We start from the raw sequence: 57172 nt of genomic DNA on the forward strand, positions 1-57172 counted from the left end.
GACATTCCCATGGTTGTCTGGCCCATCGTTAGATCAAGGGCGCCCAGCGTGTAGCGCGGTGCCAACCAGCCAAAGCATCCCAATCCGATGCTCAGGATCGCAAAAATGATATTGATGATGTCCACAGTTCGCCTCGCTTTTGTTCGATTCTGAATGTGGTGCTCGATCTGCTCAGGACCAGTGCCTGTTGTGGCTTTATACAAATGCTGGTCGGGTCAGGTTTCCATGACTTATACGACATTGATCCCCCAGATACTGTTCTTGCACTTTATTTGTTTATTTATTGGAGAAAACACATGGCAGATATCGAACGCATTACGTTCCACGATTGGTCTATTGAGCCGGGCACATTAGGCGATGGGGCACATGAAGCATCCTTACAGTTTTCCGTGCGGGTCAGTGACGCGGCAGCCGCCGCAGATTTTCATCGCCGCTTTGGGTATAAGGTGGATATCTGGGGTGATCCCAGAAACAGCATCAATACGATCCCGCGTGACACTGATTTGGAGCATATTTTCAGCTTCAAACGACTGAGTATTCGTCCACGCTGCCGCTTTAACGGTGGGCGGATCAGCTGCACCTATGAGCGCGGTGAAACCGACATGTGGCCCTTTGCCAACAATGGGACGTTTGTGGGCAGCGATTTGACCGGTGGTGCGTTGGAATTTGCAGTGGGTCCAATGTCGGCGAGCATTTTGGCGGCAGATTTGGATGTTGCAGAAGGCGCAACACTGAATTTGCCACGCATGTTTGGCGGCGGAACAATCACTTTGCCGGCAGAGGATCGCATCTACGCGATTGTTTCGATTGTCGAGTACGGGACCGCGCGCGTTGTCCATCAGGCGCGCAGCCGCGCTGATCGCAATGTTTACGAAGAAGAACCCGCATAGGGTACTATCGGTCGTAGCCGCGCCTTTTGTGGCGCGGCTACGCTCTAGGATGCTTGTGAATATTGCGCCGCGATATTGCCGAACGCATCGTATCTTTGCGCGATGATGCGCGTTAACGGACGCCCTGCAGCGGTAATTCGAATGCGCGATCCGGTCTTTGTAACGTAGCCCGGGAAATCATCCAGAATAGCCGCATGAACGGGTGCCAGGCTATCTGCATCCGCATAGGCGCTCAGTTTGCCCAAGTCTATTTCAAAATCACACATCAGCATATTGATTGCCGCAGCCCGCATCTGGTCGGCACGGGAAAGTGCATAGCCGCGATGCGCAGACAGACCACCACTTTCGACCCGTTCAATATAGGCGGCAGTGGCAGAGGCGTTTTGGACGTAGCCCTGCGCAAATTGAGAAATAGACGATGCACCGATGCCGATCAGGCTGCGGCAGGTGTCATCGGTGTAGCCTTGGAAGTTGCGACTTAGACGTCCCGCCTTGGCAGCAAGTGCGAGGCTGTCGTGGGGTTTGGCGAAGTGATCAATGCCGATGGCCTGATAACCGCTTCCCGTAAACGCCAGGGCTGCCTGTCGTGCAAGATGGTAACGATTTTCTTCTCCGGGCAGCGCGGCGTCCGGGATCAGCTTTTGCCGCTTTGAAAAGGTTGGTACATGAGCATATCCAAACAGGGCGATCCTGTCGGGGTCCAACGCCCGGACCTTTGCGATGGTATTGGCCAGCTTTGCGCTTGTTTGATGTGGCAGGCCATAAACCAGATCCGCGTTCACAGATGTGATGCCCGCCGCACGCAAGCCTTTGACACAGGTTTTGGTCGCGGCAAAGCTCTGTCTGCGTCCGATGGCCTGTTGTACATCCAACGCAAAGTCCTGGATGCCAATGCTAGCACGGGTCATGCCCATTCCCGCGAGGGCTGCGATTTTGGCATCATCGACCAAGGTCGGATCAATTTCGACCGAAAAACTGAAGTTTGGGGCAGGGGGGATCACCTCTTGCACGGCCATCGCCAAATCGCGGATCATATCGGGGGGAAGGATCGTTGGGGTGCCGCCGCCCCAGTGCATTTGGCCCATTGTGACGCCTTTGGGCAGGGCAGCGCGTAGCAGCGCCAGCTCTTTCTTAAGGACCTGAATGTAGTTAGCGACCGGTTTCAGCGTTGTCGTGCCTTGTGTTCTGCAAGCACAAAACCAGCACAGCCGTTCGCAAAATGGGATGTGAATATAGACCGAAACTGGCGTGGCAGGATCAAGTGCTTGCAGACATGCCATTTGAAAGGCAACACCTGTTTGCGCGCTGAACGCTGTCGCAGGTGGATAGCTGGTGTAGCGGGGGACGCGGGCATCAAATAGGCCCATGCGCCGAAGGTTATCTATGTGTTCCATACGCCTGTTTTGGCAGAACGTCGTAAGGGGTTTCTTGCGCCAGATCAAGTCGCGCAAAAAATTGGACTGATCAACTTACCTGATTGATGAAGCAGGCCGATATCGCGGCGACCTGTTCGGGCGTGTTGTCGCGGCGGAAGAAAGTTTTGAACCCGGTTTCCGGGAACATCAGATAGGTCTGGGTTGAGTGGTCAACCAGATAATAATCAGGATCATCATCCTGCGCGCGGTAGTAGGTTTTATAGGCTTGGCTGGCCGCCTTGATCTGCTCTGGTGTCCCGGTCAGGCCGATCATGTCCTCATGAAAGTTATCGGTAAAGTCGCGCACCACTTCGACGGTGTCTCGGGGCGGGTCAACCGTGATAAAGACCGTACCAAGATCAAGCCCCTGTTCTTCCAGCATATATGCGGCTTGCGCATTGCGGGCTGTGTCCAATGGGCAGACATCAGGGCAGAATGTATATCCGAAATAGACCAGTGTGGGTTTTGTGATGACATCAACATCGGTCACCGTTTCACCAGTTTCAGATACCAGTTCAAACGGCCCGCCGATCGCACCGCCTGCAACAGCGGTATCGCCGCACGGATGCGGGGTCGCGTTCTGGGACTGCCATGTGTAGATGCCGAGTGCCGCAGCCGCAACAAGTGTTGTTGTTCCGAAGATGACAGCTTTCATCGATATCTCCTACGCGTTCGTTTGATGGGTGGTGCCTATCGCGCTTGTCACACCGCCGCAATGCGGTGACCTAGGGCAAAGTGCAGCAGACCCATTCAAAAGACCGTGTGTGAAATGTCCTAAGTCGCTCTGCGCGCCGACTTTCGTGCGGCACGGATGTATTTGGCCGCTGAGCGGTAGTGACTTGCCCCTGCAGCCTCTGCCCATCGTCCGGTTGTCCATTTGCTTTGTGTGCCCTTCATCGGGCCACCGTAGAGGGCTGTGTCGTCGTGACGATCAATGAAAGCGATCAACCGTTGATAGCTGTCGTGCAACAGGCCCCGCACATCTTTCCACGTCAGATCAGACTGCGTGTCGCGCAGATCTGCGTTGTAACGCCTAAGGTCGTTCCATTTGTATCCCTCTGCCGGAAAGAAGACTTGCTTTCCTGCCTGCCCATCCGCGTACCAGCCTAAAAATAGTGTGGTCCAATGCGCACGATGCCCGATCACATTCTTGATTGTTGTCCCATCATGCATTGTCGTTGCCTGTTCGGCGGTGATCCCCGCAACGAGTGTCGCGAGTTTCGCATAGTCTTGTTCTGTGACGGCGCGCAGGTCGGTCCGGTTGGTTGCAGCTGGCATCGATCGCTCCTGTAGACGATCAGCAATTTATCCAGCCTGCAGAAGTCGGGCTTTGATGTAGATCATCGTGCTGCGTCACGCACCACGTTTCGCCTGCCTTTGTGCGATCACATCTTTGGCAAGCTCCTGAGTATATGCGGCAAGACCAGCAAGGTGCTTATCTGCGGCCTGGCCGTCCTGTGCGTCCAGCGCATCGGCAATAGCTGTGTGTAACGCAACAATTTTTTCGCGTGACCGGGCGCTGAACGTAATCATATTCATCAAGGGCTGCATGGCTTCGACTGCGCCGGCCAGTTGATACGACAGAACCGGATTGCCGGCTGCATCCACCAAAGCCCGATGAAATGCGACATCGGAGGCGCAAAATGCCTCATCCGTCAGTCCGGGTTGTTGTTGCCTGTGCGCTTCGGCCCGCATTGTCGCAAGATGATCTGCCGTGCGTCGTGCCGCGGATAGAGGTGCGCAAGCGCGCTCCAATGCGTAGCGGGCCTCGCAGGCTGTCGCAAAACTGATCTCGTTCATCGACAAAAGCAGCGTCGATGTCGTGATTTGCTGGCCATAGGCATCTTCGAATTTCAGGCGGTTCACAAAGGCACCGCCGGTGGCGCCACGTTGTGTGCGGATCAGTGACTGCGCAGCCAAACGCTTGAGGGCTTCGCGCACTGTTGGTCGCGATACGTCGAACTGCTCGGCAAGTTCCGCCTCTGATGGTAGACGCTCATCCACGGGCAGTGCGCCGGATATGATAGCGTCACGGATCGCCTTGGCGATTTGGGCGGAAAGGTCGGCGGGGTCTTTGGGATCAATTTTCATTTGTCAGACAATTAAACGTCTGACATATGATTGCGCAAGTCTTGTAACGCAATTGGCCGTTTGGGAGAACCCTTTGGCGCACCTGATCCGATCATCGCTCTGGCTTTTGTTCTTTGGGACAATCCTGGTGGCGTGGTGGATCATGTATATGATGGCCGTCGACATGGACCTTGACTGGTTGGGTCGTCCGGGCCCGATGGGCGAGGCGATGGCCGCAATGGACCCACGCATGCCGATGGATATGCCGATGGATATGCCGATGGCGCGATTTGGTCCGCTGTTTGCGATGTGGGCGATTATGATGGCCGCGATGATGCTGCCCACACTAGTTCCGACACTGACGACTTATGAGCGGCTGATGGTCAGTGCTGATGGTACGCGGGCAGGGTGGCTTGGGGTCTTGTTGGGCTATTTCATTGTTTGGGTGGCCTTCGCGGCGCTCATCACTGCGGTCCAGCTTGCATTGCTCTTTGGCGGTGTTGTTGACATGCTCGGCATCGCGGCAAAGTGGTTCTCTGTTGTCTTGCTGGTCATCGTTGGTGCGTTCCAGTTCACGCGGGTGAAAGAGGTGTGCCACGGTGTCTGCCATGCGCCGATGGCCTATTTCCTTGGGCATTGGAAAACCGGTTTCTTTGGTGGTTTGCGCATGGGATTAGGCCTTGGTGCGTTTTGTGTGGTGTGTTGCTGGGGCTTTATGGCGCTTGGTTTTGTCGGCGGTGTGATGAGCCTTGCCTGGATGGGGCTTGCGACCCTGCTGATGATATTCGAAAAACTGCCCGATATCGGGCATCATGTGATCAAACCGACCGGGTTTGCGCTGATTGGCGCAGGGGTTGGACTGGCTGTCTTTTGAGGAGAGGGATGCAATATGGCTGATAAGAAACGTGCGCCAAGTGACAAGCTGCGGATTTCGCAGCGGATCGATCAGCGGATGGAAAGCAACCCGTTGCGCCGCAAGAAAGACCCGACTGATTGGGCGATCAAGGGCGAGTTGTTTTTGAACTGCTCTTGCACCGTTTTTTGTCCTTGCGTGGTCAGCCTTGGCGCGCACCCACCGACCGAAGGGCATTGTCACGCATGGATGGCGATTGCCATTGACGAAGGTCATTTTGAGGGCGAGGACCTGTCGGGTCTCAATGTTGGCCTTTTGGTCGATATTCCGGGTCGGATGGCCGAGGGAAATTGGAAGGTGGCAGCGTATGTGGATGAACGATCCACGCAGAAGGCCTACAACGGCATTTTGAAGATCTTTAGCGGGGCCGCTGGCGGAACCACGGGTTTGTTCACCATGCTGGTGTCTGAAATCATCGGGGCCGAGCGTGAGAAAGTCGAAATTGTCCGCGAGGGCACAAAACGCGGCATCTATATTGGGCGCAAAATTCAGGGCGAGATCGAGATGATGGCCGGTAAAGATGCCGATCATCCGGTTATGGTCAGCAATTCCAAATACTGGATGGGTCCAGACATTATTGCCGCGACAGGTGTGAAATCAAAGGTGCGCGACTATGGCCGCGTTTGGGATTTTGGCGGAAAATCGGCTGAGATTTGCCCGATTGATTGGAAAGGCCCCAAGCCATGATCACGCCAGAGTACTGCCGGACGATGGCGCGGTACAATGCGTGGCAAAACAAGGGCCTGCGCGAGATGATCCCGACGATTGACAACGACGCGCTCTACCGCGATCGCGGTGCGTTCTTTGGGTCGATCATGGGGACGCTCAATCACTTGTTGTGGGCGGATACGCTCTGGATGAGTCGGTTTGACGGCGGATCCGGCCCCGAAGTCCCGGCAAAAGAGCACTTTGAAATAACCCCAACACCCGCCGTTTGGGCGGCAGAACGGTTTCGAATGGACGCGCGGATCAATCTTTGGACAGAGAGCCTCAGTGCCATTGATCTCGTTGGGGATCTTTCATGGCGTGCAGCAATCGATAACCGTGAATTCTCGAAACCCATTGGTATGTGCGTGGTTCACTTTTTTAACCATCAAACACACCATCGCGGCCAGGTACACGCCATGTTGACCGCCGCCGGACAAAAGCCGAACGACACTGATCTTCCCTTTATGCCTGAGGACTAGCCATGGCTGTTATTGTTCCTTCGCGCCGCATCCGGCGGACCCCTTTTACTGATGGCGTCGAAGCCGCGGGCGTGAAAGGGTATACGGTCTATAACCACATGCTGCTGCCCACGGTGTTTCGCAGTGTTGAAGAAGACTATCACCACCTCAAATCGGCTGTGCAGGTCTGGGATGTTGCGGTGGAGCGGCAGGTTGAATTACGTGGTCCGGATGCCGCGCGATTGATGCAGATGCTGACCCCCCGCGATCTGCGGGGGATGCTGCCGGGCCAGTGCTATTATGTCCCGATTGTTGATGAAACGGGCGGCATGCTGAATGATCCGGTGGCGTTGAAATTGTCCGAGGACCGTTGGTGGATTTCAATTGCCGACAGCGATTTGTTGTTTTGGGTCAAAGCCTTGGCCTATGGATATCGTCTGGATGTATTGGTGGATGAGCCCGATATCTCACCACTTGCGGTGCAGGGGCCTCTGGCCGAAGATTTGATGGCGCGTGTTTTTGGTGATGCTGTGCGCAGCATCAAATTTTTCCGCTTTGGCTGGTTTGACTTTCAGGGTGTCAGCATGGCCATCGCGCGGTCAGGATATTCGAAGCAGGGGGGCTATGAGATTTATGTTGATGGTACCAAAAACGGTATGCCGCTGTGGAACGCGCTGTTCGAGGCGGGCAAGGATCTAGATGTTTATGCCGGGTGTCCAAACCTGATTGAGCGCATTGAAGGTGGGTTGCTGTCTTATGGCAACGACATGAATCGCGAAAATACACCCCATGAATGCGGGCTGGGACGCTTCTGTTCAACCCAGACGGCGATTGGTTGCGTGGGGCGTGATGCCTTGCTGCGTGTCGCCAAAGAAGGACCGACACAACAGATCAGACCAATATCAATCGCAGACGAGATTCCGATTTGTGACCATGTCTGGCCATTGATGGCGAAGGGCAAACGTGTGGGGCAGGTGACATCAGCTGCCAAGTCACCGGACTATGAAACAAATGTGGCTATCGGTATGGTCCGCATGACGCATTGGGATGAAGGGACCACACTTGAGGTATATACGCAGGATGGTCCCCGCGCGGTGACGGTGCATGAGAATTTCTGGATTTAGCACGATCTGCGCTGTCGGAGCCTCCGGCGGAAGTTTGAAGAGACATGGAAAGTTGGGCCTTGGGTGCCCTGCAAGAGAGGAACGAGATGTTTAACGCTTTGGTTGTTGAGAAGAATGAAGAGGGCAAAACCAGCGCCTCTGTCCAAGAATTGTCACTTGATCAACTGCCCGATGGGGATGTGACCGTCGCTGTTGAGTACTCGACGGTCAATTACAAAGATGGCCTTTGCATCGGTCCGGGGGGCGGATTGGTTCGCAACTACCCGCATGTGCCCGGTATTGACCTTGCGGGTACGGTGGAGGCGTCAGATGATGCGCGCTACAAGCCGGGCGATAAGGTGGTTCTGACCGGCTGGCGCGTCGGAGAGGCTTATTGGGGTGGATACACGCAGAAAGCGCGGGTCAAGGCCGATTGGTTAGTCCCGCTGCCTGATGGTTTGGATACCCGTCAGGCAATGGCTGTCGGAACGGCTGGATTTACCGCGATGCTTGCCGTCATGGCGCTTGAAGATCACGGGATCAAGGATGGGCCGCTCTTGGTCACGGGCGCTGCGGGTGGTGTCGGTTCTGTCGCGACCGCAATATTGGCCAATCTGGGCCATGAGGTTGCTGCGGTCACTGGACGCCCAGAGACTGCTGATTATCTAAAGTCGCTTGGCGCGCGCCAGATCGTGGCCCGCGAAGAGCTGAGTGAGATCACCCGGCGTCCGCTTGAGGCGGAAACCTGGGGCGGTTGTGTTGATGCGGTTGGCGGCGAGATGCTGGCCCGCGTCTTGGGGCAACTGAAATATGGAGCATCAGCGTCAGCCGTCGGTCTTGCGGGTGGCGCGGGTTTGCCTGCCTCTGTCATCCCGTTTTTGTTGCGCGGCGTGAATTTGCTTGGCATCGACAGTGTTATGCAACCCTACGACAATCGGGTGCGGGCATGGGCGAGGGTCGCGAAAGATTTGCCGATGGATAAGCTCGAGGCCATGATCCAACCCGCAACGCTGTCGGATTTGCCCGGATTGGGCGCAGGTATCTTGCAAGGGCAGGTTAAAGGCCGCGTTGTCGTCGACGTAAACGCATGAAAATGTGCTGCGAATTGAAGGGCTGCCCGGTATTCGGGAAGCCCTTTTTTGTTGCGTAAATGTGATCAATCTAAGAGTGGCCTGCATTCAAACCACTGATGCTGATCCTGTCTAAGAGATCGGAGATTGCCGCATCTGCAAAGCTATTCTTGCAGTTGCAGCGTCGTTTCGGGGTGACAAGCTGGCGCATTTTGGGGTTAAACTGTGGCACCGACCCGTCAAGATGATCGGACAATAGCAGCCAACGGGGAAACAATCATGGCTATCAAACCTCCTTTATCTGAACTTCCGATTAAGACCGCCGATGTCGGTTTTTATCGCGGGTTCAGCATTAATGTGACTGTCATCAGTAAGATAATTATCAGCGTTCTGGTTGTCTGGGCGATCGTTTGGCCTGAATGGGCTGGCGAAGTTCTGGGCGCATGGAATGCGGTGATCCTGAATAACTTTGCGTCTTGGTATATCTGGACCGTGACCTTCTTTGTGATCGTCTGTCTTGGCCTTGCACTGTGGCCGACAGCAGGGCGGCTTAATCTGGGTCAACCGGGCGAAAAGCCGGAATTTTCGAACTTTTCATGGTTCTCGATGATGTTTGGTGCCGGTATTGGCGTGGGCATGCTGACTTGGGCCGTTGCGGAACCGGTTGCACATTTCAAAAATAACCCATCGGTTATTCAGGGTGTAACCACCGCACTGGAGGCCGACAATGTGCGCACAGCGTACGTTTGGTCCTACCTGCACTGGGGTCTGGGCGCGTGGGCGTGTTATGCCGTCGCGGGGCTTGCTCTGGCGTTCTTTAGTTATCGTCGCGGTCTGCCTCTGACCATTCGGTCATCGCTGACACCACTGTTTGGCAAATCCTTGTCGGGCACTTTGGGTCACATCATCGATATTGTTGCTGTTGTGGCGACCATTTTGGGCGTGGCACAAACACTTGGTTTCGGCGTGGAGTAGTTCGTTGCTGGCCTGACCCGCATCGGAATTGGCGGTTTGGCTCTGGAAGATGGCTCTGCAACGACGCTTGGCATCATCTTGGCCTTGCTGGTCATCATGGGTGCCTCGACGTTGTCGGCGCTTTCTGGTGTTGGCAAAGGCATCAAATGGCTTTCGAACATCAACATGGTGCTGTCCATTTTGTTGCTCAGCTTTTTCATCCTGTTCGGTGCAACGTGGTTTGGTGCAACGGCTTTCTTCGTCGGTATCTGGGACTATCTGGTCGCACTGCCCGGATTGAGTTTCAACGTGTATCGCTCTGATGGTGTTGAAGGGTCTGAAGCCTTCCTGCTGGCACAATGGCAGGGTTGGTGGCCTGTGTTCTACTGGGCATGGTGGATTGCTTTTGCTCCATTCGTTGGCCTGTTTTTGGCGCGCATCTCTCGTGGTCGCAGCATTCGCGAATTCGTGCTGGGCGCGATGATCGTGCCATCGCTGATGTGCTTTGTCTGGTTCGCATGGGCCGGCGGTACCGCCGTCGATCTTGAACTCAACGGCGAGGCGAATGGGTTGATCCTTGATGCAGCTAACGGCGACAAGATCTTTGCGATGACCGAGTTCATGTTGTCACCCATCAGCCAAGCGCTCGCCTGGGGTATGGCGGTCATGATCGTTGTCTTGCTGATGACCTTCTTGGTGACCTCTGCTGACTCGGCCGTGCTGATCGTAAATACGATCAATGCGGCGGGCGACGAAGGACCAAAGGCGCGTCCACACATCCTGTTTTGGGGTGCAGCGCTTGGTCTAGTGGTTGCTGGTTTGCTGATATCAGGCGGTACTGGGGCTATTCAGACCGCGATGGTGATTGGCGCTTTGCCATTCTCGATCGTGATGGTTCTGATGTGTTTTGCCCTCATCAAAGCCATCTATAATGATGGTCGTCGCGAGGCGGCTGGCGTGCCAACCACCACATCCGAAATGGATGGAATGGCGACACCGGCAGAGTAGCGCTGCAAATACTGAAAAGCAGGGCCCCGTTGTTCACGCAGCGGGGCCTTTGTTGTTCAGAACCCAGGTGGAAGTGGGTCTGGCGCAAGAAACGCATTTAGTTGTTCGGCCTCTTGCTCTGACACTAATTCTGCGATCGCCCGCACCGAATAGTACCCAAAGCCGCGGCCATCAATCTGAACAGCCCAATCGGTGATTTGCTTCTCCTCAAAAATGATGCGGCTACCGAGCTGCAATCCTTCAAGCTGCATCGGGTTGTTGGCCAATGTGCCCGAGTAGCTGGAGCCGCCAGCAGGTGCGATATTCTCGACCCAGATGTTTTCGATCATCTCGGCTCCTTGCATGCCGACCTTCAGGGTTATCGGGCTCCAACCATCGGGGTTTGTGCCTGCGAGCGCAAGAAACCGCGGCAAGGTCGCGACCGCATCAATTTCTGCCTGCTGCATCAGTGCATTTTCGGTGGCAATGGTCAGCACGTTTTCATCAGGGCCGCCAACGCGGATCTGATCCCCAAGCATGGCGTAAGCGGTATAGCCAACAAGCGCTAGTCCGGCGATGAGACCAAACTGGCTGAGTGATTTTGAAAGGGACATTTGGCCTCCTTGGGTTGTGTATGACGCGGTTAATGACGGCCTGAGGCAGCAATATGTCGATCTGAGGGTCTTCGTTTGGCTTGACCTTTTCGGCAAGCTTTGTCCCCATAAGCGGATGGAATTAGATATCGCATGGGTGCGCGCCCAGTTTCCCGCTTTTGATCAGCCGTTGTTAGACGGTCAGGCCTTTTTTGAGAACGCGGGTGGGTCGTATGCCTGTCGGCAGGTGGTAGATCGACTGCATCGCTTTTATACTGAGCGGAAGGTCCAGCCTTATGCGCCCTATGAGGCCTCTCGCTTAGGCGGAGAGGAGATGGACGAGGCGCGGCGCAGGCTAGCGGCGATGCTGGGCGTTGATACGCATGAGGTGTCGTTTGGTCCTTCGACAACTCAGAACACCTATGTGCTGGCTCAGGCCGTGCGTCGTTGGATTAAACCGGATCAAAGCATTGTGGTGACCAATCAGGATCATGAAGCGAACAGCGGTCCGTGGCGGCGATTGGCAGAAGATGGCGTCCGTATTCTGGAATGGCAGGTTAATCCCGAAACGGGTGAATTGCAGGCCGAAGACCTGATTAAGCTTTTGGAACAGGATGTGGCATTGGTTGTTTTTCCACACTGTTCGAATGTGGTTGGAGCGATCAATGATGTGGCCAGTATTGTAAAACTGGCCAAGGCTGCTGGCGCACGAACTTGCGTCGATGGGGTATCTTATGCCCCGCATGGGTTCCCTGATGTCGATGCCTTGGGGTGCGATGTCTATCTGTTCAGCGCATATAAGACCTACGGCCCACATCAGGGGATTATGGTGATCCGTGAAGACTGGGGGATGGCGTTGCCCAATCAAGGGCATCATTTCAATGGTGATACGCTTTACTATCGCTTTACGCCTGCGGGGCCGGATCACGCGCAAGTTGCGGCCAGTGCCGGGATGGCCGACTACTTTGACGCCATGTCGCTGCATCATGGGGGTGGGGCAGGGGCCGCTGCCGCCCGTAAGTCACACGATTTGATGCGCGACCGCGAAATCGCCCTTTTGCAGCCACTGCTGGACTATGTATCGGCCAAGAATTCCGTGCGGCTCGTCGGTCCTGCCAATGCTTCGCGCCGTGCGCCAACGGTTGCTATGGCTCTTGAAAGCAACGCCGAAGCGGCGGCAGCCGCATTGGCTCCGCACGGTATCATGGCCGGTGGTGGCGATTTTTACGCACAGCGCCCCTTGTCGGCTGTTGGTGTGGATCTGTCAAAGGGCGTTTTGCGCGTCAGTTTTGTGCACTACACCGATCAGGCAGAGGTTGACGCTTTGATGGTTGCGCTAGATCAGGTCTTGTAAGCAGGCCACGCCGTCCTGCGCGGAGGTCTGATGAGCAAATCCCCTATTCTGATGTGGTTCCGGCGCGATTTGCGCCTTGGCGATCATGAAGCCCTGACAGCGGCCTGCGCCAGCGGCCATCCGGTCATTCCTGTGTTTATCTATGATGGTCTGGTGGCGGGATTGGGGGCGGCGCCCAAGATGCGCTTGGGACTGTCAGTGGCCGATTTAGCCAAATCACTTGCGGACAAAGGCAGCCAATTGATCCTGCGACGCGGTGATGCGCTGCAACAGTTGCGTAAGCTGATTGCGGAAACGGAGGCAGGGGCCGTCTATTGGTCGCGTCAGTATGACCCTGATAGTGTCGCGCAGGATAAGCCGATCAAGGCGGCCCTGAAGGATGACGGCATTGATGCACAAAGCCATACTGGACATGTCTTGTTTGAGCCTTGGACGGTCGAGACCAAGACCGGCGGGTTCTACAAAGTCTACACGCCGATGTGGAAGTCCGTCAGGGATAGGGATGTACCAAGCGCCTTGCCTGCACCGGGCGCGATACCGGTTCCAGACACATGGCCCAACTCTGATGATTTGACTGACTGGCAGATGGGTGTCGCAATGCGCCGCGGTGCTGCCATCCTGACCAGCCATTGCATGGTTGGCGAGGCTGCGGCTTTGGGCCGGCTTGGCGCATTTGTCGCCAACCACGTGCACAGCTACGTCAAGAACCGTGATATTCCTGGCGTGAAAGGCACATCCGGCCTGTCAGAAAACCTCACTTACGGAGAGATCAGCCCACGGACCTGTTGGCACGCTGGATGGAAGGCGTTGAGCGACGGAAAAGCCGATGCTGAGGTGTTCTTGAAAGAGCTTGTCTGGCGCGAGTTTGCGTATCATCTTGGCTATCACACGCCCCGGATTGTCCGCGACAATTGGAAAGAGGACTGGGACGCGTTTCCCTGGAATACGGACGAGACCCACCCAGAGGTGTTGGCATGGAAACAGGGGCGGACTGGCATCCGGTTTGTCGATGCCGCCATGCGCGAGATGTATGTCACTGGTGTCATGCACAATCGCGGCCGCATGATTGTCGCGTCCTACCTGACCAAACATTTGCTTTGCGACTGGAAGATCGGGATGAACTGGTTTGCCGATTGCCTGATAGATTGGGATCCTTGCAGCAATGGAATGGGCTGGCAGTGGTCATCAGGCTCTGGTCCGGATGCGACGCCCTACTTTCGTGTGTTCAACCCCGTCACGCAGCTGGACAAGTTCGATAAGGATCGCGCTTACATCAAAAAATGGATCGCGCAGGGGACCAAGCAGCCCAGCGAGACGGCATTGTCTTATTATGATATGATACCGCTGGGTTGGAACATGCACGCCGGTGATCGCTATCCGGATCCAATTGTCCCGGCAGACGTTGGCCGAACCCGCGCCTTGGACGCTTATCAGAACCGTGGGTTCTAGATGCCGTAGGGTAAGTTATCGCTAAATTTGAACGTTTTCCGTGACTTCAACGTATCAAAGGTTAACTTCAACGATAACAAAGCGTGCTGGTTCAGCATCGCGCACAAGAAAAGACGACAGGAAGACAGATGATCTTAACCAGTACCGAGGGCCAGACAGGGCTGCCACGCTATTTCGGCCGCGTATTCGACCAGATTAAGGATTTACGGAAAGGCCGCGTTGACATCATCCTACCAGACGGCCGCCATTTCCGCGCAGAGGGGCCGGAGCCGGGCTATGTCGCCGAGGTTCATGTGCACAATGACGATTTGTTTGCCCGCACTGTGCGCGAAGGGGACATGGGGTTTTCGGAGGCATATCTGGATCGCTGGTGGACCACCCCAGATCTGATGGCGGTGATGGATTTTATGCATGATGACGCTGATCACATCTACGACGGCTTTCCTGCACAGACCTTGGTTCGGGCCTATGAGCGCTTGCGGTTTTGGATGCAGCGCAATTCCAAGACCCAAGCACGCAAGAACATCAGCTATCACTATGATCTGGGCAACGAATTTTACGGGCTTTGGCTAGATGATACGATGACCTATTCATCCGCGATTTTTGAAACGGGGCAGGAAAGCACCGAAGCTGCTCAAACCGCCAAATATGCCAGCATGGTTGATCAGATGGGCGCGAAATCAGGCGACCATGTGCTTGAGATTGGTTGCGGCTGGGGGGCTTTGCTGAATATGCCGCCAAGGAACGCGGCATCAAGGTCACAGGCCTAACCATCAGTCAGGAACAACATGACTACGCCGTTGATCGGATGGCCAAGGCCGGATTGTCCGATATGGTCGAGATCAAGATGCAGGACTACCGCGACGAAAAGGGCGTCTATGACGGCATTGCCAGCATTGAGATGTTTGAAGCGGTGGGCGAACAATACTGGCCGACCTACTTTGAAACCGTGCGTGAGCGCCTCAAACCGGGCAAACACGCAACACTTCAGATCATCACGGTGAAGGACGAACGGTTTGAAAGTTACCGCAAAGGCGTGGACTTCATTCAGAAGTATATCTTCCCGGGCGGTATGCTTCCTGGACCGACTGTTTTGCGACAAGAGATTGAAAAGGCAGGGTTAAACGTGTCTGGGTCAATCGAGTTTGGCAAAAGCTATGGCCTGACATTGCGGCGCTGGCACGAAACATTTAACGAAAAATGGGACCAAGTTGCCGCGTTGGGCTTTGATGATCGGTTCAAGCGGATGTGGGATTTTTATCTGACCTCTTGTGCAGCGACATTTGATAGCAGAAACTGCGACGTAACGCAGATTACCGTGACGCGGACCGCATAAAACAGGCCGCGTGCGTCAAAAGAAGGTCGCAGTGCCATGCCAACAGCTGGACGTCTTGCCGGTGCCATCGTTTTCGCCCTTTTCGGGTGGTACCTTGGTGGTGTTTCGATTGAGTTTTTCCCGGAGTCCAATGCACCCGATTATTGGCTGCCGGCCAGCGCATTTATCAGTCTGATCATCGGTTGGAAAATCTGCGGCAGTCGTGCGGGCAACGGCTATAACCCGGCCATTGGCGTTGGGCTGACGTGCGGTTTCGCAATGGGTTTTTGCCTTTTATTTGTTGTCGCTTTCAACCAGATGATCGTGAATGCGACGCGGTTGCGCTATGATGGCCCGATGGACGCTTTGGTGGATGTGTTCAACCTGATGCTGGAATTCGGGCAATTCTTCTATGACATCCCCTTAATTGCGACATTGCTGATTGGTGCGGTCATCTGCGCGTGGTTTGCCGAATTCTTTGGTCAGCGTTACCCGTAAATCATGGATATTTTTGTGTATGGGACGCTGCGGTCGCAGGGCCTAATGGCTGCTGTGGCAGGTGGTGAGACGGGAAGCGCAGTCCCCGCGACTCTGCCACACGTTCGGGTGTGTCGTGTCGCGGGAAACGTCGTTCCCTTTATCGCATCTGAGGCAGACAGCGTCGCTGAAGGTCTGATCTTTGAAAATCTGTCTGATGCGCAATGCCAGCGCCTTGATCTTTATGAGGGGGCCTTTGGGTATACGTTGGAAGATGTCACGGCCGATTCTGGTGACGGTCCAAGAGACGTTAAATGCTACATCCCGCCAGCTGGTCTGACGGCGGACCCGGGGGATTGGTCGCTGGCGGAGTGGGAGAAAGATCATCTTGCCCCCGCACTTTTGGCCGCGACAGAGCTTTTTGCGCACGATCCGCTGCCATCTCAGGCCCAACTTCGCGCGATGTGGCCGATGATCGAGGCGCGTGCATGGTCCAAGCACCGTGCTGCCAAGACACCAGCGACGCGAAGATTTGCGCCCGGTGCGGGTGATTTTGTCGTGAAAAATTCGGGTCGGCCTGCCGGACAGTTCTTTCGATTTCAAAGCGTTGAAGTCTCTCATCGGACGTTTTCAGGCGATCAGTCTGATACCCAAGTGCGCGAGGGTTTCATCGGCATTGATGCGGCGATTGTGCTACCATACGACCCGGTGCGCGACCGTGTGCTGTTTGTTGAACAGGCGCGCCTTGGCCCGCGGTTGCGATTTGATCCGAACCCCTGGGTGCTGGAACCGGTTGCCGGGATCATTGACGCCCGCGAGACACCACAGCAGACAGCTTTGCGCGAATGCAAAGAAGAAGCAGCGATAGAGATTGACAGGCTGGAACCTGCCGGGTCGTTCTACGCTTCACCTGGGTCCACCACGGACTATTTTTACACCTTCGTGGGTTTATGCGATCTGCCTCGGACGGGGACGTACTTAGGTGGATTACCCGACGAGGGAGAAGATTTGCGGCTTCATACGATGGGGTTCGATGAAGCGCTGGCACTTGCCGATAATGGCGAGATCAATGTCGGCCCGGCGCTATTTTTGTTGCATTGGCTGTTGCGCCACAAGGACCGTTTGACTTGATGTCAGCCGGGTGCGGTTCTAAACAGATATAATAGAATGAAAGGCCTGCTACATGACAATCAAGAATGATCTTGCGGAGGCCGTTGGCAACACACCTTTGATCAAGCTGCGGGCCGCCTCCGAGGCTACGGGATGTACTATTCTCGGTAAAGCGGAGTTTCTTAACCCGGGCCAATCGGTCAAGGATCGCGCTGCCCTGTTCATGATCAAAGACGCTATCGCGCGGGGTGATCTGAAACCCGGGGGCACGATTGTCGAAGGTACGGCAGGCAATACTGGCATTGGGTTGGCGCTGGTTGGTGCCTCCATGGGATTCAAAACGGTTATCGTCATCCCCGACACCCAAAGTCAGGAAAAGAAGGATATGATCCGTGTGGCGGGCGCGCGTCTGGTTGAAGTGCCGGCTGTCCCGTTTGCCAACCCCAACAACTACGTGAAATACTCTGCCCGATTGGCCGTAGAGCTGAACAAGACTGAACCAAATGGCGCAGTTTGGGCAAACCAGTTTGACAATACGGCCAACCGCCAGGCCCATATCGAAACGACAGGTCCCGAAATTTGGGACCAAACCGACGGAAACATCGACGGCTTCACCTGTGCGTGCGGGTCGGGGGGGACCTTGGCAGGGGTCGCGACGGTTTTGCAGCCTAAAGGCGTGAAGGTTGGTTTGACAGACCCGGATGGTTCGGGGCTCTACAAGCTTTATACCGACGAAGTGCCGCCAGCCGGTAACTCGATCAGTGAGGGGATCGGGCAAGGTCGGATCACGGCAAATCTTGAAGGCTTTAGCCCAGATTTCACCTACAAGGTGCCCGATGCCGAAGCTTTGCCGATCATCTTTGATCTTTTGCAGAACGAAGGCCTTTGCATGGGCGGATCCACGGGGATCAATATCGCCGGTGCGATGCGATTGGCCCGCGACTTGGGCCCTGGACACACGATCGTCACGATCCTTTGTGACTACGGGACACGCTATCAGTCGAAGATCTACAATCCGGCCTTCTTGCGTGACAAAGGATTGCCGGTTCCTGCCTGGATAGAGGCAGAGGTGAACGTGCCGACGGTGTTTGAGGACGAATGACCCGCCACCTCTTCGCCATCCTATTATGTGCGTGTTTCGTGGTGTTGGCACCGGCGAGCATGGTCGCCCAGGAGGCAGAAACTCCGATCACTGACGCGGCCGAAGACTTTGTTGTGCAGGGCGACGCTGAAGCGGTCGATGATGGTTTTGAACGGCTTGCACGGCGCGCGGAAGAACTGGCGAGCAAAGATAACGCATCTGCCTTTGCTGTCAGTAGGTTACGCGCCGAACTTGTTGTGTGGCGCGATCAATTCTTTGCTGAGACCACGGTGAATTCTGGACGGCTCGCGACGGTTGATGCGCAAATGGCAGCGTTGGGGCCGGCTCCTGAAAGCGGCGAAGAGGCGGAGGCGGTTGCAGCACGTCGTGCGGCGCTCGAACAACAACGTCTTGACTTGATTGCACCCCAGCTGCTGGCACAAGAGGCGTTTGCGCGTGCGAATGGACTTATCGGCGAATTTGACGCGCAATCTTTACAACAGCAGGCCGACGCGCTGACGGTTCGCGGACCTTCACCTTTGAACCCCACACATCTGGCAGCAGCCGTCACGGCCTTTTGGGGATTGATCGAAATCATCGGTGTTGAGACCGTAGCAGGACTGAGGGTCCGTATGGAGTCAGGTCAGTTCGGACAAGTCCTGCCGCGTGCGTTGGTCTTGCTGATTGTTGGGGTTGGTCTTTTGGGTGCGGGTCGGCGGCTGGTCACGCGGTGGCGGGGGCAGTTTGCGGCCCGGACCAGCTATTGGCGTCCGCTCGTTCTGTTTTTGCTGTCATTGGTGCAGATCATCGTACCGCTGGTCGGTTTGCTTGCACTGACCGAAGCGCTGCAATCGCTTGATATCTTTGGGCTTCGCGGTGGTGACGTTGTCGGTGCTATCCCTGTTGCTGGCGCATTTGTCATTTTTGGATGGTGGTTGTCGCGGCATATTTTTCCTGCTGGCGCTGCCGCTGGCTATCTTGAATATGACGCGCAGACCCGGGCGTCGGGGCGACGCTATAGCAGCGCTATTTCGTGGGTTCTGGCCTTTGGCGCGATTGCTGGCGCGGGCTTGCAAACAATGGATATGTCGCCGGGCGCGCAGGCCGCGTTTGCATGGCCTGTGCTTGCTGTGCTGGGTCTCTTATTTTGGTGTCTTGGACGTGTGATTGCAACAAAGCCGAAAGAGCGTGACGATGCCGTTGTCTCGGCTGGTCGGATGCGGGGCTTGATTGGCAGATTTTGCACCGTGGTCGCGATTGTGGCGCCATTGATCGCGGCCTTCGGGTACGCGACCGCAGGGGTTGCCTTGTTGTCTCCGTCGATCTTGTCCGTCGCCCTGATCGGTGTTCTTTTCTTGCTGCAACGGATCGTGCAAGACATGGCGCAACCCAAAGAAAGCGACGACGACTATCGCGGCATTTATGCGCTGATCCCCGTGTTTGTGGCCTTTGTGCTGTATTTATTAAGCTTGCCGATCTTTGCGCTGATCTGGGGCGCGCGTGTCAATGACTTGACCGAAGTCTGGGCACGGTTCCGCGAGGGGTTTGCGATTGGGGAAAGCCGGATTTCACCAACTGATTTTCTGACTTTCGTCGCGGTATTTGCCGTTGGGTATGTCTTGACCCGCTTCATACAAGGTACGCTGCGCAAATCGGTCTTGCCGCGTACAAGGTTGGATCTGGGTGGGCAAAACGCGATTGTTGCCGGTTTTGGATATGTTGGCATTATTCTTGCGGCGCTGATTGCCATCACCAGTGCGGGCATTGATCTGTCAAACCTTGCAATTGTAGCTGGTGCATTGTCCGTCGGGATCGGCTTTGGTCTGCAAAATATTGTGTCGAATTTTGTTTCGGGGATCATTTTGTTGATTGAACGACCGGTTAGCGAAGGTGACTGGATCGAAGTGGGTGGTCAAATGGGCTATGTTCGCGCGATCTCGGTCCGCTCGACGCGGATCGAGACGTTTGACCGCACGGATGTGATTATTCCCAACGCCGATTTGGTCAGCGGGCAGGTGACAAACTGGACACGTGGTAATTTGGTTGGGCGCGTGATCGTTCCTGTCGGGGTGGCGTATGGCAGTGATGTCGACAAGGTCACCGAAATACTGCGCGGCATAGCGGAAGCGCACCCGCTGGTCGTGATGTCGCCGCCGCCTGCGGTGCTGTTCCAGGGGTTTGGTGCAGACTCGCTTGATTTTGAAATCCGCGCGATCTTGCGCGACGTTAACTATGTTTTGGTCACAAAGTCCGAAATGAACCACGAGATTGCCAAGCAATTTAGCGCTGCCGGCATTGAAATACCTTTTGCACAGCGTGATATCTGGCTGCGCAATCCAGAAGTATTGAAGGATATACCCGCGCCATGACCGAGCTGATGTTCCGCGATGACCCCTATGCGAAGGAAGCCAAGGGCAAAGTGATCTCCATCACGTCTGAGGGTGGGATCGTAACGAATGGGACGGTCTTCTATCCCACGTCGGGTGGTCAGCCGGGTGATAGTGGAACGCTCCGGTGGGATGGTGGCGAAATTGAGATTGCGACGACCGTGAAGGGTGAGGGGGACAGCATTGTGCTTGTTCCGGCAGAGCCTGCTGGTTTGCCCGATGTGGGCCAAGAGGTGACGCAGATACTGAACTGGGACCGCCGGTACCGCCATATGCGCGTGCACACGGCGTTGCACCTGTTGTCGGTGATCATTCCGTTGCCGGTGTCTGGCGGGTCCATTGGGGCCGAGAAAGGGCGGTTGGACTTTGATATGCCCGACGCGCCCGAGGACAAAGCGGCCCTCGAAGACGACCTAAATCGACTGATTGGCTGCAACATGGCTGTGACCGAGGAGTGGATTACAGAGGCGGAACTTGATGCGCAGCCTGATTTGGTCAAAACGATGTCTGTGCAACCACCGCGTGGCAGTGGTAAGATTCGCCTCGTGCGGATCGGCGTTGGGGCGGAAACTGCCGATCTTCAACCATGCGGCGGTACTCACGTGTCAAACACGCAAGAGATTGGACGCGTTCGTATTGGCAAAGTCGAAAAGAAAGGCCGTCAGAACAGGCGCGTCTATCTGCATTTGGAGTAGTGACTTGCGTACCGTTTCGATAATCACCGCTGCTTTCATGTGCCTCGCGCATCCCGCCACGGCAGAGAGCTATGCAGGGTGCAGCGCCGGGCAATCCCGGACCATAGCTGATGCGATTGCCACGGCCAAAGATTTGACCCTAAAGGCCGCTGTCGCAGTTGGGGACGACAACGACTTTCAACGCTGGTTTGGGGACTATTCGCAGGCCAATGCCGAAGAAGTCCGTACAAGCCTAAAGGCTATCGTAACAGCCTTGCGCGGTGGCGGCGTCACTGCACAGTGTCATACGATCTCTGATGATGGGTGCAGTGCTGGTGAATATGCTTGGGTCTTTTCGGATGAGCCATATTTGATGCATCTGTGCCCCTCATTTTTTGACCTGCCGCCGCTGACCGCATTGCAGCCTGGGGACCGGCGCAGTGACAACGGAACCCGTGAAGGTACGATCATTCACGAGGTGTCGCATTTCCGACTGGTTGCCGACACGGATGACCATTGCTATTCGCGGATCGACTGTTCTCGGATGGCGCAAGATGATGCGCGGCGCGCAATCGAAAATGCGGACAGCTATCAGTACTATACTGAAGATGTGACCTACTACGCCCGCCAACCGCTGGCAGACAAGCCACCGCCAGCACCGCGCGCCAACCGCTAGTCCCGTGTCAGGTCCTGGCCAAAGAGATCGCGCTCGATCGGTTGGTCGAGCATTTTTTCGGACTCAGGCAGACCTTCGCGCGACAATAGCACCGCAAAGGGGCGCAGGCCGGGAACATGGCTGCAAACCACCATCATCATCACCATGATTGGCACCGATAGGAACATTCCCGGGATCCCCCAAACAGCGCCCCAAAAGGCCAGTGACAGGATAATACCAAAGGATGACAAGCGCAGTGCGCGACCCATCAACATCGGATCAATGATGCTCCCGTTTATGAATTGGATGATGCCTGCGATGCTGAACACAGCCAATGTTGTTGTCGGGTCACCCAGCTCAACATGGGCAACAAGCGCGATCAATGCAGTCGCGATGATGGACCCAATGTTGGGAATGAAATTCAGCACAAACGTCAGAATCCCGATGGATGTCGCAAGCTCAATGTCGAACGCACGGGCCAGAACATAGATCATCGCGCCTGTGATCGCACTGATCACCGTCTTGACCAGAAGATAATAGTTCACCCGGTGAATGATGGATTGAATAATCTTGCCATTGCGCTCTGCCTGCGCTTCGTCTCCCGAGAGGCTGAGCAGTTTAGTCTGGAACCAGATTCGTTCCGCGAACAGAAAGCCGACGAACAGGATCACCAGCACCGTTGCTTGCATGATGCCGCTTGCCTGACTGGCGGCACCGCGCAGATAGCTGGACACATCAACCGAACGCAAAGCATTTGATATCGCCAACTGGCTGTCATCGCCCAACCATGTAAACAGCGAAGCCACAGCTGATGGTGCCCGATCGGCATAAGAAAGTGTTGTCACCAACACAGTGTTGACCTGCGCAAGCAAGATAGAGGTCAAGATGAGCAGGGCTGTGGTGATGATGCCCATCGCCGCAATGCTGGCCAATGCGTTTGGTACCCGAAAAGGCCCAATGCGTTGCCGCGCAATCACATTGATCACATCACTTGTCAGACTGAAAAGGATAATGGCCGTCGCCAACGAGATCAGCACAAACCGCGCCTGAACCAATAGGAAAAGCACGACGGCAAACGCAATGATAACAAGCGCCCCTGTTTGCACACGGGTTGTTTTGCTTGGCCTTTCAGCTTTGCCGGTTTTCGGCGGATCATGCAGCATGGGCGTTGCGGTCTCTTGTCATCGAAGTCTCGTTTGTAGGGCGGGCAGGGGGTGGCCGTAAAGAGGCCTCACAAACATATGTGTGGGGTCTTGCATTGGCAGGGCAGATAAGGCTAAACGCACGCCACGGACAGGTGGCCGAGTGGTCGAAGGCGCACGCCTGGAAAGTGTGTAGGCGGGAGACCGTCTCCAGGGTTCGAATCCCTGTCTGTCCGCCACTCCTTTGTAGCTGTAAGCGCCAGTTCGTTTGTCGGTTACCATTGCGTGTTCGTTCCTGCTTAAGCTGATATTAAACTCAAACGCCCACAACGGCCCAAACTAGACACAAATGTTTGAGGTCATTATGGCGTCACTACCTGCTATTCAGCTGTCACGAAAACTTCCGGCAATTATCGGAATCCTTTGCATTGCAGCGAGTGTCAGCATTGCTGTCGTTGGGTACCTTGATTTCAGAGCCGCGGTGACGCAAGACGCCCGCAAGAATTTACGCGTGCTCACAGAAAGTCGGGGTGCTGCACTTTCAGCATGGTTTGCGAACATCGACAGCGATGTTGCTTCGTTTGGCACCGATCCCAGTTTCGTGGCCGCGATCGGGTCGTTCTCAAGCTCTTACAACCTTATGATTGACAGTGCTGGCTTGCAGGCCGCCTATATCACGGAAAACCCAAACCCGGTTGGCGAGAAAGACAGGCTCGATCAGGCCGAAGGGTCGGTCCCGTATCATTTTCAACATGGTCAATATCACCCGTATTTTCGGCAGATCAAAGATGCGGCTGGATACTATGATGTATTCCTCTTCAACCTCGATGGCGATTTGGTTTATTCGGTATTTAAGGAAACAGACTATGCGACAAATTTTGTTGATGGACCTTATGCTGACAGCGGGCTTGGTCAGGCATTTCGACTAGCTGTAAATGGAACCGCGGGAAGTACCTATTTCGCTGACTATGCGCCGTATGCGCCGAGCGGTGGCGCGCCGGCATCGTTTCTTTCGACACCTGTTGTTGGCGGCATGGGCGAGATTATTGGCGTTGCGGCTGTCCAGATGCCCACCGACCAGATTAACGCCATAACGGCTAGTTTGACTGGGCTGGGTACGACAGGCGATGTCTATGTTGTGGGTCCCGACCTGACGACCCGCAGCGCATCGCGTTTCGACCCGGAAGGCGCGGTGTTGCGTGATGTGTCAGATTTGGAAAAGGCCCAGGCTGTTCTGGACATGGGGGCGTCCTTTGATGATGAGGCCACCGGTCTGGACGGTGCATCGGTGTTGGCGAAAGGTCTGACGCTTGATGTATTCGACGTGCAATGGGCCGTTATTGCAGAAATGGAGCTGGCGGAGGTGGAGGCCCCGGTCATACGGGTCCGCAACAAGATGATTGCGATCACATTGGCGGTTGCAGGGATCGGGGCATTTCTGGGCTGGTTGACTGCGCGGTCTGTTGTGAACCCCCTTGCTGCTCTCGGAGCGTCGATGAAAAGCGTATCGGAAAAGCACTACAATGTTGATCTTGTTGAAAAAGATCGTGGTGATGAAATAGGTACCCTGTTCATCGCGTTGGAGGAGTTTCGCGACAAGCTGCAAGCATCGGATGCGGCAGAAGAGGATCGACAAGCCTTGCAAGCCAAGCAGGTTCAGGTTGTCAATCGATTGAGCGTCGCGCTTGGGAAACTGGCCGACGGTGATCTGAAGCAAACCATCACGACGCCGTTTCACGGAGAGTATGATCAATTGCGGCAGGACTATAATCGCACCGTAGAAAACCTGAACGAAACGATTGGGTCAGTTGTTATTAAGGCGGGGTCCATCCGGCAACGGTCTGATAACATGAGTAAATCATCAGACGACCTGTCGCGGCGCACTGAAAATCAAGCGGCAACCCTGGAGCAAACCGCAGCCGCGTTGGATGAGCTGACCGCAAGCGTCAAATCGGCGGCGGACGGTGCGCGCCAGGTCAAAGAGGTCGTTGGCAGTGCGCGCCAGGATGCCATTGACAGCGAACCCGTCGTGACAAATGCTGTTTCAGCAATGACCGAGATTGAAAGTTCATCCGAGGAGATTTCTCAAATCATCGGTGTGATCGACGACATTGCATTTCAAACCAACCTTCTGGCTCTCAATGCAGGCGTAGAGGCGGCGCGAGCAGGTGAAGCAGGCCGTGGCTTTGCGGTGGTCGCGTCCGAAGTCCGTGCCCTTGCGCAACGGTCGTCTGACGCCGCAAAACAGATTAAGGGTCTCATTGGTGAAAGTTCCGGACAGGTCGAACGTGGGGTCAGCCTGGTTGGACAGGCCGGTGAGGTACTGACAAAAATTGCAGGTCATATCAACCATATCTCTGATCTTGTTGCTGAGATTGCATCAGGTGCAGAGGAACAGTCCATCGGGTTGGGTGAAATCAATATTGGTGTCACCCAATTGGACAAGGTAACCCAGCAAAACGCTGCAATGGTCGAAGAGGCGAGTGCGGGAAGTCATGCGCTGAACAGCGACGCTGCTGAAATGACCGATCTGGTTACCCGGTTTCAGCTCAAGCATGGTGCCGGCGCGGCGACGACGGTCGTCGACGATGTTGCCCAATTTGTCCCGAAACCAGCCCGCGAGCCAATTGTTGCAGATCCGGCACCGCTGCCAGCAAAACGTCAAATCGCAGCGACAGGTGGCAGCGCGACTGCCGCCAGTGAAAACATCTGGCAGGACTTCTAGACTGGCTGCGCGGGCAGCGATTGATGGCACGCGTGTCTACGTCTTTGACCGACGGTTGGCCGTGACGAAGATGCGCATCAGATCTGCAACACATGCCTGATCAGGCTAAGGACGCAAGCAAAATCAGGCTCGACGGTGGTGCCGCTGTTCAGATCCGGGGACCCGCAGATTGAGCGCAGCTCATTGTGATCAGCCTGCGCGCAGCAGTCCCGAATGAAGGTGGTGCAATTTTATCGTTTTCGGTGATGTCTGCGATAGGAAGGCGTATTTGGTGCATGCTTCTGAACGTCACAGAGGGCGGTGCATCGGGTGTGAACTGATAACCCGTCCCAATAGTCATCGCAGCCCAGATCAAAGCGCAAGGTCGGCCATCAAGGCATCCTTGCTGTACGCGGCCTTGGCGGCAGTTCGTTTGACGCGACCCTGTTCAATGACGACGAAATCGTCTGCGATCCTGTAGGCAAAATCAGCGTTTTGCTCGACAAGGACGATCGCCATCTCACCCTGGTTTCGCAGTGTTCTTAACGCCTCACCGATTTGTTGGATGACATTGGGCTGAATGCCTTCTGTTGGTTCGTCCAGCAGCAACACCTTTGGCCGTGTGATCAGAGCCCGCGCAATCGCCAATTGTTGCTGCTGTCCACCCGACAAATCCCCCCACGGCGCGACTGCATCTCTTTCAGGACAGGGAAGAGTGTGAAGATCAGATCCGGGATATGGTGATCCGTCTTGGGTAGGCAGGCAAAGCCGGTTTCCAGATTTTCCAGCACCGTCATCATCGGAAAGACCTCGCGGCCTTGCGGCACGTAGGCGATGCCTGCGCGCGCCGCGTGGTAGGCGGAGGTTAGTTGTACTGCTGCGGCATCAACAGATGCGATCCCGGCTGTGATCGGGTGCCGTCCTGAGATAGCTTTCAGCAGGCTGGTCTTGCCCACGCCGTTGTTGCCCATCACAGCGGTGATCTGGCCGGCTTGGGCATCAAGTGATACATCAAAGAGGATCTGGCTCTGACCATATTTGAGGTCGATATTTTTTGCTTCAAGCATGCGCGCGCCCCAAGTAGACGTCGATGACGGTTTGGTTCGATGTCACGTGATCCAAGCTGCCCTCGGCCAAGACGGAACCTTCATGCAGCACAGTCACCTTGCAATCCAGACGGCGCACAAACTCCATGTCATGTTCAACAACGACGACGGCACGCGTCTTGGCGGCCTCCTTCAAGATATCAGTTGTCTTTTCACGCTCTTCCGGTGTCATCCCGGCGGCCGGTTCGTCAACCAACATCAGGCGCGGTTCCTGAGCCAGCAGCATGCCGATTTCAAGCCACTGCTTTTCGCCGTGGCTAAGCTCACCTGCCACACGGGTCAGGCTGTTGGACAGGCCAATCTGCTCGGCCACGGCCTCGATCCTGATAGCGTTGGTTTTGGTCTTTTTATGCATCAGAACGGCGAATGGTCCACGTGGTGTCTTTAGGGCCATTGCAAGGTTTTGGCGCACGGTCTGCGCCTCAAACACGGTCGGCTTTTGAAATTTTCGCCCGATCCCCTCACGCGCGATTTGGCTCTCGGACATTCCGAGTAATGAGATATTCCGGTCCCCCCATATCACCTGACCCTCATTGGGCTTTGTCTTACCCGTGACGATGTCCATGAATGTTGTCTTTCCCGCACCATTTGGCCCGATAATCGCCCGCAATTCTGTCGGCGCAAAGTTGATCGACAGGTTGTTGATGGCTCGGAACCCGTCAAAGGTAACGCTGACACCAGACACCTCTAGCAGCATGCTCATTGTGGTTTCCTCACCAAATAATCAAAGAGACCGCCGATGCCTTTGGGGAAGAACAGCGTAACTGCGACGAAGGAAACGCCGAGCAGCACCAGCCACCAGTCTGTCCATTGGATCACATAGAACCCAAGGTTGATGTCGGGGGCGCCGCCGCCGGTGAACCAGCTTGAGAGCAGTGAGACAAAGGCCGCTCCGATGACCGCCCCGTACAGTCGCCCACGTCCGCCGATAGCGACCCAGACAGCCAGGTAGATTGATGCGATCGGTGCAATCTCTCCGGGGTTGATGATGCCTGCTTGCGGGTAATAAAGCGCGCCAGCGATGCCCGCGACAACGGCGGTGGTCGTGAAGATAAACAGTTTATAGCTTTCCACATGGTAGCCCAGAAAGCGCACGCGAGCTTCGTTATCGCGGATACCTTTGACGACGCTGCCCATCTTGCCCGACACGATCCACGCAAAGAATACATATCCCGCTCCCAGCGCCACAGCAGAGGCGATGAAAAAGATGATGGAAACAGTTGCTTGGCTGACGTCTTGATATCCGGGGATATTCTGCAGTCCGGACAGGCCGTTGTTGCCGCGCAAACCGCTGTCGTTCTGGAACAAGTAAAGCGCAAGGGCCAGCGTCATCGCTTGCGTCAGGATCGACAGGTAAACCCCCGTGACGCGGCTACGGAACGCCAGCCAACCAAAAACCAGCGCCAGCAAGCCCGGCACCAGTACCACCATCAAAAGTTGGAGGAACAGGCTGTCCGCGAAACTCCAGATCAGCGGGAATTCCGAACTGCCGACAACGCCGAAAATCTGGTTGCCGATGGCATCCGATACCTCTTGCGGGGTGGGCGGGATGGGCTGCCCGGCAAGGCTTTCGATTACGATTCCTTCTGTGCGGGCATACATCAGCCACATGCCGATGGCATAGCCACCAATCCCAAAGAACGCGAAATGCCCTAGTGACAGGATTCCACAATAACCCCAGACGACATCCATCGCGATCGCAACGAGGCAAAGACACAGGGTTTTGCCCAGCGTTTTCACGAATGAGGTTGAGATCAGATCAATCCCTGTCACCTCAGACATCAGCGTGACCGCGACGGTAAAAACAGCGAGGATCGAAATAAACCAAAGCACGGATGGGTTTTGGGCAAGGAATGATCTTTGCATGGGTTTAATCCGCCGCCGCACGGCCTTTGAGGGCGACAATGCCCTTGGGCCGGAATTGAATGAATAGGATGATAAACAGGATCATATAGGTCTGGGCCGCGAGCGTATTGGACGGGTTCAACCATTCGATCCCTTTTTGCAGGAAGCCGATCAGCGATGCGCCCGCAAGCGTGCCCCAGACGTTGCCAACACCGCCAACCACGACGGTCATGAAGCTTTGCACGATGTAGTCTGCTCCCATCTCGGACGTGACCTTGGCATAAAGCCCGATGGCCACACCCGCGATCCCGGCGATGCCGGACCCAAGGCCGAAGGTCAGCATGTTGATCTTGTCAGGGTTGATCCCCATAGACGCCGCCATACCGGGGTTTTGGGTCACAGCGCGCACCTCTAGTCCCAGTCGGGTGCGTTTGAGCACGAAAAGGATGAGCGCCAGGAAAATCAGTGCCATGACGAAAATCGCGATACGGATATAGCTGATGGCGATCACATCGTTGAACACCAACGCCCCATCCAGCCATTCTGGCGATGTCAGCGGGCGGGCTTGGGTGCCAAAAATGTTCTTGGCCAGCTGTTGTAGCGCGATAGAAATACCAAAGGTCGCAAGCAGGGTTTCCAGCGGGCGATGATATAGATGGCGGATCACGGTGCGTTCCATCAACACGCCCGCACCAAAGGTGATAGCAAAGGCCAAGGGCAGGGCGATGATGATCGACAGCGTATAATCGGGGACGAATTGCTGTACGACAAAGCCGGTATAGGCACCCATCATGATGAACTCACCATGGGCCATGTTGATCACGCCCATGACGCCGAAGGTGATGGCAAGGCCGATGGCGGCAAGAAAGTAGATCGAGGCAAGCGACAGGGCGTCGAGGCCAAGATCAACGCTTTGGCTGAAGCTTACTTTGGTCTCAATGGCGGTCAGAGCCGTGCGCGCCGCGTCGGTGACGGCCGGGTCAGGCTCGGCGTATTGCACAAAGAAACTATGCGCGGCGATAGCGTCGGCCTGTGTCGTTTCATCGACGCGGGGCGGGACGATGTCATCTGCGGCAAGCAGGTCGTAGGCCAGCGCGCGGGCGGCATCGGTGCCAAGGGTCGCGACTGAGATGCCCGCCACGGCGTCCCCATCAATGTTAGCGATCAGCGCATCGCGGATCTGTGTCGCCGTGATTAAAGGGGCTGCGAGGTCTGCCAGAACAAGGCGGGTGTAGGCTTCAGTCTCGGTCAGGTCCTCGCCCACGATCAGCATTTGCGCGACGTTGACGTCGTCGGCGATCGTCGGTGCCACGGTTTCAGAGCTTGCAAGAATGGTATTCAATACAGCACGCACATCTACGGACAGATCACCAGACAGCGCCTCAATCGCGGCAACCCGCGCGTCTGTTGTGTCAGCAAATAGCGCGCCCAACATGCCTGCAAGGCGGGCTTTGGTTTCCTTCAACGCGTCATCGGGTTCGCCTTCTATTGACGCAGTCAACGGCGCCAGTTGGCTGGCGTCCATGCTGCGTTCAATCGCTTCAACCGCCGCTTGGCGTTTGGCAATGTCGGGGTCAGATAATTGGAACTGCACCAGTGCGTCGCCAATGGCGCGTCGCACACCACCGTTTGGGCGAGACTCGGTCAGATCGTCGTCGCTGGCAGTCAGGGTTTCGCCGGTGTCGAGGTCTTCCAAGGTAACAGTGTCGCCGTCTTCCACCATGCGGAAAAACAACCCGTCGTTGTCACGTTGTACGATCTCGCGGTCGCGCCAGCTTTCCAGAAAGGGCAGGGCCTGTGGCAGCCCGCTGGCGACCAGATCCTCCAGTACCACACCGACACTACGGCGTCCGGGTTGCAGGACCTCGTCCTGGTGGGTTTGCAGAATGTCTTGAAGGGATTGCGCTGACACCGTTGCAGGAAGGGTCAGCAAGAGCGCGAGCGCTAGTGATAGCAGTCGAAACATGGGTATTCGGGCCGATCTGTCAGGCAGCAGATTGAGCGGGGCACAAGGGCGCCCCGCTCTGTTTGAGGTTTAGTAGTTCGAGGTCAGCTGGACGCAGGTCTCGGTCTCGGTGTTGTACATACCGCAACCCAATTCCTGCCAGTCCGACTTCAAGATCGCGGATTCTGGCAGATAGTCTGTCCAAGCATCACCCGGCACTTCGGCTGTCTGGCTGATGATGTCGAACTGACCGTCGGCTGTGATCTCACCGATCAGCACAGGTTTGGCGAGGTGGTGATTGGGCAGCATCACCGCGGTACCACCGGTCAGGTTCGGGAATTCCTGCCCGTACATCGCTTCGCGGACTGCATCGACGTCTGTCGTGCCTGCCTCTGTCACCGCATTCACCCACATGTTGAAGCCGATAAAGTGGGCCTCCATCGGGTCATTGGTCACACGCTCTTCGCCCATCTTGGCTTTCCATGCTGCGACCCATTCGTCGTTCAGGTCGGACTCAGCGGATTGGAAATAGTTCCAGGCGGCGAGGTGACCGACAAGGTCAGATGTATCCAAACCGGACAGTTCTTCTTCACCAACCGAGAAGGCAACAACCGGGATATCATCGGCCGAGATGCCGGCAGCAGCTAGCTCCTTGTAGAAGCCAATGTTGGCGTCGCCGTTGATGGTTGAGATCACGCCGACCTGCTTACCGTCGGCACCAAGGGCGACAACGTCAGCCACGATTGTGGCCCAGTCGGAGTGACCGAAAGGTGTGTAGTTCACAAAGATGTCTTCGGCAGGAATGCCGTTATCCTGAAGGTAGGCCTCCAGAATGTTGTTCGTCGTGCGCGGGTATACGTAGTCTGTGCCCAGCAACGCGAATTTCTCAACACCAAGTTCTTCAAGGAAATAGTCCGTTGCGGGGATCGCTTGCTGGTTTGGTGCTGCTCCAGTGTAAAACACGTTGCGCGAACTTTCTTCGCCCTCATACTGCACAGGATAGAACATCAGCCCGTTCAACTCTTCCAGAACAGGCAGGGCCGATTTGCGGCTCACAGATGTCCAGCTGCCGAAAATCACGTCAACTTCGCTGACGGTCAGCAATTCGCGCGCTTTTTCTGCAAACAGCGGCCAATCAGAGGCAGGGTCAACAACGACTGCTTCAATTTCGCAGCCCAAAAGACCGCCTGCCGCATTCTGGTTCTCAATCAGCAGCTCCATCGTATCCTTCAGCGTTGTTTCGGAAATCGCCATTGTCCCGGAGAGTGAGTGTAGAACACCCACCTTGATTGGATCAGCACATTCAGCGGCAGCAATCGCGGTGGTGCCAAGCAAGGCCGTCAAAGCAAAAGCAGTGGTTTTCATAGTCATAGGTCGTCGTCCCCATTGTCGCTGCGGGTCGTTGATGCGGCGCGGCTGCGCTTTCCAACGGCAAGTCAACCAAGATAGGGTGAACCCGCAACAGTGATGTTGTAGTCGCGTGGCGGAGTTGATCTGCCAAGACGGTCCGTCGCGCGACGTCGAAACTCTTTTTCGAGCACGCACAACGGACGCCATTGTCTGAAGATCGGCAAGAGTATCTGCCGCTTCGGAAGGCAAAGCAGCGGCAACCGCTCAATAAGTTGCCTAATTTTTGGAATTATGCCCGATTTGTGATCGCTTTGAAGACGTGAATCGCAGAAAACGATACAATCTCTGCGACAATTTTCGGCAGCATCTATGCGCGACGCAGCTCACTTTTCCAAAGTTTGGGGTGATTTGGCTCCGACGGTAGGGATCGAACCTACGACCAATTGATTAACAGTCAACTGCTCTACCGCTGAGCTACGTCGGAACACTCGCGCCCATATAGCAACGCGATTCCGGGACGTCTAGGGGGTTTTATGCTGTTTGTGCGAAAGTTCTGTTTGCGAAGTCAGGGCAAAGCGTGCGGCCGTCGACAGATGCGGTGTCGCACTGACTTGTCCGCGCTGATGCAGGTCTATGAGATGGGCAAAGACGTTACGTTCCGCAGCACCAAGAAGGGCGGCGGGGGCATCTGTGTAGATGGCCTGCGTCACTGCGCCGATTGTCTCTTTTCCGTCTGCAAGGACCGCCAAGATTTGCGCCTCGCGGGTGGTGCGATGGGCGATGAGCCATTCGATACGTGCCTTCGGATCCGTGATGGGCGCACCATGTCCGGGATAGTAGATGTCTGCGTCAACCGACTTCAATCGCGCGCAAGACGCCATGAAATCGGTCAGATCGCCATCAGGCGGAGAGACCAGCGAACTGGCCCAACCCATGACATGATCGCCTGTAAAAACTGCCCCGTTCCAGCAAAAACACAAATGATTTCCGATATGGCCGGGGGTATGCAGAACGGAAACCCGACCCCAGGTCTCTTCTATGATGTCGCCATCGCGTAGTAGATGATGTGGTTTAAAACTGTGATCGATACCTTCACCACCGCCAGCAAGGCCATCTTTGGATAGGGCCGTCATGATCTTGCTGCGGCCCGCCGCGCTGTCACCAAATGCATAGATCGGCGCGCCTGTCCGGTCGGACAGTTCAGATGCCAGCGGTGAATGGTCAACATGGCTATGTGTCAGCAGGATATGAGAAACCGGGCGGTCATCAATGGCCGACATAAGCGCCGCCAGATGCCTGGGATCATCCGGGCCGGGATCGATGATAGCAAGATCACGTTGACCAAGAATGTAACTGTTGGTGCCAAGGTATGTCATTGGCGAAGGGTTTGGCGCCAGCACAAGCGACAGGTCTTGTGCCAATTCTAGCGGCTGTCCGGCGACGGGGGCGAAATCAATCATCACATACGCTTTCCGTTTGCGATTAAGGCAGCTAGCGTAGCGCCATGTTCTTTGGCTGGCTCAAAAATTATATGCCGCGCGGGATTTATGCCCGCGCCGCGCTTATTTTGATCCTGCCCATTTTGTTTCTGCAACTGCTTGTCTCTGTCGTATTTATCCAACGCCACTTTGACGGTGTCACGCGCCTGATGACAAGTGCGGTCAATATTGAGCTTCGTTTTCTTGTTGATACTGCGAATTCAGAGACCAGTCTGGACGCCGCGCGTAGTGCCGTGGCCAAGATCAGCGGTCCGCTCCAAGTCGATACGGTTCTTCCGGCAGATGATGTCATCCCGGTCGACATCAAGCCCTTCGTCGATCTGACAGGTGCAATGGTTATCGACACATTAAGGGGCGGGATCAGTGATGTTCTTGCGGTCTCACTCAGTGATCGAAGCCGCGTCGTAGTCTGGGCGCAGACCCAGCATGGTCCATTGCGCATGGAGTTGCGACGGCGACGTGTTTCGGCGTCGAACCCGCACCAACTGCTGGTAATCATGGTTGTGCTGGGTGGTCTTATGACAGCAATCGCCTATTTCTTCCTGCGCAACCAGTTGCGACCCATCAAGCGCATGGCGCGGGCCGCGGCGGACTATGGCAAAGGGCGGATCACGCCTTTCACCCCAACCGGTGCAGTTGAAGTCCGCGCGGCTGGTATGGCCTTTCTTGAAATGCGCAACAGGTTAGAACGCCAGACGCAAAGTCGCACGCTGATGCTGTCCGGTGTCAGTCACGACCTACGGACACCTTTGACACGCATGCGCTTAGGACTTTCACTGCTTGATCCGGAAGATGCAGAACCGCTTGCCCATGACGTAGACGATATGGAACGTCTGTTAGACGCATTTCTTGATTTTGCCCGAAGCGATGCAAGTGACAGTCTTGAGCCTACGAAGCCATCAGACATCGTTCATGGCGTTCTTGCAGACGCCAAGCGTATGGAACAAGACGTGACACTTGCGGGCATCGAAGGGTCGGACGAACCGGTTGGCTTGCGTCCACTGGCCATCAGGCGGGCCTTGGACAACTTGGTTGGCAATGCTCTGCGCTATGGCAATAAGGCCGAAATCGGGGTCAGCGTGACTGACCGCGCCGTACGCTTTTGGGTGGAAGATGACGGACCCGGCATACCGCCGGAACGGTATGACGACGCGCTGAGCCCGTTTGTCAGGCTCGATCCTGCGCGCAATCAGGACAAGGGCAGTGGTGTCGGCTTGGGGTTGTCGATTGTTGCTGACATCGCGCGAACACATGGTGGCGTGTTGCGCTTGGGCGAAAGCACCAGGCTGGGCGGATTGAAAGCAGAAGTTGTTCTTGCGCGCTAAGGAATAGCATAAAAATCAGTCAGTTATGTGTCTATGATCGTCAGTGTCGCACGGCGGTCATGAATTTATTGCGGTGCGGTTGCTTTGCTGTAGGGTAACCGAATGACAGACAATATGACGTTTTTCGATGAGATGCTGGGCGGCGATGGCCCCCGGCCACCATACGAGGCATATCAAGGCTGGTTCGCGGGTCAGGACAACACACGACTTGCGAACAAGGCCCAAGAGGCAGAGGCCTTTTTTCGTCGAACTGGGATTACATTCAACGTCTATGGCCAGGCAGATGCGGAAGAGCGATTGATCCCATTTGATCTGGTGCCGCGTATCTTGTCGAACCGCGAATGGGTAAAGCTGTCGAAGGGCATTGATCAACGGGTCCGTGCGATCAACGCGTTCCTGCATGATATCTATAACAGACAAGAGATTTTGCGGGCGGGTGTCGTCCCGATTGAATTGATTGCTAAGAACGAAGCTTTTTTGCCGCAGATGATTGGGTTCAGCCCGCCGGGCGACATCTACACCCACATTGTCGGCACCGACATTGTGAGAACGGGACAAGATGATTTTTATGTTTTGGAGGACAATGCCCGCACCCCATCCGGTGTCAGCTACATGCTCGAAAACCGCGAAACCATGCTACAGATGTTCCCCGAGCTGTTCAGCAAGATCAAAGTGCAACCGGTCAGTGACTACCCCAAAAGCCTGCGCCAATCCTTGGCCGCCAGTGCACCGGCGTCGTGTGAAGGGCGCGCCTGCGTGGTTGTGTTGACCCCCGGTATTCACAACTCGGCCTACTATGAGCACAGTTTTTTGGCCGACCAAATGGGTGTGGAACTGGTCGAGGGACATGACTTACGTGTTGTTGACGGGCATATCGCAATGCGCACGACACGCGGATACAAACGTATCGACGTGATTTACAGACGCGTTGATGATGACTTTCTTGATCCGCTGACGTTCAACCCAACGTCGATGTTAGGGGTCCCGGGGATCATGGACGTCTACCGCGCTGGTAACATCACGATCGCGAATGCCCCCGGAACCGGTATCGCGGATGACAAAGCGATCTATAGCTACATTCCCGATATTGTTGAATTTTACACCGGTGAGCGGGCGATACTAAAGAATGTCGAGACGTTCCGCTGCTCTGAACCGGACATGCTGGCTTATGTACTGGATAACCTCGCCGATCTTGTGGTCAAAGAGGTGCACGGATCAGGTGGTTACGGAATGTTGGTCGGCCCAGCGGCGAGTAAGAAGGAACTGTCAGACTTTGCCGCGAAGCTGAAAGCCAATCCCGGAAATTACATCGCCCAGCCAACGCTGTCACTTTCGACCGTTCCCATCTTTACGCAAGCCGGGCTGGCGCCGCGCCATGTGGACCTGCGCCCCTTTGCGTTGATGTCGCCCCATGGCGTGAACATCACACCGGGTGGCTTGACCCGCGTTGCATTGACGGAAGGGAGCCTTGTGGTGAACTCCAGCCAAGGCGGCGGCACCAAGGACACTTGGATATTGGAAGACTAAGATGCTGGGAAAAACCGCAGGTGGTCTTTATTGGATGTTCCGGTCGCTTGAGCGCGCGGAAAACACTGCGCGTCTGGTTGAGGCGGGGTTTCGTATTGCGTTGACCCGGTCAACCGGTGCTGAGGCTGAGTGGAAATCGGTTATCGCCACCTCTGCATCGCAGGCGGCCTACAGCGCAAAATACAGCCACTACGACAGCGAGTCTGTGGTTCATTTCTTGTTGCAGGATACAGACAACCCCAGTTCGGTACTATCGGTGATCAAATCGGCGCGTGACAACGCCCGGTTGGTTCGGACCGGCCTCACTTCAGAAGTTTGGACCAGTGTGAATGAAACCTGGATGGTATTGACGCAATTGCTGAAAGATCCAATCCCGCAGACAGAACTGCCCGCTGCACTTGCGACGATCCGGGCGCAATCCGCTGTTGTGCGGGGCGCGCTGCACGGCACGATGTTGCGCAACGATATCTATGATTTTTGCAGGTTGGGCACATTTGTAGAGAGGATGGACAGCACGGCGCGGATCATTGACGTCAAATACTATTCTTTGCTACCTGCACCGTCGTTTGTCGGCAGTCGTCTTGATAACGTACAGTGGGAAACCATCTTGCGCTCAGTCTCTGCGCATCGTTCGTTCCGCTGGGCCGTAGACGGTGATTTCACGGCCCCCGCAATTGCCAATTTCCTGATCTTGGATGGGCGTATGCCGCGTTCGTTACGCTTTTGTGCCGGTAAGCTGGTTGATAATCTAGGATACCTTGGCCTCGACGATGATACGCCAAAACAGTCATTGCTGATGGCTGAGAAACTTTATGCAAGACTGAAGGATCGCGACGTATCGTCGATATTCGAAGAAGGGCTGCATGAGTTTTTGTTAAGCGTTATCAATGATAACGCTAGCATCGGTCTTCAGATTGAGCAGGATTACAGGTTTAACAACTGATGCAACTTCAAATTAGTCATACGACCACCTACCGCTATGATCAGCCTGTAGATTACGCACTGCAAAAGGTCCGTCTGCGGCCCCAGCGTGTTGCGGTGCAGGATGTTCTGGATTGGGACATTGCGATTTCCGGCGGCCAGGTAGAGACACATTATACTGACCACTACGGCAATCACGTTGATCTGGTGAACGTTGACGTGGGCGCGACACAGGTCACCATTACAGCAAGCGGTACGGTACAGACCAACGACGCAACCGGTGTTTTGGGGAAAGTTTATGGCCGCGCACCCTTGTGGCATTTTCAACAAGAAACAGATGCGACGACGGCCGGTGCAGGGATACGCAAGTTGGGCGATGGGACTGCACAGGCAAGCGATCGGATCAGCGCATTGCATGGGTTATCAGAGCGCATACTCGCAGCAGTCCCCTATGAAACCGGGCGTACGGGTAGCCAGACCCTTGCAGAAGAGGCTTTGAGCATCGGCGCGGGCGTGTGTCAGGATCATGCGCAGATTTTCATCGCCGCGGCGCGGTCTCAGGGCATACCGGCGCGCTATGTCAGCGGATACCTGATGATCAATGACCAGATTGAGCAAGAGGCCACACATGCCTGGGCAGAGGCACACGTCGATGGGTTGGGTTGGGTCGGTTTTGATGTGTCAAACGGTGTTAGTCCGGACGAAAAATATGTCCGGATTGCTGTTGGCCGTGACGCGCGTGACGCTGCCCCCACGGAAGGCCTACGGATGGGCGATGCACGCGAGCAAATGATTGTATCCCTACAGGTTCAGCAGTAAGCAGAGCGCAAGAATATCTTCAGGTAAATTCACATGACGTATTGCATTGGGCTCAAGCTGAACAACGGTCTGGTTTTCATGTCCGACACGCGGACCAGTGCGGGCGTGGACAATTTCGCGGTCAGCAAGAAGATGTTCACATGGGAAGTGCCCGGTGAACGTATGATTACTGTGATGACAGCAGGTAACCTGGCAACAACCCAGTCCATGATCAGCCTTCTGGAAGAGCGCTCAAAGGCAACCGAAGAACGTGATCCCAGCATTTTACAAGAAAAGACGATGTTTCAAGTGGCGCGTCTTGTTGGTTCGACGCTGCGAGAGGTGATCGACGATACGACGAACGATGGGCAGCTGAAACAAGATCAATTCTCTGCATCTGTGATCGTCGGTGGGCAGATCAAAGGTGGTAAACCTACGGTTTTCCTTGTTTATCCGCAGGGTAACTTCATTGAAATCACAGATGACACGCCGTTCTTTCAGATCGGTGAAACGAAATATGGTAAACCTATTCTTGTGCGGGCTTATGATCCGGAGATGAACTTTGAAGAGGCGATAAAACTCTTGCTGGTCTCCTTTGACTCGACTGTAAAATCAAATCTTTCCGTGGGCTTGCCGTTTGATCTTCAAGTATACGAGGCGAATAGTTTTGCCGTTGGCATGCAAAGACGGATTGAGGATAGTGATCCAATCTATCAGGCGATTTCAGCGGGTTGGGGTGACGCGCTCAAAAGCGCTTTTCAGCAACTGCCAGCTTACAAGATCTAGGTCAGACTATTCGCGGTGACGTATCCGTGAAATTCAGCGATTGCGTGCATGTCCGGGTCGCGTTCGCCAAACCCGCGAACATCAGGCACCATGCGCTCTTTCATCGGTTCGAATTCTTTCAGCGCGTGATATCAAAGCGGCATGACATAAAGGATACTGCCACGAGCATCGGCGCCGATAAGATCATACCAGCCAGCGGTTCGACGTCAGGGTTATTCCAGTCAAGAAGGGGGCACGATTTGCCGACGCCGCCACCTTGCAGGAAACCCGCCATAACAGCACAGGCACACCAATAACCCGGCGTGCCGCGCACCGGGCCAACAAGTGGGTTGCCATCAGGCGAAAAGGTAAAAGCCCCATTTACCCGGGTCTTAACCCCAACATCCTGCAAGGCAGGGTAGCGTTCAAAGCCAAGGATCAACTCCTTCTCGATGCGATCTGGATCCTCTTGTCGCAGCTCGAACCCATAGTCCCATGGCGCGCCATCCATGTTCCAATGCTGGTGATCAACCTCGTAGATGCCCAGCAGAATACCCTTCTGGTCCTGTCGCATGTAGGTGAAGCCTTTAAGGTCCACGGTCATAGGGACTTCGAAATCGAGTTCTTTGAGTTCGGGGATAGCGTCCGAAATCAGATAGTGATGGTTCAAAGGGCTAACCGGCAGTTCGATCCCAGCCATGCGCCCGACCTGCTTGGCCCAAAGACCTGCGGCATTGACCACATGTTCGGCGTGGATCGTGCCTTTCTCGGTCACAACGTCCCAGCCATCCGCTGTTTGGTTTAGCTCCAGCACGCGGTTATGCTCAGTCACCTCAGCCCCATGTTTTTTGGCAGCGCCGGCATAGGCATGCACCGTGCCCGTTGTATCGATATATCCTTCACGGTCCGCCCACATCCCACCTAGAATGCCGTCGGTGGACATAATCGGACAAAGTTCCTTTGCCTCGGCAGGTGTAATCAGACGGCAATCATCAATTCCGATGGATTGAAAAGTCCGATAAGCGGATTGCAACCATTCCCAACGATCGGGCGTTCCGGCGAGGGTGATCCCGCCCGTCATATGCAATCCGATGTTTTGACCCGACTCAGGAATTATCGACGGTAAATTGTTGCGCGTGGCGATATCGAACAGCTTTGTGGCGTTTGCGGCGGCTGCGATTGCGACAACGCCGTTCGGTCCGTCTTGGCGCATGAGGCCAGCCAGCAGCGAGGGACATGTGGCGGAGAGACAGGGACATTCCACCATATTTCTAAGTCATTGATTTGACTGGGTACTCAAGTGCGAAGATTACTTTGATGTTTCACTTCGTGGCCCACGATGCTCAGATTAGTACAAAGTTGTCAAACGTCATTGGGTTGTAAGCCGAAAGTTGATTGTGGTCTTGCAATGACATATTCGCCAGATGTTAACATAACGTACTGATAAGAAATACTTTTATCCGGATCTATAAAAATGAGATAGATACTGCAACGTACAGAATGCACAGTATCATAGTGAGACAACATACTGCCAAAGCACTTAGTACATATATGTATATAGTCGGCTTATGATACAGTGCGCGTAAGGCTTGAGATACACTAGGGTATTAAAATAGATTATAAGACAGAATGTATATGAAGTATCAATACAGACTTATTACATATGAGTATAGTATAGAGGTCAGAATACATAGAAGTAAGCCTTCGGCATGGGTTGAGACAGATACTGCAATATTAGGGTCATGCGTGATCTGTTGTAACAGTCCATGTATTCTATATGTAGGCAGGTGACATTAATGCCTTATAAATAAGAGACTTAAGCGCAATTAGTTATACATGTGTAGTCGTATTTGTATCCCCTATGTGTTCGCAATCATGTGCATTGGAAAAGAGATAGATACTAGCCTTACAAGCACGTGGACACATATTTAAATGCATAGGCAACTGCGTATAAGGCGGTGGTACAAATGTCCGTGTTAATCAGGTAGGCAATGGGGAAGATCGCGCGTGTGACAGCATAGATACCCGCACGGAAAAATTCACATTTTTTCTTTGGTGCCTTGCTATTGCCTGTTGATTTGCCGCTCTAACGCCTCAATGCGTTGCTCCAAGTCAATTTCACGCTGCCGTGTCGATCTGCAGTCGAATTGATTTGCCTGCAGTTCTGTACAGTTGGAGCGTAGGGTATTCATAGTGTACACTGCTGTTTCATCGCCCGCTTGAGCTGGTCCAACAAGGTACTTTGCAGCCATGTTGAAATCTTGCTCAACACCTTGGCCAAGATAGAACATCATGCCAAGTAATACATGGCCATCGTCAGGACTGTATCGCACGGCCTGAAGAAACCAAAATGCGGCCTCACGGTAGTCTTGTTCAACACCTTCACCCTTGTGGTATATGGAGCCAACGATTTCTGATGCCAGAGGAACGCCGTTCATCGCGTGCGGAGTCAACTCAGTAAGTGCAACGGTGTAGTCACCGCGTTCATAAGCTTCGATGCCAGCGATCATATCCTGGGCATTGCCAGTCGAAGCAACAAGCAAACATGAGACGTGTAATACAACCTTAATCTGCCAAACCAGCCTCTTTGTAACGGCTTCTCTGACTAGGTTGATCGTAGCACCTATCTTTTGGTGCTCTGTGGATCGTGAGCCACCCTTAGTCGTCTTAACTAGGTGCATATAGATAAATCCCAAAATGGTATAATCCTGTTATGGGATTAGCCGATTGCCTGACAACGATCAACAGGCAATCATCTTGACCAAGACACTTCGCTCACCACAGCACATCTTCCTTTGCAAGGAATTAAGAGAGGCGCGTATTGAAGCTGGTTTAACCCAATCATCCCTTGCTGAACGCATCGGTAAGCCCCAGTCGTATGTTGCGAAGGTCGAGACACAAGAGCGTCGTTTGGATGTTGTTGAGTTTACAGGGTGGATGATAGCTTGTGGTGCGCCGGAGAAAATTGCGGTGGTTTTCGAAAACCTGATTTCGCTGTGTGAAGAAGAACGATGAACTAGTCAGATTGGTGGTAAACGGAAGTTAGCTGCAGTCGCAAAACCTCTTTATTTACTTGTGACACGGCTGTTCTTGATGGCCCAGTCAAGCTGGCGCTCTTGCTCTGCAATCCGATGATATTCCACACTGTAAGCGGTCACTTTTCAGAATGTGCAAACTAGGGTTGTGGTGTATGGATTTGGCCGTAATACAAAAAAAGCATAAAAAATAGATGATTAACGAGTATATGTCGCGTATGATGTGATCTGTATTGGACGCATGGCATTTAGAGTGAGCTCAACTTGGACGATAACGGTCGCGAAATTTCACAAGTATCATTTTTCTTGGCCAAGCCGGAAAGCACCTTCGATACGGTTTTTCATAAGGATAAAGAGGGCGATCCAAAGTTCCCCAGTGGGTCTTCACTGCACGAAATTGAAGTCGGAGATGCCAGTTGTCGCTTTGTATACTTCGAAACCAATAGCAAGAAGAATAACCCGAAATGGCTAGATTTCGTAAATACGCAAATCGAAGAAAAGCTGTCCTTTAGCGCGGATAGTAAGAACCCCAACGGATTGCTATTGGTTTCAATAGGTGATCGAGTGAGCTACCCCCGAAATTCGGACACTGACGTAAGCTGCAATTTGTTGTCTGTTGATCTTCAACATGAAGGAGATTGACGATGTCGAAACGGAAGCAACATCACCCAGAGTTTAAGGCCAAGGTGGCGTTGGAAGCGCTGAAGGGGGAGGAGACGGTCAGCGAGTTGGCGAGCCGGTTTGGCGTGCACCCCACGATGATCCATCAATGGAAGCGGGCTCTGCTTGAAGGCGCGTCTGGTGTATTTGAGCGTGGTGGCCGGAAGGCACCGGAAGTCGATGAAGAGCAGGTCAAAGACCTGCACGCCAAGATTGGGGAGTTGGCCGTCGCCAATGATTTTTTGGCCAGAAAGCTCAAACCCTGGACCGGCAAGTGAGGCGTAAGATGATCGAGACCGCCAATGCCGACTTGTCTATCGGCAAACAATGCAAGCTGCTGTCGATCTCGCGGTCGTCATTTTACTACGAGCCCAAGGGCGAAAGTGAGATGAACCTCGATCTGATGCGCGTGATCGACAAGCAGTTCTTGGAAACGCCTTTTTATGGTGTGCGTCAAATGACGTGGCACCTGCGCAATGAGGATCATCTCGTGAACGAGAAGCGCATCCGTCGTCTCATGCGGCTCATGGGTTTGATGCCGATCTATCAAAAGCCCAACACCAGCAAAGCCGCGAAGGGTCACAAGATTTACCCTTACCTGCTGCGTGGGCTGCGTGTGGAACGGCCTAATCAGGTCTGGTGCGCTGACATCACCTATCTGCCAATGCGACGCGGCTTTCTATATCTGGTCGCGATCATGGACTGGCACACGCGCAAGGTGCTGGCTTGGCGTATCTCTAACACATTGGAGGCCGAGTTTTGCGTTGATGCCTTGAATGAGGCCATTCACAAGTTCGGCCCGCCGGACATTATGAACACAGATCAGGGCAGCCAGTTTACGTCGTTTGCTTGGACAGACCGGCTGCGACGATCAAACGTGCGCATCTCGATGGATGGCAAAGGCCGTTTCCTCGACAACATCTTCGTCGAACGGCTCTGGCGGTCTTTGAAATATGAATGCGTGTACCTGCATGCCTGGGAAACCGGATCAGAGGCGAAGGCAGGCGTCAGGAAGTGGATCGACTTCTACAATGACAAGCGCCCACATTCCGCCCTTGGCGGCAAACCACCTGCCGTGATCTACTGGCAGCGAATTGAAACAACTAACCCCGATCAGCAGGCCCAAAAAGTAGCTTAATTTACGCCAGATCCTGTCCAACAAATGGGGAGTAGCTCAGAGTCCTTCTAGCAGTTTTCGGGCGTTCATCTGCGAGTTTTCTGGATAAGAAGCAGTTAGAAACCGACTTTGGAATTCGCACGGCCATGAACATGTGCGGCAACGAAGAAATCCGGCAGACTAAAAGTCAGAGCAACACAATCACTACCACACATATCGACCGTCAAGTTAGTAGGCCTTCAGACTCGTTTGTCTTCGGTCTGAGTGAGGCCGAGGACCTGAAGTACATTTCCGCTCACATGAAAGGCAACAAGCTTGTAACGCTGCAGGGAAAAGACCGGCTGACCATTAAGGTTACAGGCGAGGATAAGCTGACTTGGGACAAGCTGATTGACCAATGCGGAGATTTCCTGCTCGCTTACTCAAAAGAAGATTACAAGGAGTTATTTCCAAACTACAAGAACTTCATAGCGGCGACGGAAGAACAGGCAGAGCAGCTTGACGCTGTATTGATAGATGCACTTAAAAACAAAAAGCTGGACAAACTGCAGCTCTGTATCCCTGAGTTCATCTCTGACGATGACTATAGCTTTTGCTATACAAACAAGAAACAGCGAGAAAACCTAGTATATTCTCACCTCGATGTTACTCAGCTAAACAAGCACTTGGACGCGGATAAGATCAGCGCGAAGTATCTTCAAAACAAGTCAATCTACGCCTACTCGCTCGAAGAGGACCGCATCCTAACCTACAGGAAATGGTACATTTATGACTGTCTGCTTTTCGAGGCAGAGATAGATGGTGCCTGCTTTATTTTGGCCGATGGCAACTGGTTGCGCGTAGAGGACGACTTCTACAACGCAATCATCAAGTTCTCGCAAAAGAAGGTGAAGGTCGAAGACTCCCTGATAACTGCAATAACATCCCGATCAACGACGATAACGATATGAAAAATAAGGAAGAAATATTCAACAACAAAGCATGCGAGGCAAACCCCGGCTGGGTGAAGTTTGATCGGGCAAAGCTCAAGATAGGGACTGGAAGGAAAGACAAGGAGTTTTGCGATATCTTGGCATGTTTTGAGGACGGTGTAGTGGACATTATTCACTGCAAACCTCTAAAGGACGCTTCGTCCATGAACTATCTCTTCTCGCAAGCCAAATTCTACGGTGACGCTTTTCTACAAGACCCTATCTTTCTCAAGGATATTAGGGGTCATATTCAAGCATCTAAATGCGTGCAGAAACAACGTTACCTTGACCATATCAGAGAGGAAATCGAAGCCATTCACGGTCATGACTACCGTGTGCGTCTGTGGTTGCTCTACGATCAGAAGCATGCGGTTCCGACCGTGGAAGAAATCCCCCTTATTGCGAAATACGAGATGATGCTCATGCACGATCACATGCGCCGAATCTGCAAGTTTAGAGATATCATCGTTAGCTTTGTCCCAGTGCAGAAGGCGGTCTACACGCGAGGCAAGAAGCCTTAAGCGGTTTAAGCAGAAGCAACCACATGGATACACAGAGCACAGTAAGAGTATCGCCGCGATATCTACGGCTCGAAGCGTTCAATGGCCTCGCATTTCTGTGCAAGTGTATGCCCCTCCTTGAAATACACCTGTTGCGAAACTCCTTGTCGTTCATGGCCCACAATTTCCTGATAAAGTGGCTCAGGAATACCTGCCTGTGCAAGCCGCGTCACCATCGTGTGGCGGAGGCTGTGGAACACAAGGCCGTTCTCTTTGAGGTCTAAGCCTTGGAGCAGTACGTTGTTGAACCAGCGGCCCAGATTGCGGCCATAGCCTTCCTTTGAGTTGAAGCTGAACGACGGGAAGAGGCGCTGATTTTCCGGCTTTGCGGAAACCCAATCAAGAAACCCAAGACCTACCAAATCAGAATGGACGGGAACGCGGCGTCTCGCGGCTTTGGTTTTCAGGCTTTTGTTTTCACCATCATCATTGAAGTCGATGTACCAAAGCGAATTCTCTTGTCTGATGTCGGACACGTTAAGCTGCGCGACCTCACGAAGTCTTGCGCCAGTGTAGAGGCCAAGCAGTGCGCCCCATTTGTAGTCTGCTTTCTTCACCAAGGGAGAGGTGTCGTTGACCAACTCGTCTTTGATCAACTTAGTTTCTGTTGGGGTATATGCCCTGCGGACCTCAACTGTTTGCTTTGCCTTTGCTACTTTCATTCCCTCAAACAGCTTTACGGGTGCGTGGCCATGGCGCTCTGCCCAGTCCCAGAAGCGGCGGAACGTGTCGATATAGTTATTGACGGTCTTGGACGTGATCTTGTCCATGTTTGGAACTGCGATTGCATCCGCCAACGGCAAGTCTCTGGTTTCCTTTTTTGTGCTGCGATTAGCTGGTAATGCTTGAACTACTTTTTTCAACTCGGCTGCATCGTGACGAGATATTTCGGCCAAGTTGCGGTCTGCTCCAAAGTACTCCAGCGGCACCGCCAGATAGGAACGAGCCTTCTTTTGCATCTCGCTTGACCATTGCGGCATATGCTCGGTCATGAAATCTTCAACAGCGGCCCCCAGAGCGGCTGAGCGGGCCAATGGCGCGATTGTAGGCGCATTGCGTGGGATTGCCAGGTCGTAGACCTCAAGGCTCTGGGTGCGGCTTAAGAACGCCTCGATCAGATCACGGCGACCCTTTCGCACTTCTTGGCGCAGATACGTTTCATTTTCGGTCCATTGATCCGGCGTCATGTTCGCCGATGCTCGAAAGCCGTCAATTGTTCCGATATCAAGATATTGGTCAGACAGATCGTCAAAGTTAGCTATGCCGTCTTTATGTACTTCGAGTTCTTGCCTTAAGAAGTCTAGCTCTTGTTCTTTCCATCCAGTGTTGTTTAGGCGCTCGACATACACATCAAGCACCTTCACAAAGTAGCTACGAACCATAGCCCGTATTTGATCTTGCCTAAGTCTAGCCAACGTCTTGTTATCCCGAACCAATCGCCCACAAGATGCAAGATGTCGTGCCAAATCGCCAGCGTGATCTGGGCACTTTGTCCGCAAGGATATTTTGACTGTCTGGCGTCCTTGACCTTCAACAACAGGAATTGGCCAACGAAAATAATAGACGCCGTGCCGTGACGCGGTGAGATAGGACGATAGCTTCATAAGCGTTGTGTTCCACTTTGTGTCGCACTTGCTATCTTATGCCTTAAGTCATTGATTTAGAATGTATTGGCGGAGAGACAGGGATTCGAACCCTGGGTAGGCTTGCACCCACAACGGTTTTCGAGACCGCCCCGTTCGACCACTCCGGCACCTCTCCGCGGTGGCGGCGTGTTACTGTGGCTTGTAGATCCGTGCAAGGGCCAAAGCACGTCGCACTGACAATTGCGTGCGTGGGCTTGGCAAATAGGGGGCAGGGTGCATAAGTCTGGCAGCACACCCTCTTGATAAGGATCGCCAATGCTTCGCTTTCTTGCCCCACTTGCCTGCGCCTTGACCCTTAGCCTGACACCAATCTGGGCGCAAACGCGTGATGAGGCCAAAGTTGATGCGTTGTTCGACGCACTTGGCCTGCCACAGATGATCGAAATTATGCGCGCAGAGGGTCTGACCTATGGTGAGACATTGGCGGAAGAGATGTTACCGGGCGGCAGCTCGGACCAATGGAACCAGGCCGTATCGGCGATCTACGATACCCAGATGATGCAAGAAGAAGTGCGTGGCGCATTTGGAGAGGCAATCGCCGGCGATGACATTGATGCAATGTTGGCGTTTTTCACGACTGAACAAGGTGAAAAGATTATCGGGCTTGAAGTCAGTGCGCGCGAGGCCTTGCTTGATGACGCGGTCGAAGAGGCCAGCAAGCAAAATGCTGCCATCGCAATGATGGACGAAACACCGCGTTATTTGTTGGTACAAGAGTTTGTCGACGCTAACGATTTGATCGAAACGAACGTCGTAGGCTCCATGAATTCAAGCTACGCATTCTACATCGGGCTGATCGATGGGGGGGCGATGCCCGCCGGTGTCACGCCCGAGACCGCACTGCAGGATGTCTGGGCACAAGAACCTGACGTCCGCAGCGAGACAACCGAATGGGTGTATTCGTTCCTTTTGATGGCCTATCAGCCTCTGTCGGATGAAGAATTAAACGACTATATTGCGTTTTCACGCTCTGATGCGGGTCAAGATATGACCGACGCTCTGTTTTTGGCGTTCAATGGGATGTTCGATGATATTTCACGTGCTTTGGGTCTGGCTTCATCACGTTTCATGATTAGTCAGGAGCTATGACGATCTACTCTTGGCATTGCACAGCTTGGCGATAAAATAAGATCTTAATCTTGCTGACAAGGACGTCTATCGTTGCACACTTTCAAACCTGCCGTTGTCGCACTGGTCCTTCTGGCCGCTTGTGATCAGACCACACCGATAGTCCCGCAGCCCGATCTGCCAGCCGATGACCCGCGCCAGGCCGAATTGCTCGCAGCCGAATGTACCATTTACTTCGCAGCGGTCACTCAATTGCAGGCAGAGGGGCGCGAGGTCAGCGGTGATCCAACCCGCGGTTGCCCGCCAGAGGCGGCTGGCGTCCCCACCGACATTAATGCGATGGTCAGCGTCCCACCGGTCACGCCGGGCTATCCGCAAACACTGTATGACCGGATGATTGCGCGCGGTATACCGACAGATGTCGCCGATGATATCTCTAAATCCAAAGCATTTTGGGATCTCGTCGCAAAACGAGACAGTCTGCTCGCCGGCTTCTAGCCGCCATAGACCATGAGTGCCGTGACCAAGGCGCCGGGCGTGGCTTCATAAAGACCCATGTCTGACTGCAATTGAATGATCCGAGCAGGGCGGTCGCGCAAGGGAATACCAGCAGCGTCCATCGCTTTGGTCAAAACCGGGCCGTCGCCCGCGCGGATATCATTCTTGATATCTTCATAGTTGGATTTCACGATCAATTCGACTTGGCCGCGCCGCTTTTCATATGCGGCATTGCCGATCACCGTACTGATGCCCGAGACAGGCAAAAGGAGCGGGTTGCCAAGATGATTTGCCTCTTGTGAACAGGCGGCGGTCAGAAGAATGGGGATCAAGGGCCAGCGCATGGGTTTTGTACCTTCTTTTTATGTTGACTTATGGGGGCATTGGTCAGATATAGCGCCATCTCTGCAAGGCATTTGCAGGAATATATGCGAAAACTCGCCCAAGGGCGCGCTGTCCACAGGTACCAAACGCCGGAAAACCCCGGGGCCTTAGAGACGCGAAAGATAAAAGGAAGATCAGATGTTTGCGGTTCTCAAAACCGGCGGCAAGCAGTACAAAGTGGCCTCTGGCGACGTATTGCGTGTCGAAAAGCTTGCTGCGAAGGCAGGCGACAAGGTTCAATTCAACGAAATTTTGATGGTCGGCTCCACAGTGGGGACACCAACGGTCAAGGGCGCTGGCGTTCAGGCCGAAGTGATTGACCAGATCAAAGGCGAAAAGACGATTAACTTCGTCAAGCGTCGTCGTAAGCACTCAAGCCAGCGGACCAAAGGCCACCGTCAGCAACTGACATTGGTTCGGATCGCTGAGATCCTTGAAAAAGGCGCTGACAAATCTGGCGTGATGGCGGCTGTTTCCGGTGCAGGCACAACTTATGTGACTGGCGCAAACGGTGCACCAACATCCAAGAAGGCGGCTGCGGCCGCAGAGCGTGCGTCGAAACCGAAGGCCGAAAAGCCAAAGGCAGCACCAAAAGCCAAGGCTGAGCCAAAGGCAAAAGCGGCACCGAAAGCCAAAGCAGAGCCGAAAGCCAAGGCTACTCCAAAGGCGAAAGCCGCAGCAGGCGCTGATGATCTGACACAGATCAGTGGTGTTGGTCCGGTGATTGTGAAGAAGTTGCACGCGCTTGACGTAACAACATTTGCGCAAATCGCGGCATGGACGCCAGAAGATGTGGCTGCTATGGACGAGAAACTGAATTTCAAAGGTCGTATCGACCGCGATGAGTGGCTCAAGCAAGCCGCAGAATTCGCTAAAGGTTAAGGAGAGACCAAATGGCACATAAAAAAGCAGGCGGTTCATCCCGTAACGGACGCGACTCAGCTGGTCGTCGTCTTGGTGTAAAGAAGTTCGGCGGCGAAGCCGTTGTTCCCGGCAACATCATCATGCGTCAGCGTGGCACAAAAATGTGGCCAGGCATGGGCGTTGGCATGGGCAAGGATCACACGATCTTTGCAACTGTCGATGGCGCAGTCAAATTCCACAAAGGCCTCAAAGGCCGCACCTTTATTTCGGTTCTTCCAGTGGCGGAGGCCGCCGAGTAAGCCGAAAGTTCCAAGGTAACGTATTTGGGGGGATCGGTGATGACCGGTCCCCTTTTTTATTCATAGTTTTGCCACCATGTCGATTTATGGGGTGGTGCTGAGGAATTGTTTTCGGGGAGGGAAGCAATGAGACATGAAGAGATCACAGTGCAAGACACAATAGAAGCCGCGCGCTTTGTGCTGCGTCCGTGCCGCAAGTCAGATGCTGGTCTGATTGCGATGTATGCTGGTGACGATCGCGTGGCCCGTGGCACCCGTGCGATGCCGCACCCGCTACCCCCGGTTCTGTTGAGGCGATGATCGAACGCGCAAGCCAGGCGCAAAGATCAGAAGATGTCTGGGTTATTGACGGATCTGCCCACGGTCACGCCGAGGCATTGGGCCTGATCAGTCTTGAACGGATGGATCGTGCACAATCCGAGATCTTCTATTGGATCGCACCCGCTTTCTGGAACACCGGTTTTGCAACCGAAGCTGTGCGCACATTGATTGCGGCCAATCCGCATCAATCTGACCGCATTTTTGCCGAGGTGTTTCAGGACAATCCCGGATCTGCGCGCGTCCTGACGAACTGCGGTTTCGACTATCTGGGCGATGCTGAGGCATTTTCGGTCTCGCGCAAGGCAAGCGTTCCCACATGGACCTACACGCTTAAACTCGGGTCATGACCGTCCCGACATTGCGGACCAACCGGCTCACGTTGCGCGCACCGCGTTTGCGTGACGTGCGGGTGGTGACGAAGGCTTTGAATAACTATGACGTTAGCCGCTGGTTGACGCATGTCCCCTTTCCATATGGTAAGACTGATGCTGAGTGGTTCATCAATGAATGCCAGCGAGGCGCGTTCACGGCTTGGTTTATCTGGGATGGCGATGAATTCGTCGGCACAGTCGGTTTGGACGGTGAATTGGGCTATTGGCTGGCGCAAGATGCATGGGGAAAAGGATACGCGACCGAGGCGGCGCACGCGGTCTTAGCGCATTTCTTCCAAACAACGGATGCAGAAACCGTGCGCTCCAGCCACTTCATCGAGAATACAGACTCGCAAAAGGTTTTGACAAAACTGGGCTTCGTTGATGTTGGTGCGCATGAACATTTCTCTAGGGCGCGCGATGAAAAAGTGCCCGGACGCACTATGGAACTGACCCGCACGCGATGGCAGGCCAAGAGCGATGCCTAGACTGACATACCGGGCGATTGGGTCAGACGACTTCCCAGAGTTGCATGCCATTGTTTCGCATTGGTCTGTTGTGCGACAACTGGGCCGCTGGCCATGGCCGCCACAAGAAAGCTTCACCCAAGGACGTTGCAGAGCCTACGAGGGGGACGGCTTTGTGTGGGGGGTATGCCTCGACGATCGCCTTGTGGGCAGCATGGCGGTCACGAACGGGGAGTTGGGATATATGTTTGCACCGGACGTGCAGGGGCAGGGCATCGCGACAAGGGCCGCGCGTGATGCGATCAAACTGGCTTTCTCTGAGGATGACAGGCCAGTCCTGTCTGCCTCTGTCTGGGAAGACAACCCGGCATCGGCCGCTGTGCTTCGTAAGTGCGGTTTTGTTCACTGGCAAACCCACTATACGCGCAGTCCGGCTCGATTGCCGACCCTTGTGCATCAGTACCGACTTCTGCGGCAGGCATGGGACCGCTTGAGAACAACCGCGCAGTAGGTTATCGGCTGCGTCACACAGCCTTAGAAAGCCAAACACATGAAATTTCTCGATCTTGCAAAGGTCTATATCCGGTCCGGCGCCGGTGGTGCGGGCTGCATCTCGTTCCGGCGCGAGAAATTCATGGAGTATGGCGGCCCCGATGGGGGTGACGGCGGCAGGGGTGGCGATGTTGTGGTCGAGGCCGTTGAGGGCCTGAATACTTTGATTGATTTTCGCTACCAACAGCATTTTTTTGCTGGCAATGGCCAGCATGGCATGGGCAGTCAGCGCACAGGCAAGGACGGTGAAACAAAAGTGCTGCGTGTACCTGTGGGCACAGAGATTATCGACGAAGACGAAGAGACTGTCATCGCGGATCTGACTGAGGTCGGCCAACGCATTGTCATTGCAAAGGGCGGTAACGGCGGGTGGGGCAACCTGCAATTCAAGACCTCAACCAATCAGGCACCGCGTCGCGCTAACCCGGGCCAGGAAGCGATTGAGCGAACAATCTGGCTGCGGCTGAAACTGATTGCTGATGTGGGCCTGCTCGGGATGCCCAACGCAGGCAAGTCGACATTTCTTGCCGCAACATCCAACGCACGCCCGAAGGTTGCTGACTATCCCTTCACAACACTCATTCCCAATCTCGGCGTTGTGGGCATTGATGAGGTTGAATTCGTTGTCGCCGATATCCCGGGCCTGATTGCGGGTGCCAGTGAAGGGCGTGGTCTGGGTGACATGTTTCTTGGTCATGTCGAACGTTGCGCCGTCTTGTTACATCTGATTGATGGCACATCCGGCGATCCGGCCCGCGACCTGACGACAATCATCGGGGAATTGGAGGCTTACGGCGGCGAATTGGCCAACAAACCGCGCATCACCGTATTAAACAAGATCGACACGCTGGATGACGAAGAACGTGAATTCCTGCGCGATGAAATAGCGACCGTTGCAAACGGCCCCGTGATGATGATGTCAGGTGTCAGTCGCGAAGGTATTCCTGACGTTCTGCGCGCATTGCGCAGTGAGATCGATGACAATCGTCTGCGCCACCGCAAGGCCGCTGAGGCGGCGGAACAGGGCGAGGCAGAGCCATGGCAACCCTGAGTGACGCCAAGCGGCTTGTCATCAAAATCGGCTCGGCCTTGTTGGTTGATGCTGACACCGGCGCCTTGCGGCAGGATTGGCTGACATCACTGGCAAGCGACGTTGCCCGGATCAGAAAACGTGGCACCGACGTCATTATCGTGTCATCGGGTTCCATTGCATTGGGGCGTGGCATTCTGGGCCTGCCACTTACGTCGTTGGCGCTGGAGCAATCGCAGGCAGCAGCAGCTGTTGGCCAGATCCGACTGGCGCGCGCCTATGAAGAGGCGCTGACGCCGCATGGTATCGTAACAGGGCAAGTTCTTGTGACACTTGAAGATTCTCAAGATCGTCGCCGCTACCTGAATAGCAGGGCGACAATGGAGACCATGCTTGGATTGGGTGTCACACCAATCGTCAATGAAAACGACACCATCGCGACTGACGAAATTCGCTATGGCGACAATGATCGATTGGCGGCACAGGTCGCGGTCACAGTTGGTGCCGATCAGCTCATTCTGCTTTCGGATGTTGACGGCCTGTATACTGGAAACCCGAAGATTAAGACATCGGCGAAACATCTTGATACTGTTGGCAAAATAACGCCAGAAATTGAGGCGATGGCTGGCGATGCAGGGTCCGGTCTGTCCAAAGGCGGCATGATCACCAAAATCATCGCAGCGCGTATCGCCACCGAGGCGGGGTGCGCCATGGCAATTTCCTTGGGCACAGAATTATACCCGTTGGGTAAGTTGGAAAATGGCGCGCCCGCGACATGGTTTACCGCCCAGACAGATCCACAGGCCGCGCGGAAACGCTGGATTTCAGCGATGAAGCCGCGCGGTACTGTGACCGTGGACGCGGGCGCCGTTGACGCGCTTCGGCGCGGCAAGAGTCTCTTGCCGGCGGGTGTGACGCAAATTCAAGGGAGTTTCGGGCGCGGCGAAGTTGTCGGGATTACCGACCCTGATGGCGCGCAGTTGGGCCAAGGCCTGATCCGCTACACCAGCGCTGAAGCGCGGCAGATTATGGGGCGCAGGACGGCTGACATCGTCGATGTGTTGGGCTATGAAGGCCGCGCTGCATTGGTGCACCGCGATGATATGGTGCTTTGAGAGGGGCAAGCGATGAACGATCATGACGCAATCGGGCCTTTGATGGCCAAGATCGGTGCGGATGCGCGCGCCGCGGCGACCATCTTGGCAACCGCGAGCTCAGAGCGAAAGTACGCCGCGCTTATTGGGGCCGCAGATGCGATCTGGGACAACCGGATGGCGATCATGGACGCCAATGCGGAAGATCAGGTCTTTGCCGAACAAAAGGGCCTTAGCCCTGCAATGATGGACCGACTGATGCTGAACGAACCACGAATACGTGCAATGGCGGACGGCCTGCGAAACGTGGCGGCGCAGCAAGATCCAGTCGGTGAGGTGATCACCGAATGGGATATGCCGACGGGCTTGCATATCCAGCGCGTGCGCACGCCGCTTGGTGTTATTGGCGTGATCTATGAAAGTCGCCCGAACGTCACAGCCGATGCTGGCGCGTTATGCCTGCAATCGGGGAATGCCGTGATCCTGCGTGGCGGTTCAGAGAGCTTTCATTCTTCCGCGGCGATCCACGCCTGTCTACAAAAGGGGCTTGAGCAGGCGGGTTTGCCTGCGACGGCGATCCAATTGGTGCCGACACGCGACAGGGCAGCAGTATCAGCCATGTTGACGGCGACAAACCACATTGACGTGATCGTTCCGCGCGGTGGTAAAGGGCTTGTTGGCTTGGTCCAGCGCGAGGCGCGCGTGCCGGTTTTTGCCCACCTCGAAGGGATTTGTCATATCTATGTGGGTGCCACCGCTGATCCGGCGATGGCGCTTGAGATTGTCCTGAACGCCAAAACCCGGCGGACTGGTATCTGCGGTGCGATGGAATGCCTGCTGATCGACTGGCGGTTTTACACGCAACACGGCTCCATGTTGATTGATGCCTTGCTGAAGGCCGGGGTCGAGGTCCGGGCTGATGGTGAGTTGGCGAAAGTTGATGGAACGACGGCCGCGCAACCGGATGATTTTGGCAAAGAGTTTCTGGACATGATTTGTGCAGCCAAATTGGTGGACGGTGTTGATGCGGCAATTGATCATATTCGCACCTTCGGCTCCAACCATACCGATGCGATCATTACTGCTGACGATCAGGCCGCTGCACATTTCTTTAAAGAACTCGACAGCGCAATTTTGATGCGAAACGCGTCGACACAATTCGCGGACGGCGGTGAATTTGGCATGGGCGCCGAAATTGGCATTGCGACAGGAAAGATGCATGCGCGTGGTCCCGTCGGTGCCGCTCAGTTAACCAGCTTTCAGTACATCGTGACGGGTGATGGGGCGGTCAGGGCTTAAAACCGGGCTACGAGATGATCGGCCCCATGTTTGACCTTAATGCTGCGTCCGGCTTCGGCCAAGACGCCTGGGAGTAAGGCAAATTGGACGTGTGCAGCGGTGTAATGGAAGCCGACTTGGGGTGACAACAAGTTATCCCAAAGCTCTTCATCAACGCTCAGGCGTGGCCCTTCGCCGCGCAGCACCCAGGATTGTCCGTCTTGCGTGATTTGCACATCACCACCCATCGGCAGCGCTGCCTCCAGCGCTTGCAGCATCAGGAGGGCGCAGCGCACCAACCGCCGTGGTTGATCGCCATCAATCTTCCAGATGTAATTGATACGCCCACCCGAGGCGACAGCCGCAAGAATGGAAAGGATCTCAGATCGACTGACAAGCTGATCTTCGCTGGCCGCACCATAGGCGATCCGAAAATACCTGATCCGCGCACTGGCGTTCCGAACGCTTTCATTGATCAGGTCCATCTCGGCCCCGGTGTCCCCATCTGTCAGAGCCAAAAGTTCGACACCATTGCCGATGGCGCCAATTGGGCTGATAAGGTCATGACAAATGCGCGACCCCACAAGTGCCGCTAAATCAGGTTGCATTAAGCATCCTCCATGCTGAGAAAGAAATGATGTCCGATATCACCGCGATCCTGGAGCCCGGCATGCTAGTCCGCCATCCTGACCAACCCGATTGGGGGACAGGGCAAGTGCAGTCAAACATTGCGGGAAAAGTTACAGTGAACTTTAGGGAGGAAGGGAAAGTTGTCATAGATGGGAAACGCGTGATGCTCGTTATCGTGAGTGACTAGATACAACCATGAGTAGAGTTGTAAAAATGTTTGTCAATGAATTTAACTAATCCCACCCAAAAAAGGTTACTAACTGGTTAACACCGGTAAATGTGCCGCACAGTAGAAGTCTCACCAAGAATGCCTGCTAAACAAACGCCCAAATTCAGGACGATTGTTTCACGCTCCGATGAAGTTCGGCGCGCATCGCAGCGTTTGCGTTATGACGTCTTTGTTCAAGAGTTGGGTGCCGATGGGCCCCTGGTCGATCACGCCAAAAGGTTGGAAGCTGATGCATTCGATGCCTATGCGGATCATCTCATATTGTTGGACGAAAACCGTGCGGTCGGGGATCAAGTTGTTGGCGCATATCGCCTGATGACGATGGCAAAGGCAACCGAGGCGGGGCAGTTCTACTGCGAAGATGAATATGACCTGACTTGCTTGCGTAAGAGTGGGAAGCGATTGTTGGAACTTGGTCGATCCTGTCTTCATCCCAGTTACCGCAACGGGACTGGCATGCTGCATCTGTGGTCGGCCCTGTCGGACTATGTAAATATCCATCAGATCGAAGTGCTGTTCGGCGTTGCCTCGTTCCACGGCACAGATACCGACAGTTTGGCGGCGCCACTCAGCCTGTTGTATCACCGTCATCTGGCCCCGGAACCGTTACGCGTCAAAGCGACGGGCCCAACCGCCATAGGCATGAATTTGCAAAGTGCTGCGGCGTTAGACCGCGTGACAGCGGTGCGCCAGCTCCCGGCATTGATCAAGGCATATTTGCGGTTGGGCGGCGCTGTGGGCGATGGTGCATTTGTGGATCATGCTTTCAATACCACGGATGTCTGTCTGATATTGGAAAGCGATGCTATTCAGGGACTGCAAAGGGCGATGCTGAGCAAAGGAACTGCACGTGGGTGAGACGTGGTACAGCGAAACAAAGCCCCCAGAAGATCGGTTAGGGGTGGCTGATTGGGTCCGGGTGATTGTTCGGGCCGTGCCGCTGATTGCACTGGTGTTTGGCGGGTTGCTGTTACTGGTTTTGGTCCGGCTGTTCGAGCGTCCGCTTTGCGGTTTGCGTCGTCCGGTGACCCCCTTTATCACGCAATTTGTCTGCCGAACGGCTTTTGTTATCCTCGGCATTTCATATCGCAGCTCTGGCCAGCCTATGACCGGGGCTGGCGCCGTCGTTGCCAACCACACCTCATGGCTTGACATCTTTGCTTTGAACGCGCGCAAGCGGATCTACTTTGTCTCAAAATCCGAAGTGGCGGATTGGCCCGGTATCGGCTGGCTTGCCCGCGCAACCGGCACAGTCTTCATTCGGCGAGACCGAAGTGAGGTGCAAGCGCAGATATCGTTGTTCAGGGATAGATTGGCCGCGCGACAGACGCTGTTGTTCTTTCCCGAAGGGACCTCAACCGATGGCTTACAGGTTCTACCGTTCAAACCCGCGCTATTTGCCGCATTCTTCGACCCGGTCCTGCGCGACACACTCCAGATGCAGGCCGTCACCGTGAGCTACACAGCGCCTTTGGGCGAGGACGCTCGGTTTTATGGGTGGTGGGGCG

General features: G+C 54.6%; 53 protein-coding genes, 3 tRNA genes and 5 pseudogenes (2 of these 61 only partly in view). 41 read left to right on the forward strand and 20 right to left on the reverse strand.

Features of this window, described 5'->3' with window-relative positions; translation table 11 throughout:
- A protein-coding gene (locus ACZ1G5_RS17835; protein ID WP_472734110.1) for a DUF4345 family protein crosses the window boundary here: on the reverse strand, positions 1–125 show its 5' portion. It extends 220 nt beyond the left edge of the window; 125 of the gene's 345 nt are visible here — the first part of the coding sequence; the start codon lies at positions 123–125; its stop codon lies off the left edge, out of view.
- Between the two features lie 171 nt (positions 126–296).
- On the opposite strand from ACZ1G5_RS17835, the gene ACZ1G5_RS17840 reads away from it, so the two are divergent.
- Complete coding sequence (locus ACZ1G5_RS17840; RefSeq protein WP_472734111.1) at positions 297–890, forward strand: hypothetical protein; 594 nt, start codon at positions 297–299, stop codon at positions 888–890.
- A gap of 44 nt (positions 891–934) precedes the next feature.
- Here ACZ1G5_RS17840 and hemN read toward each other — a convergent pair whose 3' ends face one another.
- The 4 genes from hemN to ACZ1G5_RS17860 form a co-directional block, all read right to left on the reverse strand.
- Entirely contained in the window at positions 935–2284 is a 1350-nt protein-coding gene (gene hemN / locus ACZ1G5_RS17845) for an oxygen-independent coproporphyrinogen III oxidase (RefSeq protein ID WP_472734112.1), read from the reverse strand.
- Positions 2285–2354: 70 nt separating this feature from the next.
- Positions 2355–2960, reverse strand: coding sequence for an SCO family protein (locus tag ACZ1G5_RS17850; RefSeq protein ID WP_472734113.1), 606 nt, complete (start codon positions 2958–2960; stop codon positions 2355–2357).
- A gap of 119 nt (positions 2961–3079) precedes the next feature.
- Positions 3080–3583, reverse strand: coding sequence for a ClbS/DfsB family four-helix bundle protein (locus tag ACZ1G5_RS17855; protein ID WP_472734114.1), 504 nt, complete (start codon positions 3581–3583; stop codon positions 3080–3082).
- A 75-nt stretch (positions 3584–3658) separates the two neighbouring features.
- The gene (locus ACZ1G5_RS17860) at positions 3659–4396 is read right to left on the reverse strand and encodes a FadR/GntR family transcriptional regulator (RefSeq protein WP_472734115.1); all 738 of its coding nucleotides are present in this window, start codon (positions 4394–4396) and stop codon (positions 3659–3661) included.
- A gap of 52 nt (positions 4397–4448) precedes the next feature.
- Between ACZ1G5_RS17860 and ACZ1G5_RS17865 the strand changes: the two genes are divergently transcribed.
- The 6 genes and pseudogenes from ACZ1G5_RS17865 (at position 4449) to ACZ1G5_RS17890 (ending at position 10589) form a co-directional block, all read left to right on the forward strand.
- The gene (locus ACZ1G5_RS17865) at positions 4449–5249 is read left to right on the forward strand and encodes a DUF2182 domain-containing protein (RefSeq protein ID WP_472734116.1); all 801 of its coding nucleotides are present in this window, start codon (positions 4449–4451) and stop codon (positions 5247–5249) included.
- Between the two features lie 15 nt (positions 5250–5264).
- Entirely contained in the window at positions 5265–5975 is a 711-nt protein-coding gene (locus ACZ1G5_RS17870) for a DUF1326 domain-containing protein (protein ID WP_472734117.1), read from the forward strand.
- On the forward strand, positions 5972–6475 hold the full coding sequence (locus ACZ1G5_RS17875) for a DinB family protein (protein ID WP_472734118.1): 504 nt from the start codon (positions 5972–5974) through the stop codon (positions 6473–6475). Before ACZ1G5_RS17870 ends, ACZ1G5_RS17875 begins: the two co-directional genes overlap by 4 nt.
- A gap of 2 nt (positions 6476–6477) precedes the next feature.
- The gene (locus tag ACZ1G5_RS17880) at positions 6478–7578 is read left to right on the forward strand and encodes a dimethylsulfoniopropionate demethylase (RefSeq protein WP_472734119.1); all 1101 of its coding nucleotides are present in this window, start codon (positions 6478–6480) and stop codon (positions 7576–7578) included.
- Positions 7579–7664: 86 nt separating this feature from the next.
- Positions 7665–8648, forward strand: coding sequence for an acryloyl-CoA reductase (acuI, locus tag ACZ1G5_RS17885; RefSeq protein WP_472734375.1), 984 nt, complete (start codon positions 7665–7667; stop codon positions 8646–8648).
- 258 nt (positions 8649–8906) lie between these two features.
- Positions 8907–10589, forward strand: a pseudogene (locus tag ACZ1G5_RS17890) (BCCT family transporter).
- A gap of 56 nt (positions 10590–10645) precedes the next feature.
- Here ACZ1G5_RS17890 and ACZ1G5_RS17895 read toward each other — a convergent pair.
- Complete coding sequence (locus ACZ1G5_RS17895; RefSeq protein ID WP_472734120.1) at positions 10646–11182, reverse strand: DUF2314 domain-containing protein; 537 nt, start codon at positions 11180–11182, stop codon at positions 10646–10648.
- A gap of 115 nt (positions 11183–11297) precedes the next feature.
- On the opposite strand from ACZ1G5_RS17895, the gene ACZ1G5_RS17900 reads away from it, so the two are divergent.
- The 9 genes and pseudogenes from ACZ1G5_RS17900 (at position 11298) to ACZ1G5_RS17940 (ending at position 21684) form a co-directional block, all read left to right on the forward strand.
- Entirely contained in the window at positions 11298–12515 is a 1218-nt protein-coding gene (locus ACZ1G5_RS17900) for an aminotransferase class V-fold PLP-dependent enzyme (RefSeq protein WP_472734121.1), read from the forward strand.
- Between the two features lie 30 nt (positions 12516–12545).
- Positions 12546–13964, forward strand: coding sequence for a cryptochrome/photolyase family protein (locus tag ACZ1G5_RS17905; protein ID WP_472734122.1), 1419 nt, complete (start codon positions 12546–12548; stop codon positions 13962–13964).
- A gap of 128 nt (positions 13965–14092) precedes the next feature.
- A pseudogene (locus ACZ1G5_RS17910) lies at positions 14093–15300 on the forward strand (class I SAM-dependent methyltransferase).
- 36 nt (positions 15301–15336) lie between these two features.
- Positions 15337–15777 (forward strand): TrgA family protein, encoded by a 441-nt coding sequence (locus ACZ1G5_RS17915; RefSeq protein WP_472734123.1) that lies wholly within the window; start codon positions 15337–15339, stop codon positions 15775–15777.
- Positions 15778–15780: 3 nt separating this feature from the next.
- Entirely contained in the window at positions 15781–16887 is a 1107-nt protein-coding gene (locus ACZ1G5_RS17920; protein ID WP_472734124.1) for an NUDIX domain-containing protein, read from the forward strand.
- A gap of 52 nt (positions 16888–16939) precedes the next feature.
- Positions 16940–17968 (forward strand): cysteine synthase A, encoded by a 1029-nt coding sequence (locus tag ACZ1G5_RS17925; protein WP_472734125.1) that lies wholly within the window; start codon positions 16940–16942, stop codon positions 17966–17968.
- Entirely contained in the window at positions 17965–20316 is a 2352-nt protein-coding gene (locus ACZ1G5_RS17930; protein WP_472734126.1) for a DUF3772 domain-containing protein, read from the forward strand. The genes ACZ1G5_RS17925 and ACZ1G5_RS17930 overlap by 4 nt, the downstream gene beginning before the upstream one ends.
- Complete coding sequence (locus tag ACZ1G5_RS17935) at positions 20313–21029, forward strand: alanyl-tRNA editing protein (RefSeq protein ID WP_472734127.1); 717 nt, start codon at positions 20313–20315, stop codon at positions 21027–21029. The genes ACZ1G5_RS17930 and ACZ1G5_RS17935 overlap by 4 nt, the downstream gene beginning before the upstream one ends.
- 4 nt (positions 21030–21033) lie before the next feature.
- Positions 21034–21684, forward strand: a complete 651-nt coding sequence (locus ACZ1G5_RS17940; RefSeq protein ID WP_472734128.1) for a M35 family metalloendopeptidase — start codon at positions 21034–21036, stop codon at positions 21682–21684.
- Here ACZ1G5_RS17940 and ACZ1G5_RS17945 read toward each other — a convergent pair.
- The gene (locus ACZ1G5_RS17945; protein WP_472734129.1) at positions 21681–22826 is read right to left on the reverse strand and encodes an AI-2E family transporter; all 1146 of its coding nucleotides are present in this window, start codon (positions 22824–22826) and stop codon (positions 21681–21683) included. The genes ACZ1G5_RS17940 and ACZ1G5_RS17945 overlap by 4 nt on opposite strands.
- Positions 22827–22954: 128 nt before the next feature.
- On the opposite strand from ACZ1G5_RS17945, the gene ACZ1G5_RS17950 reads away from it, so the two are divergent.
- Positions 22955–23044: transfer RNA gene (locus tag ACZ1G5_RS17950), tRNA-Ser, on the forward strand.
- 110 nt (positions 23045–23154) lie between these two features.
- Entirely contained in the window at positions 23155–25530 is a 2376-nt protein-coding gene (locus ACZ1G5_RS17955; protein ID WP_472734130.1) for a methyl-accepting chemotaxis protein, read from the forward strand.
- Positions 25531–25881: 351 nt separating this feature from the next.
- Here the strand turns inward: ACZ1G5_RS17955 and urtE are convergent.
- The 7 genes and pseudogenes from urtE to ACZ1G5_RS17990 all read right to left on the reverse strand — a co-directional run bounded on the left by urtE (position 25882) and on the right by ACZ1G5_RS17990 (position 33215).
- A pseudogene (gene urtE / locus ACZ1G5_RS17960) lies at positions 25882–26576 on the reverse strand (urea ABC transporter ATP-binding subunit UrtE).
- Positions 26569–27318 carry an urea ABC transporter ATP-binding protein UrtD gene (urtD, locus tag ACZ1G5_RS17965; protein WP_472734131.1) on the reverse strand — a complete coding sequence of 250 codons (750 nt, stop codon included), beginning with the start codon at positions 27316–27318 and terminating at the stop codon, positions 26569–26571. Before urtD ends, urtE begins: the two are co-directional and overlap by 8 nt.
- Positions 27315–28481, reverse strand: coding sequence for an urea ABC transporter permease subunit UrtC (gene urtC / locus ACZ1G5_RS17970; RefSeq protein ID WP_472734132.1), 1167 nt, complete (start codon positions 28479–28481; stop codon positions 27315–27317). The genes urtD and urtC overlap by 4 nt, the downstream gene beginning before the upstream one ends.
- 4 nt (positions 28482–28485) lie before the next feature.
- The gene (urtB, locus tag ACZ1G5_RS17975) at positions 28486–30426 is read right to left on the reverse strand and encodes an urea ABC transporter permease subunit UrtB (protein WP_472734133.1); all 1941 of its coding nucleotides are present in this window, start codon (positions 30424–30426) and stop codon (positions 28486–28488) included.
- A gap of 69 nt (positions 30427–30495) precedes the next feature.
- Positions 30496–31776 carry an urea ABC transporter substrate-binding protein gene (gene urtA, locus ACZ1G5_RS17980; RefSeq protein ID WP_472734134.1) on the reverse strand — a complete coding sequence of 427 codons (1281 nt, stop codon included), beginning with the start codon at positions 31774–31776 and terminating at the stop codon, positions 30496–30498.
- A gap of 388 nt (positions 31777–32164) precedes the next feature.
- Positions 32165–32239: transfer RNA gene (locus ACZ1G5_RS17985), tRNA-Asn, on the reverse strand.
- Positions 32240–32276: 37 nt separating this feature from the next.
- Positions 32277–33215 (reverse strand): MBL fold metallo-hydrolase, encoded by a 939-nt coding sequence (locus ACZ1G5_RS17990; protein ID WP_472734135.1) that lies wholly within the window; start codon positions 33213–33215, stop codon positions 32277–32279.
- A gap of 44 nt (positions 33216–33259) precedes the next feature.
- Here ACZ1G5_RS17990 and ACZ1G5_RS17995 point away from each other — a divergent pair, with 44 nt between their 5' ends.
- From ACZ1G5_RS17995 to ACZ1G5_RS18015, 5 genes are all read left to right on the forward strand, one after another.
- Positions 33260–34579: an ATP-binding protein gene (locus tag ACZ1G5_RS17995; protein ID WP_472734136.1), complete on the forward strand. Its 1320-nt coding sequence runs from the start codon at positions 33260–33262 to the stop codon at positions 34577–34579.
- A gap of 102 nt (positions 34580–34681) precedes the next feature.
- Entirely contained in the window at positions 34682–36106 is a 1425-nt protein-coding gene (locus tag ACZ1G5_RS18000; protein WP_472734137.1) for a circularly permuted type 2 ATP-grasp protein, read from the forward strand.
- Position 36107: 1 nt separating this feature from the next.
- Positions 36108–37049 carry an alpha-E domain-containing protein gene (locus ACZ1G5_RS18005; protein WP_472734138.1) on the forward strand — a complete coding sequence of 314 codons (942 nt, stop codon included), beginning with the start codon at positions 36108–36110 and terminating at the stop codon, positions 37047–37049.
- Positions 37049–37846 carry a transglutaminase family protein gene (locus ACZ1G5_RS18010; RefSeq protein WP_472734139.1) on the forward strand — a complete coding sequence of 266 codons (798 nt, stop codon included), beginning with the start codon at positions 37049–37051 and terminating at the stop codon, positions 37844–37846. The genes ACZ1G5_RS18005 and ACZ1G5_RS18010 overlap by 1 nt, the downstream gene beginning before the upstream one ends.
- A 33-nt stretch (positions 37847–37879) precedes the next feature.
- A complete protein-coding gene (locus tag ACZ1G5_RS18015; RefSeq protein WP_472734140.1) occupies positions 37880–38611 on the forward strand; it encodes a proteasome-type protease in 732 nt (243 codons plus the stop codon).
- Positions 38612–38729: 118 nt separating this feature from the next.
- On the opposite strand, the gene ACZ1G5_RS18020 is transcribed toward ACZ1G5_RS18015, so the two are convergent.
- Positions 38730–39803 carry an NAD(P)/FAD-dependent oxidoreductase gene (locus tag ACZ1G5_RS18020; protein ID WP_472734141.1) on the reverse strand — a complete coding sequence of 358 codons (1074 nt, stop codon included), beginning with the start codon at positions 39801–39803 and terminating at the stop codon, positions 38730–38732.
- Positions 39804–40653: 850 nt separating this feature from the next.
- Positions 40654–41100, reverse strand: a complete 447-nt coding sequence (locus ACZ1G5_RS18025) for a tetratricopeptide repeat protein (RefSeq protein ID WP_472734142.1) — start codon at positions 41098–41100, stop codon at positions 40654–40656.
- 247 nt (positions 41101–41347) lie between these two features.
- Here ACZ1G5_RS18025 and ACZ1G5_RS18030 point away from each other — a divergent pair, with 247 nt between their 5' ends.
- From ACZ1G5_RS18030 to ACZ1G5_RS18050, 5 genes and pseudogenes are all read left to right on the forward strand, one after another.
- Positions 41348–41605, forward strand: coding sequence for a helix-turn-helix domain-containing protein (locus tag ACZ1G5_RS18030; protein ID WP_472734143.1), 258 nt, complete (start codon positions 41348–41350; stop codon positions 41603–41605).
- 284 nt (positions 41606–41889) lie between these two features.
- The gene (locus tag ACZ1G5_RS18035; RefSeq protein ID WP_472734144.1) at positions 41890–42267 is read left to right on the forward strand and encodes a DUF6119 family protein; all 378 of its coding nucleotides are present in this window, start codon (positions 41890–41892) and stop codon (positions 42265–42267) included.
- 2 nt (positions 42268–42269) lie between these two features.
- A protein-coding gene (locus ACZ1G5_RS18040; protein WP_472732633.1) for an IS3 family transposase occupies positions 42270–43423 on the forward strand; the annotation gives its coding sequence in 2 pieces (ribosomal slippage) (positions 42270–42531 and positions 42531–43423; 1155 coding nt in all).
- A 50-nt stretch (positions 43424–43473) separates the two neighbouring features.
- Positions 43474–44352, forward strand: a pseudogene (locus ACZ1G5_RS18045) (DUF6119 family protein); the annotation flags it as partial.
- A complete protein-coding gene (locus ACZ1G5_RS18050) occupies positions 44349–44894 on the forward strand; it encodes a DUF6119 family protein (protein WP_472734145.1) in 546 nt (181 codons plus the stop codon). The pseudogene ACZ1G5_RS18045 and the gene ACZ1G5_RS18050, both read left to right, overlap by 4 nt.
- A 62-nt stretch (positions 44895–44956) precedes the next feature.
- Here the strand turns inward: ACZ1G5_RS18050 and ACZ1G5_RS18055 are convergent, their stop codons facing one another.
- Positions 44957–46315 (reverse strand): site-specific integrase, encoded by a 1359-nt coding sequence (locus ACZ1G5_RS18055; RefSeq protein WP_472734146.1) that lies wholly within the window; start codon positions 46313–46315, stop codon positions 44957–44959.
- Between the two features lie 289 nt (positions 46316–46604).
- A tRNA-Ser gene (locus ACZ1G5_RS18060) sits at positions 46605–46694 on the reverse strand.
- A 140-nt stretch (positions 46695–46834) separates the two neighbouring features.
- Between ACZ1G5_RS18060 and ACZ1G5_RS18065 the strand changes: the two genes are divergently transcribed.
- Together ACZ1G5_RS18065 and ACZ1G5_RS18070 are read left to right on the forward strand one after the other, a co-directional pair.
- Complete coding sequence (locus ACZ1G5_RS18065) at positions 46835–47668, forward strand: DUF2059 domain-containing protein (protein ID WP_472734147.1); 834 nt, start codon at positions 46835–46837, stop codon at positions 47666–47668.
- A 72-nt stretch (positions 47669–47740) separates the two neighbouring features.
- A complete protein-coding gene (locus ACZ1G5_RS18070; protein WP_472734148.1) occupies positions 47741–48145 on the forward strand; it encodes a hypothetical protein in 405 nt (134 codons plus the stop codon).
- Here the strand turns inward: ACZ1G5_RS18070 and ACZ1G5_RS18075 are convergent.
- Positions 48142–48489 (reverse strand): hypothetical protein, encoded by a 348-nt coding sequence (locus ACZ1G5_RS18075; protein ID WP_472734149.1) that lies wholly within the window; start codon positions 48487–48489, stop codon positions 48142–48144. The genes ACZ1G5_RS18070 and ACZ1G5_RS18075 overlap by 4 nt on opposite strands.
- A gap of 178 nt (positions 48490–48667) precedes the next feature.
- On the opposite strand from ACZ1G5_RS18075, the gene rplU reads away from it, so the two are divergent.
- The 8 genes and pseudogenes from rplU (at position 48668) to ACZ1G5_RS18115 (ending at position 54826) form a co-directional block, all read left to right on the forward strand.
- Entirely contained in the window at positions 48668–49411 is a 744-nt protein-coding gene (rplU, locus tag ACZ1G5_RS18080) for a 50S ribosomal protein L21 (protein ID WP_472734150.1), read from the forward strand.
- 11 nt (positions 49412–49422) lie between these two features.
- Positions 49423–49692 carry a 50S ribosomal protein L27 gene (gene rpmA, locus ACZ1G5_RS18085; protein WP_472734151.1) on the forward strand — a complete coding sequence of 90 codons (270 nt, stop codon included), beginning with the start codon at positions 49423–49425 and terminating at the stop codon, positions 49690–49692.
- A 126-nt stretch (positions 49693–49818) separates the two neighbouring features.
- Positions 49819–50360, forward strand: a pseudogene (locus ACZ1G5_RS18090) (GNAT family N-acetyltransferase).
- Positions 50357–50872, forward strand: coding sequence for a GNAT family N-acetyltransferase (locus tag ACZ1G5_RS18095; protein ID WP_472734152.1), 516 nt, complete (start codon positions 50357–50359; stop codon positions 50870–50872). Before ACZ1G5_RS18090 ends, ACZ1G5_RS18095 begins: the two are co-directional and overlap by 4 nt.
- Complete coding sequence (locus ACZ1G5_RS18100; protein ID WP_472734153.1) at positions 50865–51362, forward strand: GNAT family N-acetyltransferase; 498 nt, start codon at positions 50865–50867, stop codon at positions 51360–51362. The genes ACZ1G5_RS18095 and ACZ1G5_RS18100 overlap by 8 nt, the downstream gene beginning before the upstream one ends.
- A gap of 39 nt (positions 51363–51401) precedes the next feature.
- Positions 51402–52454 (forward strand): GTPase ObgE, encoded by a 1053-nt coding sequence (gene obgE, locus ACZ1G5_RS18105; protein ID WP_472734154.1) that lies wholly within the window; start codon positions 51402–51404, stop codon positions 52452–52454.
- On the forward strand, positions 52442–53548 hold the full coding sequence (gene proB, locus ACZ1G5_RS18110) for a glutamate 5-kinase (RefSeq protein ID WP_472734155.1): 1107 nt from the start codon (positions 52442–52444) through the stop codon (positions 53546–53548). The genes obgE and proB overlap by 13 nt, the downstream gene beginning before the upstream one ends.
- Before the next feature lie 12 nt (positions 53549–53560).
- Positions 53561–54826 carry a glutamate-5-semialdehyde dehydrogenase gene (locus ACZ1G5_RS18115; RefSeq protein WP_472734156.1) on the forward strand — a complete coding sequence of 422 codons (1266 nt, stop codon included), beginning with the start codon at positions 53561–53563 and terminating at the stop codon, positions 54824–54826.
- Here the strand turns inward: ACZ1G5_RS18115 and ACZ1G5_RS18120 are convergent.
- A complete protein-coding gene (locus tag ACZ1G5_RS18120; protein ID WP_472734157.1) occupies positions 54823–55413 on the reverse strand; it encodes a histidine phosphotransferase family protein in 591 nt (196 codons plus the stop codon). The genes ACZ1G5_RS18115 and ACZ1G5_RS18120 overlap by 4 nt on opposite strands.
- 29 nt (positions 55414–55442) lie before the next feature.
- On the opposite strand from ACZ1G5_RS18120, the gene ACZ1G5_RS18125 reads away from it, so the two are divergent.
- The 3 genes from ACZ1G5_RS18125 to olsA form a co-directional block, all read left to right on the forward strand.
- Positions 55443–55622 (forward strand): DUF3553 domain-containing protein, encoded by a 180-nt coding sequence (locus ACZ1G5_RS18125; RefSeq protein ID WP_472734158.1) that lies wholly within the window; start codon positions 55443–55445, stop codon positions 55620–55622.
- A gap of 120 nt (positions 55623–55742) precedes the next feature.
- Positions 55743–56522: an L-ornithine N(alpha)-acyltransferase gene (gene olsB, locus ACZ1G5_RS18130; protein ID WP_472734159.1), complete on the forward strand. Its 780-nt coding sequence runs from the start codon at positions 55743–55745 to the stop codon at positions 56520–56522.
- Positions 56515–57172, forward strand: the 5' portion of a protein-coding gene (gene olsA / locus ACZ1G5_RS18135) for a lyso-ornithine lipid O-acyltransferase (RefSeq protein WP_472734160.1). It continues 173 nt past the right edge of the window; the window shows 658 of its 831 coding nt (coding positions 1–658); the start codon lies at positions 56515–56517; its stop codon lies off the right edge, out of view. The genes olsB and olsA overlap by 8 nt, the downstream gene beginning before the upstream one ends.

The sequence above is a fragment of the Yoonia sp. JB2-21 genome (assembly GCF_055693545.1).

Coding starts and splice junctions, on each gene's coding strand:
- ACZ1G5_RS17840 (WP_472734111.1), top strand. CDS start 297: ATGGCAGATATCGAACGCATTACGTTCCACGATTGGTCTATTGAGCCG.
- hemN (WP_472734112.1), bottom strand. CDS start 2,284: ATGGAACACATAGATAACCTTCGGCGCATGGGCCTATTTGATGCCCGC.
- ACZ1G5_RS17850 (WP_472734113.1), bottom strand. CDS start 2,960: ATGAAAGCTGTCATCTTCGGAACAACAACACTTGTTGCGGCTGCGGCA.
- ACZ1G5_RS17855 (WP_472734114.1), bottom strand. CDS start 3,583: ATGCCAGCTGCAACCAACCGGACCGACCTGCGCGCCGTCACAGAACAA.
- ACZ1G5_RS17860 (WP_472734115.1), bottom strand. CDS start 4,396: ATGAAAATTGATCCCAAAGACCCCGCCGACCTTTCCGCCCAAATCGCC.
- ACZ1G5_RS17870 (WP_472734117.1), top strand. CDS start 5,265: ATGGCTGATAAGAAACGTGCGCCAAGTGACAAGCTGCGGATTTCGCAG.
- ACZ1G5_RS17875 (WP_472734118.1), top strand. CDS start 5,972: ATGATCACGCCAGAGTACTGCCGGACGATGGCGCGGTACAATGCGTGG.
- ACZ1G5_RS17880 (WP_472734119.1), top strand. CDS start 6,478: ATGGCTGTTATTGTTCCTTCGCGCCGCATCCGGCGGACCCCTTTTACT.
- acuI (WP_472734375.1), top strand. CDS start 7,665: ATGTTTAACGCTTTGGTTGTTGAGAAGAATGAAGAGGGCAAAACCAGC.
- ACZ1G5_RS17895 (WP_472734120.1), bottom strand. CDS start 11,182: ATGTCCCTTTCAAAATCACTCAGCCAGTTTGGTCTCATCGCCGGACTA.
- ACZ1G5_RS17900 (WP_472734121.1), top strand. CDS start 11,298: ATGGAATTAGATATCGCATGGGTGCGCGCCCAGTTTCCCGCTTTTGAT.
- ACZ1G5_RS17905 (WP_472734122.1), top strand. CDS start 12,546: ATGAGCAAATCCCCTATTCTGATGTGGTTCCGGCGCGATTTGCGCCTT.
- ACZ1G5_RS17915 (WP_472734123.1), top strand. CDS start 15,337: ATGCCAACAGCTGGACGTCTTGCCGGTGCCATCGTTTTCGCCCTTTTC.
- ACZ1G5_RS17920 (WP_472734124.1), top strand. CDS start 15,781: ATGGATATTTTTGTGTATGGGACGCTGCGGTCGCAGGGCCTAATGGCT.
- ACZ1G5_RS17925 (WP_472734125.1), top strand. CDS start 16,940: ATGACAATCAAGAATGATCTTGCGGAGGCCGTTGGCAACACACCTTTG.
- ACZ1G5_RS17930 (WP_472734126.1), top strand. CDS start 17,965: ATGACCCGCCACCTCTTCGCCATCCTATTATGTGCGTGTTTCGTGGTG.
- ACZ1G5_RS17935 (WP_472734127.1), top strand. CDS start 20,313: ATGACCGAGCTGATGTTCCGCGATGACCCCTATGCGAAGGAAGCCAAG.
- ACZ1G5_RS17945 (WP_472734129.1), bottom strand. CDS start 22,826: ATGCTGCATGATCCGCCGAAAACCGGCAAAGCTGAAAGGCCAAGCAAA.
- ACZ1G5_RS17955 (WP_472734130.1), top strand. CDS start 23,155: ATGTTTGAGGTCATTATGGCGTCACTACCTGCTATTCAGCTGTCACGA.
- urtD (WP_472734131.1), bottom strand. CDS start 27,318: ATGAGCATGCTGCTAGAGGTGTCTGGTGTCAGCGTTACCTTTGACGGG.
- urtC (WP_472734132.1), bottom strand. CDS start 28,481: ATGCAAAGATCATTCCTTGCCCAAAACCCATCCGTGCTTTGGTTTATT.
- urtB (WP_472734133.1), bottom strand. CDS start 30,426: ATGTTTCGACTGCTATCACTAGCGCTCGCGCTCTTGCTGACCCTTCCT.
- urtA (WP_472734134.1), bottom strand. CDS start 31,776: ATGACTATGAAAACCACTGCTTTTGCTTTGACGGCCTTGCTTGGCACC.
- ACZ1G5_RS17990 (WP_472734135.1), bottom strand. CDS start 33,215: ATGATTGATTTCGCCCCCGTCGCCGGACAGCCGCTAGAATTGGCACAA.
- ACZ1G5_RS17995 (WP_472734136.1), top strand. CDS start 33,260: ATGTTCTTTGGCTGGCTCAAAAATTATATGCCGCGCGGGATTTATGCC.
- ACZ1G5_RS18000 (WP_472734137.1), top strand. CDS start 34,682: ATGACAGACAATATGACGTTTTTCGATGAGATGCTGGGCGGCGATGGC.
- ACZ1G5_RS18005 (WP_472734138.1), top strand. CDS start 36,108: ATGCTGGGAAAAACCGCAGGTGGTCTTTATTGGATGTTCCGGTCGCTT.
- ACZ1G5_RS18010 (WP_472734139.1), top strand. CDS start 37,049: ATGCAACTTCAAATTAGTCATACGACCACCTACCGCTATGATCAGCCT.
- ACZ1G5_RS18015 (WP_472734140.1), top strand. CDS start 37,880: ATGACGTATTGCATTGGGCTCAAGCTGAACAACGGTCTGGTTTTCATG.
- ACZ1G5_RS18020 (WP_472734141.1), bottom strand. CDS start 39,803: ATGCGCCAAGACGGACCGAACGGCGTTGTCGCAATCGCAGCCGCCGCA.
- ACZ1G5_RS18025 (WP_472734142.1), bottom strand. CDS start 41,100: ATGATCGCTGGCATCGAAGCTTATGAACGCGGTGACTACACCGTTGCA.
- ACZ1G5_RS18050 (WP_472734145.1), top strand. CDS start 44,349: ATGAAAAATAAGGAAGAAATATTCAACAACAAAGCATGCGAGGCAAAC.
- ACZ1G5_RS18055 (WP_472734146.1), bottom strand. CDS start 46,315: ATGGTTCGTAGCTACTTTGTGAAGGTGCTTGATGTGTATGTCGAGCGC.
- ACZ1G5_RS18065 (WP_472734147.1), top strand. CDS start 46,835: ATGCTTCGCTTTCTTGCCCCACTTGCCTGCGCCTTGACCCTTAGCCTG.
- ACZ1G5_RS18075 (WP_472734149.1), bottom strand. CDS start 48,489: ATGCGCTGGCCCTTGATCCCCATTCTTCTGACCGCCGCCTGTTCACAA.
- rplU (WP_472734150.1), top strand. CDS start 48,668: ATGTTTGCGGTTCTCAAAACCGGCGGCAAGCAGTACAAAGTGGCCTCT.
- rpmA (WP_472734151.1), top strand. CDS start 49,423: ATGGCACATAAAAAAGCAGGCGGTTCATCCCGTAACGGACGCGACTCA.
- ACZ1G5_RS18095 (WP_472734152.1), top strand. CDS start 50,357: ATGACCGTCCCGACATTGCGGACCAACCGGCTCACGTTGCGCGCACCG.
- ACZ1G5_RS18100 (WP_472734153.1), top strand. CDS start 50,865: ATGCCTAGACTGACATACCGGGCGATTGGGTCAGACGACTTCCCAGAG.
- obgE (WP_472734154.1), top strand. CDS start 51,402: ATGAAATTTCTCGATCTTGCAAAGGTCTATATCCGGTCCGGCGCCGGT.
- proB (WP_472734155.1), top strand. CDS start 52,442: ATGGCAACCCTGAGTGACGCCAAGCGGCTTGTCATCAAAATCGGCTCG.
- ACZ1G5_RS18115 (WP_472734156.1), top strand. CDS start 53,561: ATGAACGATCATGACGCAATCGGGCCTTTGATGGCCAAGATCGGTGCG.
- ACZ1G5_RS18120 (WP_472734157.1), bottom strand. CDS start 55,413: ATGCAACCTGATTTAGCGGCACTTGTGGGGTCGCGCATTTGTCATGAC.
- ACZ1G5_RS18125 (WP_472734158.1), top strand. CDS start 55,443: ATGTCCGATATCACCGCGATCCTGGAGCCCGGCATGCTAGTCCGCCAT.
- olsB (WP_472734159.1), top strand. CDS start 55,743: ATGCCTGCTAAACAAACGCCCAAATTCAGGACGATTGTTTCACGCTCC.